Here is a 44300-nt window from a genome sequence, read left to right as displayed (position 1 = left end):
GAGCCATTTTTCCTGGACGAGACTTTCTTATCAGCCTGAACGCCTCAATTCACTCGGCTTGTTCAGCGTAGCCCTAATGTGAGACGAGGAAAAATCCTCCGGGGCCTGCGATGAAAGAGGAGCCCGACAAGCGCGAACTGGCAGCGGCGAAAATCTTCCTCCCCCTTGGCCAGGCGCCACTGACCCGCAAGCAAGCATTGCTTGCAGGACAGCTATTAGGCTTGCACCGTTTTTCGGTGTACCGGTTGCGTAGACGCTTTCTAGAAGACCCGGTGGCAGCGTCATTGCTCCTGTCTCCGCCTGGACCACGGCGAGGGCAATACATGTTATCGGAGCAGGTGGAGGCAATCGTTCAGGATGTCCTATCCGATTGGCTTCTGCGGCAGAAGCATCTAGCGCATCCCCTTCATGCCATTTGTCGAGAGGTCCGCATGCGGTGCACCGCTGCATGCGCCATACCACCTTCGCGCGCAACGATATCCCGCCGGTGGGCTGACCACGGTGACAAAGAATGCATGAAGCTTTCGGACGCAGCGCCGGGCCACTTTGCGGCACGGCATCCATTGGATATTGTGCAGATCGATCACACGCTTGCCGACATCATCCTGGTTGATGAGGCGTATCGCCACACGATTGGCAGACCGTCGCTTACTTTGGCAATCGACGTTGCCACACGATCGGTCGTGGCCCTGTATGTCGGTTTCGACCGCCCTAATGCGGCGACAGTCGCTCTACTTCTCACGCGGATGGTCCTGTCGAAGGCGCCCTGGTTGGCGAGCCGGGAGGTCGCCGTAGACTGGCCGATGCATGGCGTGCCGAAGGTATTGCATCTCGACAACGCTGCTGAGTTCAAAAGTAAAGCACTGCGAGCGGGTTGCAATCAGTACGGAATCGAACTGATGTATCGCCCGCCTGGCCGACCCTACTTCGGGGGCCACATAGAAAGACTGAACCGGACCATGATGGAGAAGGTGCACAGTCTGCCAGGCTCGACTGGATCGTCGACGAAAGGACGAAAAGCTCGCAAGCCAGAAGCGGAGGCCGCATTGACCCTCCGAGAGTTTGAGCAATGGTTGATGTATGAAATCGGACAGACCTACCATCACAGTGCCCATCGAGGGTTAAGCGGCGCGACACCATACTCCGCGTGGTCAGACGTTGTCTGAAGCATCGAAGTCGCGGCTTCTTCCCGACTCGGCTGCCGAAGAATTTCGCTTTCTTATTCAGTTCCTGCCAATGGCCAGTCGCACCATCCAGGCTGACGGCTTGATGCTGTTCTATCTGCATTATTGGCATCCGATCTTCGCCGCCTGGCGGGCGGCTAACCGTCGCGTCGTGGTGCGATACCATCCGGAGGACTTTTCGAAAGTCTTCGTCAGTGCCGATGGCAAGGAATACGTTGAGGCAAGCTTTGCCGACTTGCGGCGTGGCCGAATCTACCTGTGGGAGCAAAAGGCGGCACTGAAGCATCTCCGATCGCAGGGAGAATCCCACGTCACGGAGTCTGCGATATTCAACGCGATAGCCGCGCAACGCAGCATCATAGAGGGGGCAACAGCGAAGCGGCGATCTGCACACAGACGCGGAAGAGCAGGGGCGACTTCACCTTTCCCGGCGAGCGGGCAGTCCAGTCAGCAGACGAAATCCTCCGATGCGTCATCGCCCACGCCGGACGTCGACTACAGCAAGCCGGCTCCAACTTATCACGTAGAGCAACTGTGAACAGGCAATGGGTGCTTCCTTGACACACCTTCTGCCGGATGTCCGTTCTTTAGCAAAGAGCGACGACAATGTTCGCATTCTTGCCTTGGCCCGCGATCGATGGATCGACTATCCCCGCGCAACACAGGCGTTCGAGCTTCTGGACCGGTTGGTGAAGATCCCTCCACGGCAGCGTATGCCGTGCGTGCTGCTGTATGGCGACTCGAACATCGGGAAGACCCAGGTCATCGCGAAATTCGAACGGCGCCATCCTCCGGAATACGACGAAGAAGCGGGCGTGGAGCACCGGACGATTGTGTCTATGCAGATGCCACCGACGCCCGACCAGAGCCGCTTCTACACATCGCTCCTGTTTGAGCTTGGAGCGCCGTTCAACGCAGCAGCGAAGCTCAGCGTGCTCGAGAATCTGAGTCGCGAGGTGCTACGGGAAGTTTCACCGCGCATGCTGGTTGTCGATGAAGTTCATCACCTCTTGGCGGGAATGCGTTTTCCGCGCCAAACTGGACACCCATTCCACGGCAAACTGGACACTGATTCCACGGCAATCTGGACGGCCATTCCAGCGCAAACTGGACACTGATTCCGCCTCAAACTGGACAGTTTGAGGCGGCCAAGAAGGGCGTAGCAACGCGGGATAACCGTGGCACTCTGGCAGATTTTTCCGGGGTGTCAGTTGGCCAACAAGAGGTTATCCATGCGTAAAATCCAAGAAGTATTGCGGCTGTATTTCGGCCACAGCCGATCGAAGCGAGAAATCGCTCGCATCATTGGCGTCTCGCCGACCACCGTGTCCGATTACTTGGCACGTGCCAAGTTGGCGGGCCTGAGTTATCCGCTGCCGTCGGAGTTGGGCGAACCGTCCCTGGAACGGCTGCTGTTCCCGCCCAGCGAGCCGTCTTCGGTGCAGCGACCAGCGCCGGACTGGCTGCGCGTCCACAACGAACTGCGCGGCAAGGGCGTGACACTGGAATTGCTGTGGCAGGAGTACAAGGCCGGGCAGGAGGACGGCTTCCAGTACAGCGCCTTCTGCGACCACTACCGGCGCTGGCGCCAGCGGCTGTCGCTGTCGATGCGCCAGACCCACACGCCGGGAGAGAAGCTGTTCATCGACTACGCCGGCCAGACGGTGGCCGTGACGGACGGTGCTACTGGCGAGATCAAGCAGGCCCAGATCTTCGTTGCCGTTCTGGGCGCGTCGAACTACACCTACATCGAGGCGACCTGGTCCCAACAACTGCCCGACTGGATCGCCAGCCATGTGCGTGCCCTGAACTTCTTCGGCGGTTGCACCGAGTTGTGGGTGCCGGACAATCTGCGCAGCGGCGTGACCAAGGCGTCGCGCTACGAGCCGGACCTTAACCCGACCTATCAGGACCTTGCCAACCACTACGGCGTGGCTGTGCTGCCGGCCCGCGTACGCCGCCCCAAGGACAAATCGAAAGTGGAGAATGCGGTGTTGGTGATGTCGCGCTGGGTGCTGGCGCGCCTGCGCCATCAGCGCTTCTTCAGCCTTGGCGAACTGAACCGCGAGATGCGTGCCCTGCTGACCGCCCTGAACCAACGCCCGTTCAAGAAGCTGCCCGGCAGCCGCGCCAGCGCCTTCGCCGAAATGGATCAACCAGCCTTGCGCCCCTTGCCAGCACAGCCCTATGAGTACGCCGAGTGGAAGCTTGCCCGAGTCGGCGTTGACTACCACGTCGAGGTCGACGGTCACTACTACTCGGTTCCTTACCAACACGCACGCGAGCAGGTCGATGTGCGCGTCACCGGAGCGACGGTCGAGATCTTCCGACACGGCCAGCGGCTGGCCAGTCATGCCCACTGCGCCTTCAAGGGCCGGCACACGACGGTTGACATGCATATGCCGCGGACCCACCGCGAGGTCGCAGGCTGGAGCGCGGAGAAACTGACCAGCCGGGCTACTGCCATCGGCCCCCGCTGCACCACGCTGGTCGAACGCTTGTTGCACCAGCGGCGCCATCCGCAGCAGGCGTTCCGCAGTTGCCTGGGTGTGCTTCGGCTGGGACAGGAGTTCGGCAACGCGCGCCTCGAAGCGGCCTGCGCGCATGCACTCAAACTCAACGCCGTGAGTTGGAAGAGCCTGCAATCGATCCTCAAGAATAGCCTGGACTTGCAGACCCCGCCGGGCGCGCAACGCACGCTCGACCTGCCGGAGCACGAGAACCTGCGCGGCGCCCGCTACTACCAATCGAACTCCATCCTGCACTGAAGCGCGAACGAAAGGAAAATGATGCTGCACCATCCCACCTACGACAAGCTGAACAAGCTGCGCCTGTTCGGCATGGCGCGCGCCTTGCACGATCAGGGCAGCCTGGACCTTGATCACCTCGGCTTCGAAGAGCGCCTCGGCCTGCTGGTTGACCGCGAGGCAACCGAGCGTGATGGGCGGCAGTTGGCTTTGCGCCTAGTGCGCGCCAAGCTGAAGCCGAATACGGTTGCCGAAGACACCGACTACCGCCACGCACGAGGACTGGACAAGCCATTGTTCCAGCGCCTGCTGGCCGGGCAGTGGCTGTCTGAGAAGCAGAACGTGCTGCTGACCGGCCCGACGGGCGTGGGCAAGACTTGGCTCGCTTGCGCGCTGGCCCACCAAGCGTGCCGTCAGGGCTACAGTGCCTACTACGTGCGCTTGCCGCGCCTGCTCGACGAACTGAGCATCGGCCGAGCCGACGGCCGTTACACCAAATTGCTCAAGCAGTTGGCCAGAATTGACGCCTTGGTGATCGACGACTGGGGTCTGGCTGTCCTCGACGATGTGCACCGCCGCGATCTACTGGAGGTGCTCGACGACCGCCACGGCGCCCGTTCGACCATCGTCACCAGCCAATTGTTACGGGGTCGAGCTCGTAAGAGCTGTAATGCGATGAACAGCTTTATGCGGAGTCCGTCGGCGCGAACCCCGCTGCTGTCAGCGTCCAGCGGCTTTCCGTCTATGCATAATCGTGATGTCTTCGTTAGCCGTGTCGGCAAAACAGGAGGACATCATGTTTGCAAAGTACTTCGAATCTCAACAGAGAATAGATGAGCTTTCCGGGAATCCTGGAAGCTACCTGCTTGAGGGGTTCGCATCGGAGTTGTGGGAGGCCGGTTTTGCAGAAATCACTGCTCGCGGACATATTCGTGCAGCTGAACATCTGCTTCACTGGACTTACAAGAACAGAATCGCATGTACAGCTCTTTCTCCCGAGGCTATAGCACGCTTCGGTAACCACCTGAAGAGATGCACCTGTTCAAGATACGGTCATGCAGACCACAAGGGGTTGATGCATGGCGTAACCCTCTTTATGGATTACCTTCGGAAAGCCGGAGTCATGGAGCAATTCGATTCGGACACCGAGCCATTGGATCCGGATCTGTTGATTGAATTCTGCCGATGGATGCGTGAAAGGCGAGGAACGAAGAACTCGACACTGGCTACCTACAGCATCTCCATCCGGAATCTACTCAGAAACGCGGGCACTGATCCAGGGAACTTTACGGCGTCTTTGTTGCGGAAGTTTGTTCTCGACGAAAGCTCCAGGCAAGGGCTTGCAGCAACGAAGAGCTGTACGACGGCATTGCGTATGTTTCTTCGTTTCCTGATAGCCGAAGGCAAATGCAGGGCCGGTCTCGACGACTCTGTGCCCAAGGTGGCCAACTGGGGCTTGTCATCACTTCCTCGCTACATTCATGCAAACGACGTTGAGAAGGTTATCGCTTCTTGCGATCGCACTACACCGGTCGGTGTACGAGACTATGCAATAGTGCTGATGTTGGCCCGTATGGGGTTGCGGGCCGGAGATCTCGTTCGCGTGCGACTATGTGATATTGATTGGGAAGGCGCGTCGATTTCTATAACCGGAAAAAGCGGGCGTCCGACGACGTTCCCCTTAACCAGAGAAGTCGGTCGCGCGATCGTAGACTACTTGCAACGTGCACGACCACATAGCGGTGCCGGCGCGTTATTCGTCAGCTGCCGGGCTCCGTTCCACGAGTTTGCGAACCACTGTGCCGTTTCCGCCGTAGTTGAACGGGCAATGCGCCGGTCGGGTGTAGCGTGTCCGAGTAGAGGTGCTGCTCACGTGCTTCGCCATTCGGCGGCGACATCAATGTTGTGTGACGGCACCTCGCTGCAAGACATCGCTCTTGTTCTGGGACACCGGTCTACCGTCACAACGCAAATTTATGCCAAGGTCGATCTGCCTGAGTTGCAAAGGATCGCTCAGCCGTGGCCGGAGGTGCAATCATGCTAAGCGACCTCGTAGAGGCGTATATCGAGATGCGCCGCGCGTGCGGATTTGCCTTCAAGTCCGAAGGCACCTGTCTGCGGAGCTTCGCCGCATTCTCGGACGCAATGGCCAAGAACCATGTCTGCAACGAGACCGCTCTGGCGTGGGCTGCGCAGGCGAAATCGGTTCAGCAGCGTGCGCGCAGGCTGGGAAATGTCAGACGCTTCGCGCGCTATGCTCAGGCTGAGGATGCACGTCATGAAATTCCCGCGGCCGTGTTCGGGAGCGAAAAGGGTCCCAGACCGGTGCCGTATATCCTGTCTGAAGGCGACGTTCAAAAGCTTGTCCATGCCGCATTCATGCAAGGCTCTCATCCCTTGCGTCGGAGAACGTACGGTACCCTGTTTGCGCTATTGGCGTGCACAGGCCTTCGTTTATCGGAAGCCATCCGGCTTCTCTATGAGGACATCACGCCGGATGGACTGCTGATCAGACACACCAAATTCAGGAAAAGTCGCCTTATTCCAATCCACGAAACGTGCCGTTTAGCGCTGAACCGATACATCGAGCAACGGCGTTCATATGCTCCGTTCGATAGTCACGTCTTTGTTTCCTTGTGGAGGAAGCCATTAGGCGTAAAGGCAGTGGAAACAGCGTTTGACTCCGCCGCGAAGGCGGCTGGGTTGCCCTGTGCTCCAGCGCGACCACGGCCAACACCCCAGTCATTGAGACACTATATGCCCTTCCTGACTATATCGGGTAATGAGGGATTTGCCTCCGTGATCGTCCGATGCGCACTTGTTGTGGAGCCATCCCCCGTCACTACCCGACATAGTTTCATGGCCCTACAGTCCATTCAGGAAGCCGAGAAGTTCGTCTGCCGGCCGGTAGCGTCCTGGCTTGCCGTGAGCCAGAGATGTCTTCGCAAGAGCCTGGTCCTTCATCGCAAGTGTCGCTTCGAGATAGATCTGCGTGGTTTCCACCGATTCATGCCCGAGCCACAGTGCAATCACGGAACGATCAACGCCCGCCTGCAGAAGGTCCATGGCCATCGTATGCCTCAAACGGTGAACGGTGACCTGTTTCTGCTTCAACGATGGACAAATTTTTGACGCGGTCTCTCGATGCTTGTTTAGCAGATACTGCACGCCATGAACAGTGAGGCGTTCGCCCCTCGCGCTTGGAAACAGCACGTCGTCCTCACCGCGCTGGGGTTCCCGCAGCCAAGCTTTCAGTACGGCGAGCGTGGATCTGACGATGGGCGTACAACGCTCTTTCCTACCCTTGCCAATCACCCGCACGTGAGCACCGGTTCCGAGAACAAGGTCATCGCGTTTGAGTCCGGTCATCTCGGACAGGCGAAGGCCAGTTTGCACGGCGACCAGCAAAAAGGCGTGATCGCGTCGGCCGGCCCAGGTACGCTGGTCCGGTGCGGCAAGCAGGGCATCGACTTCCTGGCGAGTCAGGAATTGCACCAGGGTGCGGGTAAAGCGCTTGCTGGGGATAGCAAGCACCCGCTGGATCTGAGCGGAATGAGCCGGCGTCTCGAGCGCCGCGTAACGAAAGAAGGAATGAATTGCCGTGAGGCGAAGATTTCGACTGCGAACGCTCACGCCCTGACGCTGCTCCAGGTCATCGAGAAATGCAACGATCAAAGGGGCATCGATTTCCTCGAAATTCATGCGTGAAGGCTGCCGGTGCAGGCGTTGCTGCGCGAACTTCAGGAATTGACGAAAGGTGTCGCGATAGGAACTGATCGTGTGGGGACTCGCCTGGCGCTGCTGCATCAGGCGTTGCGTAAAAAAACGCTCCAGCAGCGGAGCGAGACTGGCGGTAGTAGTCATGGTTGAATCTCCCAGCGCTGTTCCAGCCGGCGCATCGCCTCGCGCATCAGCTCCGGCGAGGCGTTCAGATACCACTGCGTATCCGCGATGTGGACGTGACCGAGGTAAGCTGACAGGATGGGCAGGCGGCGCTCGGGGTCCTGTCCGGAACGGTACCAGCGTAAAAGCGTATTCGTCGCAAATACGTGCCTCATGTCATGCAGACGCGGGCCGTGACTGTCGGCTGCGCCACGCAGACCGATCTGCCGGGACAATGCATAGAAGTGTCGATGAATCTCTCCACTATCCAGACGATTGCCCTGGTTAGACACGAACAAGTAGGAGGACACGGGTCGCCCCGCCCAATGACGTTTGCGTCGTGCAATATAGTCCGCGAGCACTTTGCAGGTCGACGCATGCATTGGAACGAACCGGGACTTGCCAAGTTTGGCGCCGCGAATCGTCAATATTGCCGCCGTCAGATCGATGTCCTGAAGCTCAAGATTGCGCGCTTCGCCCAGACGCATGCCCGAAACGCTCAGCAAGCCAAACAGGCAGTAATAGGTCCATGGTTGCAGTTCGTCGCGCGCGTAGCGGCAGGGTATCTGAAGCGCAGCATGGAGTAGTCTGCGAATCTCATCGCTCGAGTATAGGTATGGTCGGGCCCGCTTCGGCGAAAACGGCAGCAGACCCGGTGCAGGAATCTGTGTGCGTGGGTCGGTCGCACTACGATGACGTGCAAACTCGCGCACGATACTGAGTCGTCGCGCCCAGTGCGCGGGTTGGACGTTGGAAGGTTGCTGGGCCCACATAAGAGCCAATGCCTGGGTGATGAAGGAAGCGCGGTGCCTCTCCATAAACGCGACGAAATCAGGCAATGCCTTGCCGGCATCTTTAAGCTTGAAGCCCAAGCTCCGCCTGAGGTCCAGATACTCCTGAACGGCCTGCCGCAGCGTGTTCATCGCACACCTCCCGGCCACGGTACGGCCAGGGTACGCAATGCCTTGATGTCGACCTTTGTGTAGATCTTCGTGGTCTGCGGATGATGATGTCCCAACAACTCACCAATCTCACTGAGTGACGCGCCGTGACTGAGCATCTGGCAGGCCAGTCCATGGCGAAACTGGTGCGCCCCCGTGGTTGGGGCGTCGATGCCGGCGCGCTGGAGCGAGTGCCGAACGATGGAGCCCACGCCACTCGCACCACGAAAGCCGATAACAGGCGCCTTTGCACGCAAAAACACACGGCGACTGGTGCTCTGCGGTCGCCCGTCTCGAAGGTATGCTGCAATCGCCTTTCCAACATCGGCGGGCAAAGGCAGCCCGTTACGCTGGCCACTCTTGCCGCGCACGCTTAAAACTCCTGTGTTCCAGTCAATATCGTCGAGCTCGAGAAATGCCACTTCCCCAGAACGCAGTCCCAGGCGCGCGAGCAGCAGGATGATGGCGTAATCACGACGACCAACGGCAGTCCGTCGATTGATACTGACCAGCAGTTGCTGTATCTGCTCTGGTGGAATCCCGCGAGGGATTGACTGCATCGACCAGTTGGCCACGACGGGAACAGCGGCGGCCAGATCGAGCGTCATGTCGCCCCGATAGCACGCGTAACGTAGGAAGGATCGCAGCGCTGTAGTCATGAGCTTCGCGCGCTTCAGATGCAGACGCAGTGCCTGACATTGCACAAAGTTCACGACATCGCCGGCACGCAAACGCGAAAGCCTGATGCGCCCGTCACCAAAGCAATCTTCGAGAAACTCCCTTATGAACGGCACGTAATTGACGATCGTTGCTTTGGACAGGGCGCGCGCCTCATGCAGATACTCAACGTAAGCCTGTGTACAGGACTCAATAGGGGTCAGCCGACGCGCAGGCATTCTCTGCGCCGAAATCAGCCTCTCACGATCGAGAAAATCAATGAGATGCCTGAGCGCAGCACGGTCTCCCGGACCCGGTCGCACGTGCCGCGCACGATAACGTAAGTATTGCGCACTGTGATCAGGACAGACGTTATGCAAGTCAATTCCGTTTCGGCCAAGCCAGCGGCTAAAACCTGCAACGAGCCTAACGTGGTACTTCAGTGACTGCGTACTGTATCCCTGCACAGCGATCGAGTTCGCAAAGGCGACGATATGGGACGCGAGCGGGCCTTCTGGTGCGTGTGCGAGAACGACACGGTCATGAATGGTGTATCTCATGATGGACTCCTTCCCGGATGCTCTGGGGCTGAAGGAAGGAGTCAAGACTATCTCTATCTCCGTGCATCCGTTTGCCCATGAAATAGGGCTATCTTTCGATTACAAGACATAGTCGGGAAGGACATATAGTGCCTTCTATATCGTCCACGATATAGAAGGCACACATTTGCAGTGAGGGCACTCGAGAACTGCCCGGACAGCCGGGACCGCATCACGAAACATATGGTGGCATTGTCCACATACCTCGGTCACGGTAACGTCACTCATACGTATTGGTATCTTGAAGCAACGCCTGAACTGTTGAGGGGTATCGCCGACCGCTGTGAATCATTCTTTACGGGAGAAATGTCATGACTCCAATTGCACCGCATATCACGGCATTCCTCCTGCAGCGTCTGCCGGTTGAACGCGGAGCCAGTGAAAATACCTGCGAATCCTATGCATATGCCTTTAAATTGCTTCTGGAGTTTGCCAGTCGACATCTCAAAACTCAACCGTCCCAGTTGTATCTCGAGCAGATCGATGCACCGATGATTCTCTCCTTTCTCGATCACCTCGAGACTACACGCCATAACGGCGCAAATTCACGGAACACGCGGCTGGCTGCAATCAAATCGTTTATGCGCTTCGTAGAGTATCGGGTACCTTCTTCCCTGGAGCAGGTTCGCCGGGTATTGGCACTACCGATGAAGCGGACGGAAAGCCGTCTGGTGAGTCACCTGACCCAGCAGGAAATGCAAGCGATATTGGATGCCCCGGTGCCGTCTGACTGGTTTGGAATTCGAGACCGCGCCATGCTCCACCTTTGTTTCGCCGGTGCATTGCGCGCATCAGAACTCGTCGGATTGTGCATTGGTGATTTGACCATGCAGCCGTATGCCAGTGTGGTCGTTCACGGCAAGGGGCGAAGGCAGCGATGCTTGCCTTTGTGGAAGGAAACAGCTTTGGCATTAAAAGCGTGGTTAGCTGTAAGAGGCACCGTTGCCACCCCGGAAGTGTTCATCAATGCCCGCGGAGAGGCCATGACACGTTCTGGCTTCCAATATATATTGCGAAAGCACACCAGGGTCGCGTCGACACATTGTCCATCCATCTTGCGAAAACGTGTATCTCCGCATGTGCTGAGGCATACCTGTGCGCTCACGGTCTTGCAAGCGACCAAAGACTTGCGCAAGGTCTCTCTATGGCTTGGTCATGCGAGCATGCAAACCACTGAAATGTACACTCGCATCGACCCTTCCGTGAAACTGGAGGCGCTCGAATCTGTCGTGGCGCCGAAGCTGCGTTCCGGTCGCTTCAAAGCCACGGACAAGTTGATTGCGTCGTTGAACCCTGCCCATATTATGCATAGACGGAAAGCCGCTGGACGCTGACAGCAGCGGGGTTCGCGCCGACGGACTCCGCATAAAGCTGTTCATCGCATTACAATTGCCGATCGATCACTGGCACGCCGCCATCGGCGATGCCACATTGGCCGACGCGATCCTCGACCGGCTCGTCCATAACGCGCATCAGCTCACGTTGAAAGGTGATTCCATGCGAAAAATGCGCGCCCGTTTGACAGCGCAGACTGACCAGGAGTAAAAACCGAACTTCGACCCCGCGTCGCTGCGCCCGTAGTGTCCAGTTTGGCCTGGAACGCGTGTCCAGTTTGCGTTGGAACAGGTGCCCAGTTTGCGGCGGAGCGGGTGTCCAGGTTCGGCGGAATACGCAGGGAAGTTATCGCGAGCAGCGCGCCTCACTAAACCTGCTCAAATTTCTCGCCAACGATCTCAAGATGACGATTGTCCTTGTGGGAACGCACGATGCTGAGTTTGCACTTCAGACCGATTCGCAAATGAGCAGTCGCTTTGCGCGCTTCGAGATGCCTCGATGGCAGGAGTCGGAAGGCTTCCGAGGCCTCCTGGCGGCATTCGAGCGCATTCTTCCTTTGCGACGGCCATCAAATCTGTCGAGGCGAGAAGTTGTCTCGGCGGTTCTGGCGGCGAGCGGAGGTTTGACCGGTGAGGTCTCGCGGCTTTTGAATTCTGCCACCGAGCTTGCGATCCGCGATGGAAGGGAAATGATTGATGTCTCCCACATTGAACACGCCCGGCGCTGCGTGCTCTAACCGGCCGAGGCCGTGGCCAGTTGCACCGCGTCCCTTTGATGGGGAGGCATTTGGAGGCTGGCTTGGACGACTCGCTGCAAAGTACTCCATGACGGTCGAGCAGCTTTGGACGCACGCCGATCTCGGTCCGATGCCAACCCTGACGCAATGGAAATGGCTACTGTTTCCGCCAGTGCCGATCGAGACCTTGGAACGTTTCTCACAGCTAACCCACGTGAGCGTGGATCGCCTGAGAGCTATGCAGACCCCAATCGGTTGGATCTACGAAAGACGTCGCTTACGGATATTGCTATCCCTGTTTGATCCTGGATCGCACCGATGTATGTTCGCCATTCTGGAAACTCGAGTGGCTGGATCCGACCTTTTCAATGTGCGTGCAACATCCCGGCAAGCTCGAAACGACTTGCTACTGGAATCTCTATTACCTTGGCAATTTTAATCAGCTGCTTCGAAGAGCGTACGCAACGCCCCACCGGGACCTTGTTTCGCATTGAAAAGCTACAGTCGCATGGATGCTGAGCGTAATAAGCAACGGTCGCATGAATGTTGAGCGTGGGTCGCACGAATGACGATCTTCAACATTGGCTCCCCTGGAAAGGCGCTTCTAAAAAAACGCAATTAATCGACAAGAGCCAAAACACCACAGCCTGTGAAACTAGTCCATTGCGTCATTGAAAAAGCACCCCGTCCGTGGTTAGATCCGGTACATGGGAAATATGAATCTGACCGAGCTCGAGCGTGAACAACTGCTGGCGGCGACACGCAGCCGAACCATTCGAGCGGTCGACGCGCGTCGGGCCAAGCTGATCCTGACGCTTGAAGACGGCGAGTCCCGCGACGCAATCATTGAGCGGCGGGGTTGCGATTCGCGTTTCATCTCGCGTTGGTCGGGCCGGTTTCTGGCCGAGCGCCTGGCAGGCTTGTACGCGCGCCACCAGGACGAGCGCTGCTGCAGCCGCCGGAAAAGCTCGAGGCGCGTGTGCTGGGCTACACGCTCAAGCGCAAGCCCGCGGACGGGGCGACGCATTGGAGCAGCTACAAGCTTGCCGCGGAACCGGGGGGCGTATCCGTCTCGACCGTGCAGCGCATCTGGCGCAAACATGGCGTGCGCCCGCACAGGTTGGAGCGGCACATGATCCCCAATGATCCCAACTTCGAGACCAAGGCCGCAGACGTGATCGGGCTGTACCTGACTCGCCGGCGCATGCGGGAACGAGGGACTTCGTTGTGGAACGACCGGGCTCCGTGCTGTAACGGTCAAGAGGCAAGAGCCTTCCGTCCTGATTTCCGGCAGTTTGCCGCTGACGATGTCCGCAATGAGCTTTCCTGACGAAGCCGTTTGGAGGCGCGACCGGAAGCTGTATGGCCAACGAGCACTCGTCGCGCCAGTCAGGGTGGAGGCGCAACTAGGCTTTTCGGGCCTAGCATCGCCTCCTAAGGGTTAGCTGTTGCTCGGGAACGCGAATTGCGCCTTCTCGTTGCTCTCGCGCTTCGGCCAGCGCTGGGTGATCGCCTTGCGACGGGTGTAGAAGCGCACGCCGTCCGGGCCGTAAGCATGCAAGTCGCCGAACAGGGAGCGCTTCCAGCCACCGAAGCTGTGGTAGGCGACGGGTACCGGTAGCGGAACATTGACGCCAACCATGCCGACTTCGATTTCGTCACAGAAGATGCGGGCAGCTTCGCCATCCCGCGTGAAGATGCACGTCCCATTGCCATACTCGTGAGCGTTGATCAGCTGCATTGCGTCCTGGAGGCTCTTGACGCGCACGATGCACAGTACCGGACCGAAAATCTCATCCTTATAGATGCTCATTTCGGTGCTGACGTTGTCGAACAGCGTACCGCCGACAAAGTAGCCGTTTTCATGTCCAGGTACTTTGAGGCCTCGACCATCGACCAGCAGCTTGGCGCCCGCGGCTTCACCCGCCGCGATGTATCCGGTTACTCGGTCGAGCGCGGCAGCCGTAACCAGAGGACCCATATCCAGGCCACACGAGGTACCCGGGCCAATCTTGAGTGCCTGGATTTGCGGAACAATCTTCTGGATTAGCGCATCGGCAATCTCGTCCCCGATACAAACGGCAACCGAGATGGCCATGCATCGCTCGCCGCAGGAGCCGTATGCCGCTCCCATCAGTGCGTTGACGGCACTGTCCAGGTCAGCGTCCGGCATGAAGACGGCATGGTTCTTTGCGCCGCCAAGCGCCTGGACCCGCTTGCCACGCTTCGTGCCTTCGGCATAGATGTACTCCGCAATGGGCGTGGATCCGACAAAGCTCAGAGCCTTGACGTCGGGATGCTCAATCAGCGCATCGACGGCTTCCTTGTCGCCGTTGACGACATTGAGGACGCCTTTGGGCAGGCCCGCTTTGTGGAAGAGCTCAGCAATCATAAGCGTCGAGCTGGGGTCACGCTCGGACGGCTTGAGGACAAAGGTGTTTCCGCAAGCGATGGCGAGCGGGTACATCCACAGCGGTACCATCGCCGGAAAGTTGAACGGGGTGATGCCGGCAACCACGCCCAGCGGTTGGAAGTCACTCCAGGCGTCGATGTTGGGGCCTACGTTGCGGTTGTATTCGCCCTTGAGCAGTTCGGGAGCTCCGCACGCGTATTCCACGTTCTCGATGCCGCGCTTGAGTTCACCGGCAGCGTCTTCGATAGTCTTCCCGTGTTCCTGGCTGATCAGCTCCACGATGGCCTTCTCGTTCTCTTCGAGCAATTGCTTGAAGCGGAACAGCACCTGTGCCCGCTTCGCCGGGGGGGTATTGCGCCACGCCGGGAACGCTGCCTTGGCGGTCAGGATAGCGTGTTTCAAGGTAGCGGAATCCGCCAGGACAATCTGGCGGGATATCTCACCGGTGGAAGGGTTGTAGACCGACGAGGGGCGGCCTTCGCCCACGACACGCTCGCCATTAATGAAATGCGGGATGGTGTTCATACTGAATCCGGAACGATGGTAGTTGCTGAAAAGGCTGGTGCCAAAATTGCCTCAGGCAAGGGTTTCGATGACAGAACCGACGGCATCAAACATGGTGTCGAGCTCGCTGGTCGCGGTATTGAACGCCGGACCAAACTGGAGCGTGTCGCCGCCAAAGCGGACGTAGAACCCTTTCCTCCACAGCGCGAGACCGGCCTCAAATGGGCGGATAGTCGCGTCACCGTCACGCGGGGCAAGCTGGATCGCGCCGGCCAGGCCGCAGTTGCGAATGTCGACGACGTGCTTCGCACCGCGGATGCCGTGAATTGCCTGCTCGAAATGGGGAGCCAGGTCGGCAGCCTTCTGAATCAGGTTCTCACGCTTGAGCAAGTCCAGCGTAGCCATGCCGGCAGCGCAAGCAACGGGGTGGGCTGAATACGTGTAACCGTGTGCGAACTCGACGGCATGCTGCGGCGCCGTCTGGTTCATGAACGTCTCGTAGATTTCGCTGGAAGCGATAACCGCGCCCATGGGGATTGCGCCGTTGGTGAGCTGCTTGGCGACATTCATGAGGTCGGGGGTCACGCCGAAGAACTCCGCGCCGGTGGCCTCACCCATGCGGCCGAAGCCGGTGATGACCTCATCGAAAATCAGCAGGATGCCGTGCTGGTCGCAAATTTCGCGCAGACGCTGGAGGTAGCCCTTGGGAGGGACAATGACGCCGGCCGAACCCGACATCGGCTCCACAATGACGGCCGCGATGTTCGATGCGTCGTGCAGTTCGATGAGTTTGAGCAGCTCGTTAGCGAGCTCGACGCCGCCGGTCTCGGCCTGGCCCTTGGTGAACGCGCAATCCGCCTGCAGCGTGTGCGGCAAGTGGTCCACGTCCATCAATTGGCCAAAGGTCTTCCTATTGCCACCGATGCCGCCCAGGCTTGTGCCTGCGACGTTCACGCCGTGATAGCCGCGGGCGCGACCAATGAGCTTGGTCTTTGCAGGTTGGCCCTTGAGCCGCCAGTATGCGCGAGCCATCTTCACGGCCGTATCGGCGCATTCCGAGCCAGAGTTGGTGTAGAAGACGTGCTTCAGATTGCCAGGCATCATGTCCACGATGCGCTCGGCGAGCGTGAACGACAGCGGGTGGCCGAACTGGAATGCTGGCGAGTAGTCCAGCGTGCCCAGCTGGCTAGCAACGGCCTCCTGAATTTCTTTCCGGCTATGACCAGCACCACATGTCCACAGACCCGACAGCCCGTCGAAGACCTTGCGACCATCGGCGTCGATGAGAAACCGTCCCTCAGCAGCAACGATTAGACGCGGGTCCTGAAGAAAGCTGCGGTTCGCGCTGAACGGCATCCAGTGAGCGCTGAGGTTCAGCGCATTCTTGTTCTTGAGGGCGTGGGCGGTCGAGGGGTTCACGAAGGCTTCCTTTGATGAGGGTCTACGTGCATGAGTGTGGCCTCTCCATTGAGTGAGTAAAATACAATTCTTCTTACGATTACTTATTGTATTGCTCACCTATGAGGAAGCTTCCGCTATCCCAGGTCACGGATTTCGACCTTAGGCTGCTCCGGGTCTTTCGGACGGTTGCAGAAGTAGGTAGCTTCGCCGCTGCGGAAAGTACGTTAGGAATCACACGGTCGGCGATTAGCCTCCACATGAGTGACCTTGAGAAGCGACTGGGTGTCCGGCTGTGCCAGCGGGGGCGGGCGGGATTCGCCTTGACCGACGAGGGGCGCGAAGTTCTGAGAGCAGGGGAGGCGGTACTCGCTGCAATTGAGGGCTTCCGGACTGAAGTGAATCAGCTCCACCAGAACTTGAGGGGCGAACTCAATATCGGGCTCATGAACAACCTCGTGACCCAGCCCAAGATGCGCATTACCGATGCGTTGAGGTCAATACGACGCCAGAGCGGCGGGGTGCGCATCAATATCAGCATGAGCACGCCTGGGGAAATTGAGCGTGGCTTGCTGGATGGCCGCTTGCATGTCGGTGCCTTGCCGCTCATCACGACCCTGACCGCGTTGGAATACAGCCCCCTTTATGAAGAGCGATCGTCTCTCTACTGTGGTCGGGGACACCGATTGTTTGCATCAGCAGGGAGCGTGACCATGGCCGACCTGAGAGATACGCCCGCGGTGGCTCCAAGCTATCGGATGAGCGCTGAAGCTATGCAATTGCACCAAGACCTCGCCTGCACTGCGACGGGGACGGACCGAGAGGGCATAGCATTCTTGATTCTCACAGGCGAATACATCGGCTTCTTGCCAGACCATTTCGCTGCCACGTGGGTTGAGAAGGGGATGCTTGCGACCCTGGCACCGGGGGAAATGCAGTTCGTCGTGACGCTAGGAGTTGCCACGCGAAAGGCGAGAAGGAGGAACCTCATTGTGGATCGGTTCCTCGAAGTGCTCCTTCAAAACGCCTGACACAAATTTCTAGCTCCGCCCAGCAGCCAGCTTCGTACCGCGGGCAGGCCATTTCGACGCAGCGTTTCGTTGTAAAGGACTTGTCGTCGAATCTTCGCTGCGATAATGGGTTCTGTCCTACTATTCGCGCTTCCCCGAGCCATTCGTGGATTGGATGTCCATCGAACAATGGTGTTGGCCCATCGCACGGTGGCGCCGAGTTGCATTGCTTCCGCAATGCTGGCCGTGTAGGGCGCCGGGAGGCGCATGCCGATGCGGAATATCCCTCCCAGGGCTGCCCAGGTTGCGTTGCCGAGAATCCGTTACAGCGTTGCCTGCTAGCCGGTTTAACTGGCCTCGCAAGCTCCATGTCCGGATCAATTTACATCTGCAGGCATAAGTACTTCATCTCGAGGTATTCCTCGATCCCGTGACGCGAGCCCTCACGGCCAAGGCCCGATTGCTTGATGCCGCCGAACGGAGCCACCTCATTTGAGATCAGGCCCGTGTTCAGGCCCACCATGCCATATTCCAGCGCTTCGGCCGTGCGCCATGCGCGGGCGATATCGCGGGTGTAGAGATAGGCCGCAAGACCGTACTCAGTGGCATTGGCGGCGGCCACGGCGTCTTCATCACGCTTGAAGCGGAACAGCGGCGCCACGGGGCCGAAAATCTCTTCGCGCGCCACGCGCATCTCGGCCGTAGCGTCGGCGATCACTGTCGGCGCAAAATAGGTGCCGCCTAGTTGATGCTTGCGGCCGCCGGTGAGCACACGGCCGCCATTCGATATGGCGTCATCCACTAGCGATGCCACTTTTTCGATGGCAGCGTCCTCGATCAGCGGGCCAATCACTACGCCATCCTCCAGGCCATTGCCCACGTGCAGTTGGCTCGCCCGTTCGGCAAACTTTGTCGCGAAAGCGTCGTAGATGCCATTCTGGATATAGAAGCGGTTAGCGCAGACACAGGTCTGGCCGCCATTGCGGTACTTGGCCGCGATGGCGCCTTCCACTGCGGCGTCTACATCTGCATCGTCAAACACAACGAATGGAGCGTTGCCGCCCAATTCCAGAGACAGACGCTTCACCGTAGCCGCCGACTGGGCCATCAGGATTCGACCCACTTCCGTCGAGCCTGTAAACGAAAGCTTGCGCACAATCGGACTACCGGTCAGCACCGCGCCGATCGTCTTCGCATCGCCAGTCACCACCTGGAGCACCCCGGCTGGCACGCCCGCCCGATGTGCCAATTCGGCAAGTGCGAATGCGGACAGCGGGGTGAGCTCGGCTGGCTTGATGACGATGGAGCAACCAGCAGCTAGCGCCGGGGCCACCTTGCGCGTGATCATTGCCGCCGGAAAGTTCCACGGCGTGATCGCGGCGCAGACACCCACCGGTTGGCGCAAGGTTACCAGCCGCTGATCGGAGGCGGGACTCGCCAGCACCTCGCCATCCACGCGCTTGGCTTCCTCTGCAAACCATTCAATGAAGCTGGCCGCGTAAGTGATCTCCCCCTTAGCTTCGCCAAGCGGCTTGCCCTGCTCACGCGTCATCAGATAGGCAAGGTCATCGGTGTTGGCGATCACGAGGTCGAACCAACGGCGCAAGACGATCGCGCGTTCCTTGCCGGTTTTCTGTGCCCAGCCCTTTTGGGCCATTTCAGCGGCGGCAATCGCACGCTCCGTTTCGGCGGCTCGCAAGTCTGGCACCTTTGCGATGATCTCGCCTGTGGCCGGGTCGGTCACGTCAAACGAAGCGCCAGAATCGGCTCCCACCCAATGGCCATCGACATAGGCCAGTTGCTTAAACAGCGAAGGATCTTTTAGGTGCATGATGAACTATTTTAAAATGGGAAAACGCTTGTCAGGCTCAATAGAATGAACTAAAGCGCCGGGCGCGTAGCGTCATATGGCAGACCGAACGAAGAGATTTAATTTTACCCGACCGCCAGCGCCGTGTTTACGTGTCGGCGAATGACGACGGTGTGGCTTGCGGTCATCGATGTTTAATGCGGAAAATTTGGATGAATAGATAACCGCGATTATCAGTGTAAAGCTGCCTATGTTATTCGTCTTATGGCTAAAATATCGGTCTGACGATAGTTTTCCCGCCGATAACCAACGAAGGGTACGCAAGAGTCAGTGAACAAGTATGCCGGCGGAAGCGGGCGTGACGCCCATTTTCTCGAAAGTCATTCCTCGCCACTGAAGGCGAACAGCCACAACCGCGGCATTATCCGGCCACGTTAAATCAACACGTAGACTTTGCGTAGCGTCTCTTGGATTGCCCAGATTCCGCAAGTGTTGGGTGGAAAGAAGAGTGTGTCACCGCTTTTGAAAGCAAACACTGTCCCGTCATGCGAAGTAAATTCGCCACTTCCACAAAGAATATGCATCACTTCACCAGCGGCGACCTGGCGTTCGAAGCGACCACGGCTGCATTCCCAAATGCCGGTTTTGCAGTCTAGGCGCTCAGGAACGTTGACCTCTAAAGCCGAAATGTGGCAGGCCGGTTCGCTCAATGGGACCGGAACTTGGCCCTTGACGAGTAAATCGCTCGTGGTCGACGATGAATGAATGATTTGGATGCTCATGATACTCAGATAGGCGTAGATGTGAGAGGCTATGGTTCAAGACAGCTTGTCTAACAGGCTGTACCACGCAACCCCTGCAGCGATATAGAAACGCTGAAGCCTGTGGAAGGGGATGGGTGCAAGCGGCGAAACAGGGTAGGGGAACTTCTCCCCACTTCTCATCAGGTCGGTCGCCAGGTGCTTGCCAAAGCTGGTACAGAGCGCGATTCCGCGCCCATTGCAACCCACCGCTATCGTGATTCCAGGCGCTGGCTTGTGAATATGCGGCATAAAGTCCCGGGTCACCGCGATGCGTCCGGCCCAACGGTATTCGAATTCCAAAGGTCCAAGCTGCGGGAATAACAATGATAGCGAGCGCTCCAGATGTGCGAAGTCCTTAGGTTGCTTAGGATCCGAAAAAAAGCCCCGCCCTCCCATCAGGAGGCGACCGGTATGATCCTTGCGAAAGTAAAGCAGCAGTCGCTGCGATGTTGAAGCTGTTTCTCCGCGCTGGAGAATAGCCTTCGCGTTGTGCCCGCGAAGGGGCCGTGTGGCGACAATAAAGCTGTTCGCGCTAAGCAGCGTTTGCTTTAGTCCTTGCCAAAGTGCATCTGTGTACCCGTTTGTCGCGATGACAACTTCCTCTGCGGTCACGACTGCGCCGGTAGATAGGGTAGCCTTCCACTTGACACCTTCCCGCGCCAACCCTGTCACACAGCTGCCGCCGTGAATCCTGGCACCGGCGTGAATCGCGGCATCGGCAAGTCCACGGGCATATGCCAATGGCTGGACTGCCCCGGCCCTGCCGTCCAACCACCCACCCGCAAACTGTCGTGTCCCTACATATCGTTCCACCTCATTACGATCAAGCATTTCAACTGGTACGCCGTGGCGCTGCCAGAGCCGCGCGCGCGAATGCAATGCCGGCACCGACTTAGGAGAGTACGCCAGCTGCAACCAGCCTGCGCGCACTGGATGGCAATCGATCTTGTATCGCTCAACAAGCTCGAACACCAGATCCGCGGATCCGGACACCGCGTTAATCAAGGCTTCGGCGCGCTCGCCCCCAAGCATCCTCTCGAGTTCGTCCGGATCATGCTTTAGTGATGGATTGACTTGGCCGCCGTTGCGCCCGGAGGCGCCCCAACCTGGTTCATGAGTGTCGACTACGCAGACATTGCTGCCACGCTCGGCGAGATGCAATGCCGTCGATAGCCCAGTGTAGCCGGCGCCAATCACCAGCACGTCCACAGTCTTCGAGTCCAGCAAAGGAGGAACATTGGGTGCCACCGGTGCCGTTGACGCCCAGAGGGAAGGCGGAAGGGACGATGGCGCTGGCACATCAGTTGTATAGGTTGTGGCTATCATGGCGCGACGCCTCCGGCCAGGATGACTGGCGATTCAAAAGCATGATGCGGGTTCAATAGATCGGCCTAGCCAGGAGCGTTGGGCGCTTTATCCCGCTTGCTCCTGGCGACCACTTGTTTGATCGACGCTACCGTTCCGTGGCCATTAGGCTGGCCCACGCTCTGTCGACCGGAGTCTTCCGTTAATGCGAGGTCGGCCAGTCAGGCGCCAGAGTGACGCTACGGCCCCCGCGATGCCGTTGCGGAAGAACAATACTGTGACGATAAACAGTATTCCTGTTACGACGGTAACGCTTTCACCGAGTTTGAGGAATGCATCGATGTTGGTCAGCGAAGCCAGGACGTGGCCAATATCGCCTAGCTTGGTTTCTAGCGCTACGATGATCAATGCACCGAGCATGGGTCCCCAGCGTGTACCTAACCCCCCGACCAAGGTCATCAAGATCACGGTGCCGGACATAGACCAGTGGACATCGGACAGTGTTTCAAAGCCGAGTACGAGCACCTTGAGAGAGCCGGCCAATCCGGCGACCGCAGCGGAGATCACGAACGCCACGAGCTTGAAGCGCTCCACGTTATACCCGAGCGACACTGCACGTGATTCGTTTTCCTTGATGGCATGCAGCACGGCGCCGAACGGAGAGGAGACGACGCGCCAGAGAAGCAGGAACGCTGCGGTGGCGATCGTCAACACCACGTAATAGAGCACGAAGTCATTGTCTAGCGGTAACACGCCAAGCAGCTTCCCACGAGGCACACCTTGCAGCCCATCTTCGCCACCCGTGAACGGTGCCTGGAGCATGACGAAGTAAAGCATCTGCGCAAGTGCCAGGGTGATCATTGAAAAATAGATGCCTTGGCGCCGGATTGCCAGGATTCCCATGGCGCCCCCTAACAACGCACCTGTCAGTGCTCCGACAATGAGGCCGAATTCTGGGGTGATACTCCAATGCTTTAGCGCATGCGCCGCAATGTATCCGGCCCCGCCAAACATTGCAGCATGCCCGAAGGAAAGAAGTCCTCCGTAACCGATCAAAAGGTTGAACGCGCATGCGAACAGGGCGAAGCATATAACTTTGAGTACAAACAGAGGATAGGCGCCTGCGTACGGCGCTAACAGCAGGAATGCCAGGACAAGCAGTGGCAACGGGTTCTTTCGCACGTCAGATCTCCTACTTCTCTTTGCCAAGCAAGCCAGCAGGCCGCACCAAAAGCACGATGACCATAATGGCGAAGACAACGGTGGATGAGGCTTCTGGATAAACGACCTTGGCAAGCCCCTCAATCACGCCTAGGCCAAGACCCGTTGCGACTGCGCCGAGGATCGAGCCCATGCCGCCGATCACGACGACGGCGAAGACGACGATGATCAGGTTCTGACCCATCAGCGGAGAGACCTGGATCACAGGCGCAGCGAGCACGCCGGCAAACGCGGCAAGCGCAACGCCAAATCCGTACGTCAGGGTGATCATCAATGGAACATTGATCCCAAAGGATTCGACAATCTTGGCGTTCTCCGTGCCGGCGCGCAGGTACGCACCCAAACGGGTTTTCTCGATTAGGTACCAGGTCGCGAAGCAGATGCCAAGGGATGCGGCGACGACCCACGCCCGGTAGTTCGGCAGCATCATGAAGCCCACGTCTGTGGCGCCGCTGAGCGATTCCGGTGTGGGGTACGGCAACCCGGAGACGCCGTATGCCGAGCGTAGAAGCCCTTCAATGACGAGCGTGATGCCGAGTGTGAGCAGAAGTCCATAGAGGTGATCGAGCTTGTAGATCCAGCGCAGCATGATCTTCTCGATCAAGATGCCGATCACGGCGACGGCCACCGGAGACAGCAGCAGCATTGTCCAGTAGCCAAGTCCCAGGTATTCCAAGCCCATCCAGGCTAGCACTGCGCCCAGCATGAACAACGCTCCGTGAGCAAAGTTGATGACGTTCAGCAAGCCGAAGATTACGGCTAGCCCCAGGCTCAACATCGCGTAGAACGCGCCATTGACGAGCCCCAGCAGCAGTTGCGACAGCAGCGCGGGTAAGGGGATTTCAAACAGGTTCATGGTTGCTCCTCATACGCCCAGCAGTTCATGCAGCACCGGCATCTTTGCCTGCAGTTCGCTGGCATCGAAGCGTTCGACGATGCTGCCGTGCTCCATCACATAGAAGCGGTCGGCCAGCGGCGCGGCGAAGCGGAAGTTCTGCTCCACCATCACCACCGTGTATCCCTTCTCCTTGAGCATCCGGATCATGCGCGCCAGCGCCTGCACGATCACCGGTGCCAGCCCTTCCGAGATCTCGTCGAGCAGCAGCAGGTTCGCGCCGGTGCGCAGGATGCGCGCCACCGCCAGCATCTGCTGCTCGCCGCCCGACAGGCGCGTGCCCTGGCTCTGGCGGCGCTCCTTCAGGTTGGGGAACATGTCGTAGATCTCGGCCTCGCTCATGCCGGAGTCCGTACCCTTGAGCTGCGGCGGCAGCAGCAGGTTCTCCTCGCATGACAGGCTGGAGAAGATCGCGCGTTCTTCGGGACAATAGCCGATGCCGTAGTGCGCGATCTTGTGCGTGGGCAGGCCGATGGTCTCGTTGCCGTTGACCTTGATCGAGCCCTTGCGTGCGCCGGTCAGGCCCATGATCGCGCGCAGCGTGGTGGTGCGCCCGGCGCCGTTGCGGCCCAGCAGCGTGACCACCTCGCCGCGGTTCACGGTGAGGTCGATGCCGTGCAGGATGTGCGATTCGCCGTACCAGGCCTGCAGGCCCTTGATTTCGAGGGCGGGAGTGTTGTTCGTGCTCATGGTTCGTTCCCCCGGCTCAGTGCGAGCCCTGCAGTTCAGCGTCTGCGGTGCCCATGTAGGCTTCCATCACGCGCGGGTCCTTCGACACCTCGGCGTAAGGCCCCTCGGCCAGGATCGCGCCACGCTGCAGCACTGTGATCTTGTCGGCGATCGACGAGACCACGCTCATGTTGTGCTCGACCATCAGGATGGTGCGGCCGGCGGAGACCTTCTTGATCAGCTGCGTGACACGGTCCACGTCCTCGTGGCCCATGCCCTGGGTGGGCTCGTCGAGCAGCATCAGCTCGGGTTCCATCGCCAGCGTGGTGGCGATCTCCAGCGCGCGCTTGCGCCCATACGGCAGGTTCACCGTCAGCGTCTGCGCGAACTCGGTCAGGCCGACCTGCTCGAGCAGCTCCATGGCGCGCCCGTTGAGCACGTCCAGCGAGCGCTCGCTGCGCCAGAACTGGTACGCCGTGCCCAGTTGCCGCTGCAGCCCGATGCGTACGTTCTCCATCACCGTCAGGTGGGGGAACACCGCTGAGATCTGGAACGAGCGGATGACGCCACGGCGCGCGATCTGCGCAGGCTTCTCGCGGGTGATGTCGATGCCGTTGAATAAGATGGTGCCGGTGGTCGGCTCCAAAAACTTGGTGAGCAGGTTGAAGCAAGTGGTCTTGCCTGCGCCGTTGGGTCCGATCAATGCATGGATCGAGCCGCGCCGGACTTGCAGGTTGACGTCTCTGACTGCGTCAAAACCTTTGAAGGATTTGCTCAATGAGCGGGTCTGCAGAATCAGGTCTTCGTGGGGCATGCCGTTTTAAGTGAAAGGCGTCGTTCGCGTCAACGGGGGCAACGCGTGGCGTATCTGGAAGCCCGTGGCGGCCATTGCATCGGCCACCACGGCCGCCAACTTCCCCGCGCAACGGGGACGTCAAGTCGTGCTACAGGGAGGCGCGGATGCTGTGGCTACTTCGCCTGCGTCTTGAAAACGCGACATTGGCTTTCGGTGACCGGCAGAAAGACGTCGTCACCCGGCAAGGTCTTCTCCAGGGCGTAGAGATCCCAGGGACCCTTCGATTCCTGCGGCGACTTGACCCGGAAGTAGTAGTAGTCGTGGACCATGCGACCGTCCGGTCGCAACTTGGGATTGCGTACAACGTCGTCCTGGATCGGCAGTTCGTGCATCTTGCGAACCACCGTACGCGCATCGTCGGACTTGGTTGCCGCCACCGCTTTCAAATAGTGATAAACGGATGAATACACGCCGGCGTGCGTGAGGGAGGGCGGTCCCTTCTTGTAGATGTCCATGAATCGCTTGCTGAATCGCCGGGTGCCTTCATCGATATCCCAATAGAAGCTCTCGGGAAAGCGCAGGCCCTTTGCCTGTGCCAGACCAATCCCCTTGATTTCATACACGGTTGGAAAGAACGCAGCCTGCAGCTTCTTCGCACCGAGCTGGAACTCGCTGGCTGTCTTGATCGCGTTTGCGGAGTCGGCGCCCGAGTTCGCAAACGCCACGACATCGGCTTTCGACTGCTGCGCAGCGATGATCTGCGAGGACATATCGCTGCTGTTTAGTGGATGCTTCGATTCGCCTACGGTATAGGCACCGATTGCCTCGAGTTGCTTTCGCGCCTCGGCAACGGCTGCATTGCCGTACGCATAGTCGACCGTAATGAAGTACCAACCCTGTTTGGGCTTGGCCAGGCCTTTGATTGCCGCGGCAGTCTGCGAATAGGTGTCCCACATCCATTGAACCGCATATTCTGGCTGGCAGTCCTCGTTTGAGATGCGCAGGGGACCGCCGGCGAACAAGGCCGCTTTCTTCTTCTGTACGGCAAGATTCTGCATCGCCAGCGCCACGGCGGAGTTCACCATGTCTGCATAGGCGTCCACCTTATTGACATCGGCCCATTCCCTGGCCTTGGCTAGTGCGATGTCCGTCTTGTTCTGGTGGTCGGCGGACAGCAACTCGACCTTCATACCCTTGCATTCCCGGGCGAGGCAGTCGTCGATGGCCATTTGTGCGGCCACTACCGAACCTTGACCAGAAAACTGCGAAAATGAGCCGCTCATGTCTGTGAGCAGGCCGATCCTGACCGCGCCGTCGGAGATCTCAGCCTGCACCCCGGTTGCGGAAAGCATCGCCGTCAGCGCGACTGCAGACAGGCGAATTGTGTTGCTCAAACACTTGTTCATGATTTCCTCCGTGGATTCGCGGGCTCAGTGCGCGGTTGCGACCATGCCGTCGTCGATGTCGGCTTTGATGAGTGCCGGATCGCGCTCGGCCTCATCGCCATAGCCGCCGCCGCCGCCCATGTAGACCTTGACCCGGTCGCCACGATTGAGCGTGACCATGGATTTCGAGGCGAGCCTTTCTGTAACGCCATTGCGGGTCAGTTCACAATAGCCGCGTTTGCCCTCGTTGCCACCAAATAGGCCTTGCGGGGCATAGCGATGGCGGTCGGCATAGATGGCGAAAACGACACCATCCTTGAGCACGGAATACTCGCGGCTGAAGCCGGCACCGCCGCGGTACTTGCCGGCACCGAAAGAGTCTGGTTCCAGTGCGTAACGCTCCAGCCGGAAGAAGTCGTACTCCATATCCAGAGCTTCGGCCGGCGTGTTGGCGCAGTTCGACAGCGGGGAGTCCACGGCATCACATCCGTCGCCGTGCTGGGATCCGCCATAGCCGCCGCCGAAGATCTCCAGGTAGACGCTGTAGCCCTCGTGGCGCTGCAGGGAGAAGCAGGCTGCGGTCAAGGTGTCGAAGCCGGTCGCGATAACCTTTTCCGGAGCGACCGGCGCCAACGCCCGCATGATGGCGTTGTAGATTCGATAGTTTGCTTCCAGTCGGGCGCGCACAGGCGAGGGCGGGGCTGGGTTCAGGATCGAACCGTAGGGCGCCGTGATCCGAACCGCGCGCAGAATGCCATCGTTGAAAGGAATGTCCGGAGACGTCAGCACGGACTTGACACAGGTGACCGCGGCCGACACCGTGCACGAGAATGGCGAGTTCAGGTTGCGGCGAACCTGCGGGCTGCTGCCTGCAAAGTCGATATCGATAGATTCGCCTGTCACGGCAACCCTGACTTTGATCACCAAAGGCTCATCGGTCACGCCGTCATCGTCGATCACGTCTTCACCGTAATAGACACCGTCCGGCAATTGGCCAATGGCGGCGCGGAAGCGCCGCTCTGAATAGTTGACCATTTCTGCCATGACCTTGGTCACCGCGCCATCGCCATATTTGTCGCACAGTTGCACAAGCCGCGCCGCAGCGATGGCGTTGGCGGCAAACATGGCGTTCATGTCACCGATGGTCAGGTCCGGTACCCGGATATTCGCGCGGACCAGTTGTTCGAGCGGGCCGCCATCCCAGTCCCGGGTGCGAGACCAAAGGGTGGGGGGCAGGCGCAGCCCTTCCTGATAGATGTCGGTGGCGCCCGGATCGAGGCCTGGTGCGCCGCCGCCGAAGTCAATCTGGTGGGCGACACTGGCAGAGAACCCGACCAGCTTTGCGCCGTAGAAAATCGGGCAGAAGATATAGACGTCAGGCAGGTGCTGGCCACCCGAGTAGGGGTCATTGGTGATCATGAAGTCGTCCGGGCCGATGGTTTCGACCGGATGACGTTCCAGGCATTGCTTCAGCGTGATGCCGATAGGGCCGAGTTGGATGGGGATAAGCTCGGCTTGCGCCACGATATCGCCATGCACATTCGCGATCGCCGCCGAGCCATCGCTGGCCTCGCGCAGGATGGTCGAATAGGCGGAGCGGATCAGCTTTACGCCCATCTCACGCGCTGCGGCAAGGAGGCTTTGGCTGATGATGGCGTTGTCGAAAGGATTGACCGGCATGCTCATGCTTCCTTGGAAAGAATCAGGTTGGATTGGGAATCGACGCTGGCTGCCCAGCCTGCCGGTACGAGAACGGTGGTGGTGTAGTCCTCCAGGACTGCTGGTCCCGGCACGGTGGTCCCATCAGTACTAAGCCCCGCGACAGCACGGCGGCGGCACGGCGCCCAGGCTTTGCCGTCATACAGGGCAGGCTCGCCCGGAGCGGCCAGCAGGCTGCTTGTGGTGTCGGATGCAGCGGAAACATGTGACGTGGCCAGCGTTGCACCCACTCGCAGGGCGACGACTTCGATCGGTCTGCCGGACTTGTCGCTGTGGAAATAGATGCGATGGTGCGCATCGATGAAGCCCGCCTCCAGGCTCTGGCGATCCAGGGCCACAAGGGCCGGCGCATCGAGTTCGAGCGGCACTTCAAAGGCCTGTCCGACGTAGCGCATCTCAAGCGTGAAGCTGAAAGCCAGCGGCTCATCGAAAGCCATGTGACGAAATTGCGTTTCGAGGTCCTGTTGCATGGCGGCGAAGCGCTCGCGCAACTGGCCGCATGTCTGGTCGTCGACCTGAACTCGATGAGTCAGCGACTCATACTTGATGAAATCGGAGGCGAGCAGGCCGTGCGCTGAAGTCACGCCGGGGTTGGGCGGCGCAACGACCGTGGCGATACCAAGTTCTTCAGCGATTTGCGCCGCCTGCATCGGTCCGGCACCGCCAAAGGGCACCAGAACATAGTCGCGGGGATCGCGTCCACGCTGGGTCGACACAAGTTGAATGGCGCGAACAATGTTCGCATTGGCAAGGCGCACGGCGTTGTAGGCGACCGCCTCTACCGGAAGGCCGAAGTGCGCAGCGAGCGAATCAAAGGCCCGGTGCGCCGCGGTAACATCGATTTTCATCTGACCGCCGAGGAAGGCTTCGGGACGTACCGTACCGAGGACGACGTGGGCGTCAGTGATGGTAGGCAGGTTGCCACCACGCCCATAGCAGGCAGGTCCCGGCTGCGCACCAGCGCTCTCCGGGCCGACCCGCAGCATGCCACCGTCGTCAATCCAGATCAGACTTCCCCCGCCGGCACCCACCGTGACAATGTCCAGCACGGGGGTGCGCACGGGTAGCCCGTCGATCTCGGTTTCCGGAGCCAACGTCGGCTTACCATCTTGGACCAGGCACACATCAGAGCTGGTGCCCCCCATGTCGAAGGTAATGACGTTCCGGAAGCCAGATCGAATGACCTGGCGTACCGCGCCGACCACGCCAGCGGCGGGCCCCGAGAACAGCGCGCTGATCGCATTCTCACGCATGGCGTCAGCAGGCAGCCGCCCGCCGTTGGATTGCATCACCGAAAAGCGACCACGAAACCCTTCCCGAGTCAGTGCTTCCGTCAGACGCCCAAGGTAGCCTGCGATAACCGGCTGCACAAACGCGGACAGCGTCGCGGTGCTGGCACGTTCATATTCGCGGAACTCGCAGGCAACCTGATGGGAGCACGTCACAACGACCCCCGGCAGGGCAGACCGAATCATGTCAGCGAGGCGCCGTTCGTGGTCCGGATTACGGTATGCGTTGAGCAGGCAAATGGCTACAGCATCGAAAGTACCGGCTTCGAGCTTTGGCAGGACATCGGCGCGGAATTGCTCCTCATCCAATGCGAGTTCCACACTCCCATCGGCCAGTATGCGCTCGCGCGCTTCGAAGCAATCGCGACGCTTAACCGGTGGCGCCGGCTTCTTGTAGAAGAGGTCGTAGATCTGCTTGCGGTCGTGGCGCTGCAGAAAGAGGATGTCGCGAAAACCTTCGGTCGCAATAAAGGCGACCTTTCCACCCTTCCTCTCAAGAACCGCGTTGGTGGCAACTGTGGACCCGTGGGCAAAGTCGTCAATCCGTGCAAAGTCGATGCCGGCAGCTCGCAGCGCATCCAAGACGCCGATATCGGGAGATGCTGGTGTACTGGGCACCTTAATCACGTGTATCCGGCCATCACCGTGCGCGACCAGATCCGTAAAGGTTCCTCCGACTTCTACTCCTACTTTCATTTTGCTTTCCTTTATCCCGACATTGGGCGGTTGGCGGTAGCTAGCGGCGCTTGTGCAATGTGGTGCACGCGGACGGCGCCGTTCTGGTGCGGCTGCACAAAAACCGTATGGCTACAATCGATATGCGATACACTATATTTGTGTAGCGGTTACGAAGAGTTTATGCACGCTAGTGACATCGGTAAACGCTCATATGCAATCGCATATAGATTAATTTGTAACTTATATAGGGAATTCCACGATGGACAACGACAGGAGGAATTCGCCGATGTTTAACCAGTCGGTGGAAAAGGGGCTGACCATCCTGGCGGCATTCGGATCCCGCAACCGTCACATGAGCCTGGGCCAGATTGCGGATACGGTTGGCATCACACGCAGCTCCGCGCAACGCATCGTTTTTACGCTCGAAGCCCTTGGCTACGTGACCAAGGATCCTTACACCCGACGCTACGAGCTTGCTACTAAGGTGATGGAGATCGGATGCAACTATGTGGCGGCGAATACCCTCATCGATAGCGCCAATCCGTTCCTTTCCGCGATGAACAGCAATTGCGACGAAACGGTGTCGCTCACGGAGCCGTGCGGCAACAACATGGTGTACGTGGCCTCGTTCACGAGTCGTAAGCCGATCGTTGCGCATATGGCGATCGGCAGTCGCATGCCGATGTATTGCACATCGGCTGGCCGCGCTTATTTGGCGGGGCTGCCGGATGAAGAGGTTCGTGCCCTGCTGCAGCAGTCGGAGCTAAAGCCGCTGACGCCGAATACGCTGACCGATCCGGAGCAAATCTTTGCCAACGTGCTGGAAGGTCGAGTGCGCGGATTCTCGATGAATTTTGAGGAGTATTACCTCGGGCACATGAACGTTGGCGCGCCGGTTTGCAACAAGAATGGACGCGCTATCGCGGCGGTACATGTCGTGGCGCCGAGCAGCCGTTGGACCCGTGATGAGGTGCTTGGCAAGCTAGGCCCGATGGTTCGCGAGTGCGCAGGTGCAATCACCAACGCCGTGCGTTCCCACTAGGGCCGCCGAGACGAGACTGGGCCATCGCGGGCAACGACGATGTTCCCATCAATGGGGTAATCGAATGGAAGGGACTTCCCCGTCCCGAGGTTGCGGCGGAAGCCGCCAGGTGGCACCGCAGTGCCATGATGGTTGCAACAACAACCAGCGAAGGGGAAGTCCATGACTATCGTTACCGTTGGAATTGATCTCGCCAAGAACGTGTTTGCCATTCATGGCGTCGACCAAGCCGGCAAGGCAGTGCTCGTCAAGCCGAAGGTCTCACGCGATCAGTTGGTGCCACTGATTGCGCAGTTGCCGCCCTGTCTGATCGGCATGGAAGCCTGCTCTGGCGCACATCATTGGGCGCGGCTGTTTCGCCAGCACGGACACACGGTCAAGCTGATGTCCCCGAGATTGGTGGCACCTTACCGGATGTCCGGCAAACGCGGCAAGAATGACGCGGCGGACGCGGCGGCTATCTGTGAGGCGGTGACGCGGCCCAGCATGCGCTTTGTGCCGGTCAAGGATGAGCAACAGCAAGCGACCCTGAGCTTGCATCGAACCCGACAGGGATTCGTCGAAGAGCGTACCGCGACTTACAACCGCTTGCGCGGCTTGCTGGCGGAATTCGGCGTGGTGCTGCCGCAAAAGCCGGAGCGACTGCGCAAGGAGATCGGAATCCATCTGGAGGCCTTACCTGGCTGGGCGAATCGATGCATTCGAGACCTGCTGGACCATGCCGGCAGGCTGGAGGAGAAGCTGGACGAATACGATCGTGCTATCAGCGAGATAGTGCGTGAAGACGAACACAGCAAGCGCCTGATGCAGTTGCGAGGCATCGGACCGACTACGGCCAGTGCCCTGGCCGCCAGCATCGGCGCAGGACACGACTTCAGAAATGGTCGCCAGGTGGCAGCTTGGTTAGGGTTGACGCCAGGACAGCACAGCAGCGGAGGCAAACAACGCCTGGGCAGCATCACCAGAGCGGGAGACTCCTATCTTCGCTGCTGGTACTGGGGGCTCGCTCGGTGATAGCAAACGTGGGCGACAAGCAGGATCGATATAGCCGCTGGGTCCGAGACCTAATAGTGCGCCGCGGCTACTGGCGCGCGTCCATTGCCATTGCAGCCAAGAACGCGAGAATGGCGTGGGCCGTGCTGAAATACGGTGATGCCTTCAAACCTGCAACGACACTTACGTGAGCACAGATAGCGCGATCACCTTTTGTAAAGTTGAAGCGGAACTCATGAGCAGCTAGATCACTTTGCACTGCCAGCGATGATGTGAAGCGGGTTGGACCCGCCGCGAGGCGTACCTGGCAAAAGTTGGGGGACGCCAAGCCCGATAATCGAACGGAACCCTCGCGCGCGTCTTACATCAGGGTCCGGGCCTGCGGCCCAACATGACCGTTTGTAGTACTGCAGTCCTTCACCTCCTCCACATAACCGCGGCACGGCAGTCGGCACACAACAGAACCTCAATTGACGTCTTGCGCCAACGGGGAAGCCCTTGTAGTCCTTTTGCTGTAGATTGATACGGTCAGACCTAAAAAGACGTTCTGTAACACTGACTTAGTGAGCCGCCGTTTCGCGCCGCACGGCCCTCTCTTTGCTGATTGGTACGCTTGCCCACCGTTTCCGCCCTTGCGAAGCTGGCACACGGAGGGCCATGCTTAGGGTGCGCCGAACTGATCGGCCAACAGGTGCAACAGGGTTTCCCCTTAGCTGACATGCTTGCACTGACGCAAACTTAACTTCTATTATAGACCGACCGGTCGGGCGAATATATGTCGTGGCCGCCGGCGCGGGCCTGGCCTTCGGTTGTCAAACGGCACGGCGGCCGCTCGAACCCTCAACTCCATGGTTTGCAAGGCTGACGTGTCATGACATCTGTCACTGCTCCGATGCGCCCCATTCATCACGCCGAACCGGTCCGGGTTCGCCGCAGCGCGGCAACCGACATCGATGCCCATACCAAGCAGTTGATTGACTGGAACCTGCACTATGACCAACTGGACCGTGGCCGCTTCGACGGAAACTTCACCGACATACGTTGGCCGGGTCTGCAGGTGTTTGTCGAAACGACTACCCGGCAAGTACGCCAACGGGGCCACCTTGGTCAGAACACTTTGGGGGTCGCCACGCTGCTTTCGGGCGACGACGCGATCCGTATCAACGGCAAGCGGGGCGGCACCGGCTCGCTGATCGCGGTCCACTCGGCCGAGCTCGACGTCTGCACACCGGCAAACTGCACGCTCGCCGGCCTGGTCATCGACGCAGACCTTGTGCGTAGCGCAGCCTCGTCGATGCCGGAACTGAGCCGCGTGCTCGACGCCGGCTCGTTGCCCGACATCAAAGCACCCCAGACGTCGCTGCCCTCATTTCGCACCATGCTGATGTCGGTCGTCGAGTTGGCGATCGACAGACCGGCCACCTTTCACGACCCCATCGTGCAGCGGGACATTCGCGACGGTCTCATATTGCATCTCGTCCAGGCCATGGCCGATGCGGAGCGATCCGACGAAGTTCACGGCGCCTACGCACAAAAGCGCCTCGTCGATCGAGCCTGCGAGCTGATGCTCGCCAACCCCGAAGAGCCACCGACGCTGCTGGAGGTGTGCAACAGGATTGGTGCCAGCGCCCGCAAGCTGGGCTATTGCTTCCAGGACGTGCTCGGGATGAGCCCGGCCCGCTACGTCAAGGCTGTCCGGCTGAACGCGGTGCGGCGAGAGTTGCGCAGCGTCCGCGATCCCTTCATAAGCATCTATGATGTCGCCGCACGCTGGGGCTTCTGGCATTTCGGCCACTTCTCCGCCGACTACAAGCGTCAATTTGCAGAGTTGCCTTCCGACACCCTGCGACGTGCCCGAGGTGCGTCGCCGGCATGAACGGCGGGAAGCCGCGGCGCCCCAGGGTCGGGTGCCGCGCCATCGGCTACTTCTTGATGCTGATGACCTGCGGCTGCGTCACCGCTTTCAGTCCATCGACCCCGAATTCGACGCCCCAGCCCGAACCTTTCACCCCGCCGAACGGCACCATCGGATGGATGGCGCCATGCTGGTTGATCCAGACGGTGCCCGCCTGGATGCGGCTCGCGACCGCTTTGGCCTGCTCGAGATCGGTGGACCAGACAGACGCTCCGAGCCCCGCGTCGAGCCGGTTGGCGCTTGCAATGGCCGCCTCGACGTCGGTGTAGCGGATGATCGGCAGCACAGGACCGAACTGCTCCTGGTCCACCAGGCTCGCGCCGTCGGCGATGTCGGTGACCAGGGTTACCGGATAGAAGTAGCCCGGTCCGCCTCGCGGCTTGCCGCCGCAGACGATGGTGGCGCCCGCCTCTCGTGCCTGCTCGACCAGCGACGCGACCTTGTCGTATTGCATGCGGTTCTGAATCGGTCCCATCGCGATGCCTTCGTCCATGCCGTTGCCCATTGGCATGGTTTCCGCCAATGACTTCAGTTCACCGACCACAGCGTCGTGCAGGCTGTCGTGAACGTACAGCCGCTTGGCGCAGGCGCAGGTCTGTCCCATGTTGAGGAAGGTGCCCCAGAACAGGCCCATGGCAATGGCCTTGGGGTCTGCGTCGGGCAGCACGATGGCCGCATCGTTGCCGCCCAGTTCCATGGTGGTGGGCGTGAGGTTGCGCGCTGCAGCAGCGGCGATGTGCGCACCGGTCGCGCCGGAGCCGGTGAACATGATCTTGTCGACGTCCGGGTTGTCCACCAGAAGCGCGCCGACTGCGCCGGTTCCGCTGACGGTGTTGATGACGCCCGGTGGCAGCACCTCGGCGATCAAGCGCACCATCTCAAGCGTGCCGATGCTGGTGTATTCCGAAGGCTTGATCACCACCGTGTTGCCGGCGCGGATCGCGGGGATCATCTGCCAGACTGCAATCAAAAGCGGCCAGTTCCAAGGCGCGATCGCTGCCACTACCCCGAACGGCTTGCGGTGGACTTCATCGAGGCGCGTGGCGTCTTCGAAGGCCACTTCCACGGGCAGGTCCAGGCTCGCGGGAACCTGCGACCACACCTCGCAGCCCCACACCTCGAAACGGGCGCCGGGCACCTGGTCGGGGCCCACGCCGCCGAGTGGTTTTCCCTGCTCGCGCGTGACCCATTCAGCCAGGTACTCGGCGTTGATCTTGATGACTTCGGCGACTCGCATCGTGAGCGCCTTGCGTTCTGCGTCAGGGCGAGCCGCCCATCCGGGCTGCGCCGCCTTGGCCGCTGCCACGGCCTGGGCCACCTGCTCCGGGGTGGACTTGGGCACGAGGCCCAACACCTCGCCCGTGGCCGGATTCATCGACTCGAAGCTGTGCGCGGATGTGACGCCAGTTCCGTTCACGATGTTCTGAAATGTCTTCATAGCTGTGCTCCTGTAGCTCGTAGAGTCCCGCGTCCGGCTCAAAGAACGGGCCGGTGATGTGAGTGGATGGATCGATGCGCCAAGGACTGTCGTCCTCAGCCAAGAAGCGGTGATTTGCGTTTCGTGTAGCCGGTCGCCTGTTCCCAGGCATGCGCGAGTTGCAACACGGCGAAATCCTTCTGCGCGGGTCCAAGGATCTGCAGGCCCATCGGCAGCCCGGAAGGGCTGAACCCTGCGGGGACGCTGATCACCGGCACGCTGGCCAGCGTGCCGCCGATCACCACCTCCATCCAGCGGTGATAGGTGTCCATGGTCTTGCCGGCAATCGACTTGGGCCAGTCGATCCTGGCGTCGAATGGGAATACTTGCGCCGACGGCAACACGAGGTAGTCGTACTTCTGGAACAGGGTGTTGAGCGCCTGGTACCACGCGGAGCGGTCGACGCTCGCGCGCCAGACGTCGGCACTGGTCAGCTTCATGCCGTTCTCGATTTCCCACACCGCTTCAGGCTTGAGCTGCGCCCGCGTCTTTTCGTTGGCGTAGAGCGGGCCTGCGATGCCGGCCATGAGAAAGCCCCGCAAGGTGAGCCAGGTGCGCCAGAGGCGGTCGGGAGCGAACTCGGGCTGCACCTCATCCACGGAGCAGCCCAGCGTGGTGAAGTGCCGCAGAGCATCCTTGCAAAGCGCCATCACGCCGGGCTCGGTGGGCAGGTACCCGTTGAAGTCGCCCATCCAGCCGATGCGCGTGCCCTTGAAATCGCGCTGCAGCGGCCGAGTGAATTGAGCCGGGTCCTGGTCCAGGGACAACGGCGTGCGAGCGTCGTATCCCGCCTGCACCGACAGCAGCATCGCCAGGTCGGCCACCGTGCGCGCCATCGGGCCTTCATAGCCCAATTGCTGGTAGAAGACCTCGGACGTCGGGCCATAGGGCACGCGGCCCCAGGACGGACGAAAGCCGAAGACGTTGTTCCAACCGGCCGGGTTGCGCAACGAGCCCATCATGTCGCTTCCGTCAGCCACCGGCAGCATGTTCAGCGCCAGGGACACCGCAGCGCCACCGCTGCTGCCGCCGGCGCTCTTGCCTGGGTCGAAGGCGTTTCCGGTGGTGCCGAAGACGGTGTTGTACGTATGCGAGCCCAGCCCGAACTCGGGCGTGTTGGTCTTGCCGATGAAGATGGAGCCACTGCGGCGCTGACGCTCGACGACGATCGCGTCAGTTTTGGGCACGTAGTTCCTGAGGATCGGCGAGCCCTGTGTGGTCACGATTCCCGCGGTGTTGGCCAAGTCCTTTGGCGCCTGGGGAAAGCCGTGCATCCAACCCATGCGTTCGCCTCGCGCCAACTGTGCGTCGCGCTCGGCCGCCTGCCCCAGCAGGCCCTCACGCGCCTGCAGCGAGACGATCGCGTTTACCTTCGGATTCAGCCTGTCGATCTGTGAAAGGTAGGCCGTCATTACCTCGACACAGGAGACGCTGCGCGACTGGATGGCCTGGGACAGTTGAATCGCGGTCCAGCCGGTGATCTCCCCGGTCGGCTTCGGCGCCGGAATGGGGGCGGCCGCCGAGTGAGCGAAGGCGCTCGCGGGCGCTGCCATTGTCACGGCGCCCAGCTTGAGAAAGGTGCGGCGATGCATGTCGGTGCCGGCGGATTCCGGTTTCGTCGAGCCGTGCATGTTAGTTCCTGTAGCGATGTGGATGAGGACGTCGGGAAGGGTTACTTGCCAGGCGCTGTTGCTTCGTTCAGGCCCAGCGTTGGCGTTTCATCGAAGAAATTCCAGGGCTTGAGCAGCGCATGCACCCACTCGGTGGGCATGATCGGCCACTCCTCCGCACGTGCGACGTGGGTGGTGCCTGTGGTCAGCCAGACCACGTTATCGGTGTTCACAATGGACTGGTCGTCGCGGATGAACTCTCCCAGGCCGGTGTCCTTGTTCGACCGGTTCGGGTACTTACCCTCCGGGAACCTTTCGTCCGCGTTGTGGCGCGTGACCCATAGCTGCTTGTCCATGAAGCTCAAGCGGTGCCTGATCCACTCATCCTTGCCGAAGTTGGCGCCCTTCGCAATCGGATGCGTGCCGCCAGCGTACGGGATCAACTGATATGACACCGGGTTGCCAACCTTGTTGGTCTTGCCGGGATTGCTCAGCAGACGAATATTTGACGGGTCGAACTGTTGGGCAGCCTGCTGTTCGGTCGCCGCCGTGTGTTGCACCGTCTGCATGGTGCTGGTGCGCGGACCGCCCCGCGTGTTGGGAGCCACGACATTGGCGATCTCGGTGAGCTCGTTGGCTTCGCCATCGACGTCCAGGTCGAGCCGGAAGTTGTAGATGTGCTGGTGTGTCGTGCCGACGATATTGTGGTCAATCAGCGTGCCGTAGCGAGTGTCTTCGGCCGCAGTCGCATCCTGCATGGTGCGTGACTTCACGCCCTTGACGGCCTCGATGCCGGTGGCTCCCGCGTTGATGCCGATGGTGCCGTTCTCGGCGAAGACCCAGTCGAAGATGTAGTCGTAGTTGCCCACGGTGCTGATCCAGCGCACCACCAACTCACGACGCTCCGTGCTCAGGTTCGGCTTGCCCATTTCCTGGTGCTTGAACTCGGGGCCGGCATAGCGCTCGAACACGGCAATCGCGTGGGGTATCCTCGCAGGTGCGCCAGTGTAGTCAGCCAGCGTCGCGTCCAGCAGCACGGCGTTCTCGGGGGCGTCCTTGCCCGGTTGGATCGGCGAGGTCAGGGTGCCCATGCCGTACTCACCCGAGTCCAGGTAGGCCTTGAAGTACCAGCCAGTGTCCGGGTCGCCGTAGGGCACGATCATCCCACCCAGCGAGCCTTCGTACATGATCTTGCGCTTAGTGCCCTTGTCGTTGTAGGTGACCGTCGACAGCACCAGGCCGACGCGCGAATCCAGCCGCAGATGGAAATCCCAGTTGCGCCAGTGCAGCGTGTTGCCGGTGATGGTGTAGTTCTTCCCTTCGGGCTCGGTGATCTCGAGGGGCTTTGGGGGCGGGGTAACGGTGCGGTCGCTGCCGTTATAGGGCGTCGGCTTCAACGGCACGGGCACCACGCCCTGGTCCTCGATCTTGATTACCTGCTTTTTTTGCAGGTCGACCACAGCCACAAGGTTCTCGATCGGATGTGCCCAGTGGTTGCCGTCGCCGACATCGAGATAGCTCACCACCTTGAGGAGCCGGCCATCCTCCCTCAATCCGTCTTTGCCGTCGAAGTAGCCCACCGTCAGCGGCGTGCCGACTACCTTCTTGACGTCGTGGATGCCTCGCTTGGCCAGCACCTGGGCAAATTCGGGACTGGACTCGATGGCCGCCTGCACGGTCGCGAAATCGTCGACCAGGACCATGCCGTGCACGCCCTCGATTGGCTTCCAGCGGGTGACGCTGCGCGCAGCCAGATCCACCGTGCCCTCGATGACATGCTGCCCGTCCAGGATCACGAACTCGGCCTGGCGTGGCGTTTTCACCGGCTGTCCGGTCAGGGTGAAGGTCCACACCTGGTCCTTGGGTGGCGTCTTCACGCTGATCTCGGTGAACCGAAAGCCTGGCTGGTAGCGACCGGCTGCCTTGAGAATTTCGACGGTGGCCTTGATCTCGTCGGCCGTCAGGGGATTCAGTGGGCTGGGTGTGCGCTCGACCACGAAGGTCTTGTCCAGGCTGGACTGAAACACCCGGTTGATAAACTGCTCCGAGACGTAGTCCTTGCCGCCTCGCGTCACAACTGGAGCGTCCAGCTTCAGGGGTTGCCCGTTGACCAGGGCTGTCTGCGAGCCTGGCTTGACTCGCACCAGCGTGCTGTTGCGAGTGATGGTGTAGACACCTGAGAACGCGTCCCAGCGAACCGTAGCGCCAAAATCCTCCAGGGTTTTCCTGAGCGGAACCATATGTGCGGCTGCGCCGTGCGCATGCGCGGGGGCGGACCAAAGTCCTGCGGCGCCGACGAATCCCAGGCCCAGTACCAGGGCAAGACTGATGGCGCAGAGCTTCGGAGGACGGAAGGAAAGAGGGCGGAAAATGGCTGGCATCGGAAGGCTGCGGGCTGAGTCATGAACGTTGGAGTGAGTATCGGTGCGGGTGCCTTCTTGCCGTTATCCGGATTCTGCAAAGAATGCGAAATCGGGCGCTTGGGCGGACGGACGCGGAAGGCACACGTGAGGATCATGACCAGCCGTCTACGCAACTTCCTGAAGCTGGCGAGTTCATTCTGCGCGAAACCCGGCGCAAGCCATATTGCGCAGTTTCGCAGCCGGGATTACCCCGCCGCCCGGCTAATTGCCGTCGGCCGCCTGCGCGCCGGCCCCAAAGCGCAGGCGCAGGCTCCGGTTGGCATCCAGCAGCGAACCGTCCGCCACTTCCACCACGCGGTGCAGGTAGGCTTCGCTTACGTCGAGCAGCGCCCCATACAGGGTGTGGCACAAGCCGCGCGCGGTGCGGCCGGGCCAGTCTAGCGGCAGCATCGCTTCGGGCAGGTTGGGGTCGCGCAGCAGCACGTGCCCGATTGTTGATCGGTCGGCAAGCGATCCAGGCTCAGCAAGAGCCAGCGGCTGTATGGACGCCCCCGGTTTGCCAAGCGCTGCGCGAGGTCGATGGCTAAAAGGTAGATTGCAGCCATGTATCCGGATTTCGTTCGGGCTCATGCCCGCGATCCCTGATGGAATCCGCTGACCGACGCCCCATCAACCAAGTGAACTCGGAGTTCGTTGTACCAGTCGGGCTCTGCCGGTCACGGTCTGACCTGTCCTGCCATCAATCTGCGTGTTGCCTGAGCAATCTTTGGGGGGGTGTGGAAGTTCTCCGGGGTCAAGTTGGTTGGATGCGTATTGGTCTGCCGTCGCTAAGCGGCTGTGCCGGCCGTTGCTGGCGAGAAGCCTGATTCGTACTCCCGGTCGCATGCAAGCAGCGCCCAGACGATTCGTGCGTTCTTGTTCGCCAGAGCGACGGCAGCGACGTTGAGGTTCCGTCGCTCCAGGAGCTTCTGCAGCCATGGATTGCTGTGCTGATCCGGCTTGCTCCGAAACGCCGTCACTGCGGATCGTGCCCCGTGGATGAGCAAGGTTCTCAGATAGGTGTCGCCACGCTGATGCCGAGGGTCGTCTTGCCTCCGCTGGACGACTGGGCGGGTACGAGGCCCATCCAGGCCGCGAGTTGCCGGCCGTTCTTAGAGTTCTTGGCGTCCCCGACCGTAGCCACGAGCGCGCTCGCTGTAATCGGGCCGATGCCGGGGATCTTCTCAAGCTTGCGACTTGCTTCGCTGTTGCGGTGCGATGCCTTGATCTGGGCCTCGAGCTCGCCGACCTGGGTATCGAGTTCCTTGAGGTGATCGAGCAGGCGCTCGATCAACAGCCGGAAGCTGCCTGGCAGCTCATTGCTGGCGTCTTCGATGAGTTCGCGCACACGGCCGCGAAAACGTGCCGATGCTGTGACGGGTGGGGGCGTCCATCCCATTAACCAACGACGGCCCCATTCTAGTCTGGCGGACCAGACCCCGGATGAGGCATACTTCGCAACGCTGCCAGCGCTCAAATCGGCAGCCTGACTGCCCCAGCGCTTCCACTTAAAAGCTCCGGATCCCTGTCCGAACAAACGGCGCCACCTCTCCCTACCTGCTGTGGCGTGCCGTCGATCAGCATGGGAGTCCGCGCCAAATTGGGGGAAAACGACCGTACCACTTCCAAGAGGCGAGTGAGCACATAGAATGCGCGCATGTCATCCGATCTTCAGCCGGCGATCGCCGTGCTTCAGCTCCGAATTGCGCTGCGCGGCTTGAGTCCGCCGGTTTGGTGACGCGTGGTCATTCCGGAGCACATTACACAGAGTCGGCTACACGATGTCATCCAGGCGGCCATGGGCTGGACGAAGCCATCTTGCCCGTCCAAGGCCGGCGGCACGAACAGCTTGTCAAGCGGCATCAGCGCGGTCGCCGGCACGGCGGTGTGCCCACCAACGTAGAGGGTCAGCGTAGTGGCGTGCGCCGCGAGGAACGCCTCGATCGCTCGGGCCTTGCCGGCGCTGAAGGCCGAGGATGGCCCGGGTCCAGCCATCGCCGAGGCCGTTAACGCGGTCGGCCAACTGGCCCAGCGTGATCACGCCTGCGGCCGCCAACCACCTGTCATTTTCAATCGCCTTGCCGTGGACGAACGCTCCCGCCGTGGTATGTTCTGCCCGTCGCGCGGCCGTCGAGGCCGCAACCCGCCCACCGGACCGCATGAACCAACCCATCGACACCGCCGACGACGATTTCGTCGACAACTACACCCCAGCCCTGCTGGCCCAGGCCAGCCAGCTGATTTCGGGCGAATTCCACGTGATCGTGCAGGCCAATGGTTTCACCGTCGCAGACTGGCGCGTCCTGTCCACGCTGTCCGGCGGCAAGCCAATCAGCATCGGGGAACTGGCGCAGGTCTCGGTGACCAAGCAGCCCACCGTGACGCGCCTGCTCGACCGCATGGAGGCGCAGGGCTACGTCAAGCGCATCCCGCACGAGACCGACCGGCGCATCACGCTGGTGCGCATCACGCCACGCGGGCAGAAGCTGACCTCCACCCTGATCGCACAGGCCCGGGCCCACGAGGACCACGTGCTGGCGCCACTCGGCAAGAAGAAGGCCGACGAGCTGCGTGCCACGCTGAAGCTGCTGATCCACCTGCACCGCCCTGCCAACTGAGGGCAGGGTTGCGCCTCAGGCCGGCCGGCGCATCTGGAACAGCGTCGATTTGCTGATCTCGTAGTAGTCGGCCGGGCCGCCACCGCGCAGGATGGGGCGTGCGGCGGCGGTGTCATAGACCCCGTCCGGCAGGAAGGCGCGGTCGATATGCACGCCGACTACCTCGCCGAGCACCATCCAGGTATCGAGCATGGCGCCGTCGGCCTGGTTCAGCTGCATGACCCTGGTCGCGCGGCACTCGAACGATACCGGGCTCTCCTGCACGCGAGGCGCCGACACCAGGCGCGACCGCACCGGCGTCAGGCCCGCCAGGCCGAATTCGTCGACCTCGGGCGCGACGCCGGCGCTGGTCATGTTCATGCGCTCGGCCAGCGGGCGCGTCACCAGGTTCCAGACAAAGTCGCCAATGTCCTCGACATTGCGCACGGTGTCCTTGTAGCCGACGCTGGAGAACGCCACCACTGGCGGCGTGTAGTTGAAGACGTTGAAGAATGCGTAGGGCGCCAGGTTGGCGCGTCCGGCCTTGTCCACCGTCGAAATCCAGCCGATCGGGCGTGGGCCGACAATGGCGGCCAGCGGATCGTGCCGCAGCCCGTGACCGCGCGTGGGCTCGTAGAAGTGAATGTCGTCCATGTGCATGTGCGAAGCGTCGTCCCCGCGGGAGCAGGGACGACGAAAGCGTGGGATGGCGCTCAGTACTTGCCGCTCAGCAGCTCGCCGCAGCCGGCGACCTCGGCGCGCAGGTTCAGCTTGCGCAGCATCTGCCAGGTGGTGGCCACCGCTGCCGACACCGTCGGGATGCCCGACTCGTCCTGCACCTTCTGGATCGACGGCAGCGACTGCATCTGCACGCAGGCCGACAGCACGATGGCGTCGACACCGGTGGTGTCGATGCGCTTGTAGATCTCGAGCAGGTTGGCCGGATCCTGCGCGGCGACCTGCAGGTTGTCGGGGATCTCCAGCGCGGTGTAGTCCTTGACCTCGATGCCTTCGCTCTCGATGTAGTCGACCACCATCTTCGTCAGCGGCTTCATGTACGGGCACACCACCGAGACACGCTTCGCGCCCATGGCGTGCAGGCCGTCCACCAGCGCGCCGGCGCTGGTCACCACCGGCGCGGGGTTGCCGTTGTCGACGGTGCGCTGCGTCAGGCGTGCCTCGGAGACGCGGTGATAGCCCTTGCCCATGCTCATGATGGCCACCAGGCAGGCGTAGCCCAGCACGTCGACGCGCGCGTCGGAGAGCTCGATGGCGCAGCGGTCGCTGTCGCGGTCCATGGCTTCCAGCTCTTCCTTCACCACCTTCTTCATGCGCATGCGGCTGGAGTGGAAGGTGAAGCGCTCGGCGAAGTCCTTCTCGCGCTCGCGCAACATGGCGGGGATTTCCGTCTCCATGGTGGTATTGGAGGACGGTACGATCTGCCCGATGCGCAGCGGCTTCTGGGGCGTCAACAGGAAAGACATTTACTTGCTCTCGGAAAGGTCGAATGCATTGAGTTCCGCTTCCTCGGCGTCGAGATCGAAGGCCTGGCTGGCGCCGTCCAGGAACTGGGCGGGCTGCAGCGGCCGGCGGTCGACGCGCAGGTCGAAGATGTCGAAGCGGTTGTAGTGGCCGGTGATGTCGTGCATCTGGCGCGGCTGGATGCAGCGCGACAGGTCGATGTCGGCGTAGACGATGCCTTCCGCGTCGATCAGCGGCTCGCCGATGACGCGGCCATCCGGGCCGAGGAAGCCGGAGAAGGCGCTGTTGCGGCGTGACAGCAGTTCGCGTGCCTTGAGATTCAGCGGGCTCATCGCTTCGATGATCTCCTCCGAAACCGTCGAGCACGACACCGCCGTGAACACCTTGCCCTCGAAGCAGTGGGCGGCGGCGCGCACCTTGATGGCCTCGGCCATGTCATAGTCGGCCGGTGCCACCGGCAGCGCGATATAGCTGGCCACGTGCATCAGCTCGCCCTGCGACAGCAGCGAAAAGCGCGCCAGCGTGTTGGTGTTCTCGCCGCAGGCCAGCGAGCCGAGCGGGCCGACGCTGGTCTGGTGCACGCGCAGCGCCGAGGCATCGCCATTGGCCCAGGTCAGCTTCTCGGCCCAGGTCGGCACCAGCTTGCGGTGGCGGCCCAGGATGCGGCCTTCGTCGCTGATCGTCACCAGCGTATTGAACAGGGTGCCGATGCCGGTGCGGCTGCGTTCATTCACGCCAACGATCACGTTGATGTGGTTGGCCTGCGCCGCCTGCGCGATCTTGCGGATCTCCGGGCCGGGGATCTC

General features: G+C 60.5%; 35 protein-coding genes and 5 pseudogenes. 16 read left to right on the top strand and 24 right to left on the bottom strand.

Annotated features, from left to right (window positions below):
* Positions 1–515: 515 nt before the first annotated feature.
* The 6 genes from AC07UK_RS36360 to AC07UK_RS36335 all read left to right on the top strand — a co-directional run bounded on the left by AC07UK_RS36360 (position 516) and on the right by AC07UK_RS36335 (position 5975).
* Positions 516–1166, top strand: a complete 651-nt coding sequence (locus tag AC07UK_RS36360; protein WP_494687918.1) for a TnsB C-terminal domain-containing protein — start codon at positions 516–518, stop codon at positions 1164–1166.
* On the top strand, positions 1159–1722 hold the full coding sequence (locus tag AC07UK_RS36355) for a Mu transposase C-terminal domain-containing protein (protein WP_494687917.1): 564 nt from the start codon (positions 1159–1161) through the stop codon (positions 1720–1722). Before AC07UK_RS36360 ends, AC07UK_RS36355 begins: the two co-directional genes overlap by 8 nt.
* Positions 1723–1741: 19 nt before the next feature.
* Positions 1742–2302 carry a TniB family NTP-binding protein gene (locus AC07UK_RS36350; protein WP_494687916.1) on the top strand — a complete coding sequence of 187 codons (561 nt, stop codon included), beginning with the start codon at positions 1742–1744 and terminating at the stop codon, positions 2300–2302.
* Positions 2303–2416: 114 nt separating this feature from the next.
* Positions 2417–3952: an IS21 family transposase gene (gene istA / locus AC07UK_RS36345; protein ID WP_494687921.1), complete on the top strand. Its 1536-nt coding sequence runs from the start codon at positions 2417–2419 to the stop codon at positions 3950–3952.
* Between the two features lie 21 nt (positions 3953–3973).
* Positions 3974–4768, top strand: a complete 795-nt coding sequence (locus tag AC07UK_RS36340) for an ATP-binding protein (RefSeq protein WP_494687920.1) — start codon at positions 3974–3976, stop codon at positions 4766–4768.
* Positions 4728–5975, top strand: a complete 1248-nt coding sequence (locus tag AC07UK_RS36335; RefSeq protein ID WP_494687915.1) for a site-specific integrase — start codon at positions 4728–4730, stop codon at positions 5973–5975. The genes AC07UK_RS36340 and AC07UK_RS36335 overlap by 41 nt, the downstream gene beginning before the upstream one ends.
* On the opposite strand, the gene AC07UK_RS36330 is transcribed toward AC07UK_RS36335, so the two are convergent.
* Complete coding sequence (locus AC07UK_RS36330) at positions 5972–6301, bottom strand: hypothetical protein (protein ID WP_494687922.1); 330 nt, start codon at positions 6299–6301, stop codon at positions 5972–5974. The two genes, AC07UK_RS36335 and AC07UK_RS36330, sit on opposite strands and share 4 nt — an antisense overlap.
* Positions 6302–6310: 9 nt before the next feature.
* On the opposite strand from AC07UK_RS36330, the pseudogene AC07UK_RS36325 reads away from it, so the two are divergent.
* Positions 6311–6631: pseudogene (locus AC07UK_RS36325) on the top strand (tyrosine-type recombinase/integrase); the annotation flags it as partial.
* Between the two features lie 165 nt (positions 6632–6796).
* Here AC07UK_RS36325 and AC07UK_RS36320 read toward each other — a convergent pair.
* Genes AC07UK_RS36320 through AC07UK_RS36310 form a run of 3 tightly spaced genes read right to left on the bottom strand, consistent with a single transcriptional unit; the run spans position 6797 to position 9971 of the window.
* Positions 6797–7795 carry a site-specific integrase gene (locus AC07UK_RS36320; RefSeq protein WP_494687914.1) on the bottom strand — a complete coding sequence of 333 codons (999 nt, stop codon included), beginning with the start codon at positions 7793–7795 and terminating at the stop codon, positions 6797–6799.
* A complete protein-coding gene (locus tag AC07UK_RS36315) occupies positions 7792–8736 on the bottom strand; it encodes a tyrosine-type recombinase/integrase (RefSeq protein ID WP_011153963.1) in 945 nt (314 codons plus the stop codon). The genes AC07UK_RS36320 and AC07UK_RS36315 overlap by 4 nt, the downstream gene beginning before the upstream one ends.
* Complete coding sequence (locus AC07UK_RS36310; RefSeq protein WP_483734855.1) at positions 8733–9971, bottom strand: site-specific integrase; 1239 nt, start codon at positions 9969–9971, stop codon at positions 8733–8735. The genes AC07UK_RS36315 and AC07UK_RS36310 overlap by 4 nt, the downstream gene beginning before the upstream one ends.
* A gap of 350 nt (positions 9972–10321) precedes the next feature.
* On the opposite strand from AC07UK_RS36310, the gene AC07UK_RS36305 reads away from it, so the two are divergent.
* From AC07UK_RS36305 to AC07UK_RS36290, 4 genes and pseudogenes are all read left to right on the top strand, one after another.
* Positions 10322–11344, top strand: coding sequence for a tyrosine-type recombinase/integrase (locus tag AC07UK_RS36305; RefSeq protein WP_494687913.1), 1023 nt, complete (start codon positions 10322–10324; stop codon positions 11342–11344).
* A 52-nt stretch (positions 11345–11396) separates the two neighbouring features.
* Positions 11397–11555 (top strand): annotated as a pseudogene (locus AC07UK_RS36300) (ATP-binding protein); the annotation flags it as partial.
* Positions 11556–11613: 58 nt separating this feature from the next.
* Positions 11614–12081, top strand: coding sequence for a TniB family NTP-binding protein (locus AC07UK_RS36295; RefSeq protein WP_494687912.1), 468 nt, complete (start codon positions 11614–11616; stop codon positions 12079–12081).
* 698 nt (positions 12082–12779) lie between these two features.
* Positions 12780–13273: pseudogene (locus AC07UK_RS36290) on the top strand (helix-turn-helix domain-containing protein); the annotation flags it as partial.
* Between the two features lie 249 nt (positions 13274–13522).
* Here the strand turns inward: AC07UK_RS36290 and AC07UK_RS36285 are convergent.
* Complete coding sequence (locus AC07UK_RS36285) at positions 13523–15019, bottom strand: CoA-acylating methylmalonate-semialdehyde dehydrogenase (protein ID WP_494687911.1); 1497 nt, start codon at positions 15017–15019, stop codon at positions 13523–13525.
* 51 nt (positions 15020–15070) lie between these two features.
* Positions 15071–16417, bottom strand: coding sequence for an omega-aminotransferase AptA (gene aptA, locus AC07UK_RS36280; protein ID WP_494687910.1), 1347 nt, complete (start codon positions 16415–16417; stop codon positions 15071–15073).
* 101 nt (positions 16418–16518) lie between these two features.
* On the opposite strand from aptA, the gene AC07UK_RS36275 reads away from it, so the two are divergent.
* Positions 16519–17427, top strand: a complete 909-nt coding sequence (locus AC07UK_RS36275) for a LysR family transcriptional regulator (protein ID WP_494687909.1) — start codon at positions 16519–16521, stop codon at positions 17425–17427.
* A 361-nt stretch (positions 17428–17788) separates the two neighbouring features.
* Here the strand turns inward: AC07UK_RS36275 and AC07UK_RS36270 are convergent, their stop codons facing one another.
* The 10 genes from AC07UK_RS36270 to AC07UK_RS36225 form a co-directional block, all read right to left on the bottom strand.
* Positions 17789–19237 (bottom strand): NAD-dependent succinate-semialdehyde dehydrogenase, encoded by a 1449-nt coding sequence (locus AC07UK_RS36270; RefSeq protein ID WP_494687908.1) that lies wholly within the window; start codon positions 19235–19237, stop codon positions 17789–17791.
* Positions 19238–19650: 413 nt separating this feature from the next.
* A complete protein-coding gene (locus tag AC07UK_RS36265; RefSeq protein ID WP_494687907.1) occupies positions 19651–19998 on the bottom strand; it encodes a cupin domain-containing protein in 348 nt (115 codons plus the stop codon).
* Positions 19999–20034: 36 nt separating this feature from the next.
* Entirely contained in the window at positions 20035–21345 is a 1311-nt protein-coding gene (locus tag AC07UK_RS36260) for an NAD(P)/FAD-dependent oxidoreductase (protein ID WP_494687906.1), read from the bottom strand.
* A gap of 144 nt (positions 21346–21489) precedes the next feature.
* A complete protein-coding gene (locus tag AC07UK_RS36255) occupies positions 21490–22506 on the bottom strand; it encodes a branched-chain amino acid ABC transporter permease (protein WP_494687905.1) in 1017 nt (338 codons plus the stop codon).
* Positions 22507–22516: 10 nt separating this feature from the next.
* Positions 22517–23401 (bottom strand): branched-chain amino acid ABC transporter permease, encoded by an 885-nt coding sequence (locus AC07UK_RS36250; RefSeq protein WP_494687904.1) that lies wholly within the window; start codon positions 23399–23401, stop codon positions 22517–22519.
* Positions 23402–23410: 9 nt separating this feature from the next.
* A complete protein-coding gene (locus tag AC07UK_RS36245) occupies positions 23411–24130 on the bottom strand; it encodes an ABC transporter ATP-binding protein (protein WP_494687903.1) in 720 nt (239 codons plus the stop codon).
* A gap of 16 nt (positions 24131–24146) precedes the next feature.
* Complete coding sequence (locus AC07UK_RS36240; protein WP_494687902.1) at positions 24147–24923, bottom strand: ABC transporter ATP-binding protein; 777 nt, start codon at positions 24921–24923, stop codon at positions 24147–24149.
* 155 nt (positions 24924–25078) lie between these two features.
* Positions 25079–26311 (bottom strand): ABC transporter substrate-binding protein, encoded by a 1233-nt coding sequence (locus tag AC07UK_RS36235; protein WP_494687901.1) that lies wholly within the window; start codon positions 26309–26311, stop codon positions 25079–25081.
* A gap of 24 nt (positions 26312–26335) precedes the next feature.
* Positions 26336–27970: a hydantoinase B/oxoprolinase family protein gene (locus AC07UK_RS36230; protein WP_494687900.1), complete on the bottom strand. Its 1635-nt coding sequence runs from the start codon at positions 27968–27970 to the stop codon at positions 26336–26338.
* A gap of 2 nt (positions 27971–27972) precedes the next feature.
* Positions 27973–29994 (bottom strand): hydantoinase/oxoprolinase family protein, encoded by a 2022-nt coding sequence (locus AC07UK_RS36225; protein ID WP_494687899.1) that lies wholly within the window; start codon positions 29992–29994, stop codon positions 27973–27975.
* A 241-nt stretch (positions 29995–30235) separates the two neighbouring features.
* Here AC07UK_RS36225 and AC07UK_RS36220 point away from each other — a divergent pair, with 241 nt between their 5' ends.
* The 3 genes and pseudogenes from AC07UK_RS36220 (at position 30236) to AC07UK_RS36210 (ending at position 33887) form a co-directional block, all read left to right on the top strand.
* On the top strand, positions 30236–31018 hold the full coding sequence (locus tag AC07UK_RS36220; RefSeq protein ID WP_494687898.1) for an IclR family transcriptional regulator: 783 nt from the start codon (positions 30236–30238) through the stop codon (positions 31016–31018).
* Between the two features lie 162 nt (positions 31019–31180).
* A pseudogene (locus AC07UK_RS36215) lies at positions 31181–32202 on the top strand (IS110 family RNA-guided transposase).
* A 680-nt stretch (positions 32203–32882) separates the two neighbouring features.
* Positions 32883–33887, top strand: a complete 1005-nt coding sequence (locus tag AC07UK_RS36210) for a helix-turn-helix domain-containing protein (RefSeq protein WP_492316606.1) — start codon at positions 32883–32885, stop codon at positions 33885–33887.
* A gap of 46 nt (positions 33888–33933) precedes the next feature.
* Here the strand turns inward: AC07UK_RS36210 and AC07UK_RS36205 are convergent, their stop codons facing one another.
* From AC07UK_RS36205 to AC07UK_RS36185, 5 genes and pseudogenes are all read right to left on the bottom strand, one after another.
* Positions 33934–35364 carry an aldehyde dehydrogenase family protein gene (locus AC07UK_RS36205; RefSeq protein WP_492316605.1) on the bottom strand — a complete coding sequence of 477 codons (1431 nt, stop codon included), beginning with the start codon at positions 35362–35364 and terminating at the stop codon, positions 33934–33936.
* 95 nt (positions 35365–35459) lie between these two features.
* Positions 35460–36956, bottom strand: a complete 1497-nt coding sequence (locus AC07UK_RS36200; RefSeq protein ID WP_492316624.1) for an amidase — start codon at positions 36954–36956, stop codon at positions 35460–35462.
* Between the two features lie 119 nt (positions 36957–37075).
* Positions 37076–39394, bottom strand: coding sequence for a primary-amine oxidase (tynA, locus tag AC07UK_RS36195; protein ID WP_494687897.1), 2319 nt, complete (start codon positions 39392–39394; stop codon positions 37076–37078).
* 243 nt (positions 39395–39637) lie between these two features.
* Entirely contained in the window at positions 39638–39859 is a 222-nt protein-coding gene (locus AC07UK_RS36190) for a PaaX family transcriptional regulator C-terminal domain-containing protein (RefSeq protein ID WP_494687896.1), read from the bottom strand.
* Positions 39860–40203: 344 nt separating this feature from the next.
* Positions 40204–40766: pseudogene (locus tag AC07UK_RS36185) on the bottom strand (IS110 family RNA-guided transposase); the annotation flags it as partial.
* Between the two features lie 808 nt (positions 40767–41574).
* Here AC07UK_RS36185 and AC07UK_RS36180 point away from each other — a divergent pair.
* Entirely contained in the window at positions 41575–42033 is a 459-nt protein-coding gene (locus tag AC07UK_RS36180) for a MarR family winged helix-turn-helix transcriptional regulator (protein WP_114133224.1), read from the top strand.
* Positions 42034–42048: 15 nt separating this feature from the next.
* Here the strand turns inward: AC07UK_RS36180 and AC07UK_RS36175 are convergent, their stop codons facing one another.
* From AC07UK_RS36175 to AC07UK_RS36165, 3 genes are all read right to left on the bottom strand, one after another.
* Positions 42049–42672, bottom strand: coding sequence for a flavin reductase family protein (locus AC07UK_RS36175; RefSeq protein ID WP_114133225.1), 624 nt, complete (start codon positions 42670–42672; stop codon positions 42049–42051).
* Positions 42673–42725: 53 nt separating this feature from the next.
* Positions 42726–43496, bottom strand: coding sequence for a maleate cis-trans isomerase family protein (locus AC07UK_RS36170; RefSeq protein ID WP_269149084.1), 771 nt, complete (start codon positions 43494–43496; stop codon positions 42726–42728).
* Positions 43497–44300, bottom strand: an 804-nt coding sequence (locus tag AC07UK_RS36165) for a carbon-nitrogen hydrolase family protein (protein WP_494693912.1), incomplete at its 5' end; no start/stop codon positions are given.

This window comes from Cupriavidus sp. GW821-FHT07C08 (assembly GCF_059419025.1).
The sequence above is the reverse complement of the archived record's forward strand: the minus strand, read 5'-3'. Positions and strand labels throughout refer to the sequence as shown.

Excerpts from the sequence above, each read along its gene's own strand:
- AC07UK_RS36360 (WP_494687918.1), top strand. The coding sequence starts at position 516 with ATGAAGCTTTCGGACGCAGCGCCGGGCCACTTTGCGGCACGGCATCCA.
- istA (WP_494687921.1), top strand. The coding sequence starts at position 2,417 with ATGCGTAAAATCCAAGAAGTATTGCGGCTGTATTTCGGCCACAGCCGA.
- AC07UK_RS36340 (WP_494687920.1), top strand. The coding sequence starts at position 3,974 with ATGCTGCACCATCCCACCTACGACAAGCTGAACAAGCTGCGCCTGTTC.
- AC07UK_RS36335 (WP_494687915.1), top strand. The coding sequence starts at position 4,728 with ATGTTTGCAAAGTACTTCGAATCTCAACAGAGAATAGATGAGCTTTCC.
- AC07UK_RS36330 (WP_494687922.1), bottom strand. The coding sequence starts at position 6,301 with ATGGACAAGCTTTTGAACGTCGCCTTCAGACAGGATATACGGCACCGG.
- AC07UK_RS36320 (WP_494687914.1), bottom strand. The coding sequence starts at position 7,795 with ATGACTACTACCGCCAGTCTCGCTCCGCTGCTGGAGCGTTTTTTTACG.
- AC07UK_RS36315 (WP_011153963.1), bottom strand. The coding sequence starts at position 8,736 with ATGAACACGCTGCGGCAGGCCGTTCAGGAGTATCTGGACCTCAGGCGG.
- AC07UK_RS36310 (WP_483734855.1), bottom strand. The coding sequence starts at position 9,971 with ATGAGATACACCATTCATGACCGTGTCGTTCTCGCACACGCACCAGAA.
- AC07UK_RS36305 (WP_494687913.1), top strand. The coding sequence starts at position 10,322 with ATGACTCCAATTGCACCGCATATCACGGCATTCCTCCTGCAGCGTCTG.
- AC07UK_RS36285 (WP_494687911.1), bottom strand. The coding sequence starts at position 15,019 with ATGAACACCATCCCGCATTTCATTAATGGCGAGCGTGTCGTGGGCGAA.
- AC07UK_RS36275 (WP_494687909.1), top strand. The coding sequence starts at position 16,519 with ATGAGGAAGCTTCCGCTATCCCAGGTCACGGATTTCGACCTTAGGCTG.
- AC07UK_RS36270 (WP_494687908.1), bottom strand. The coding sequence starts at position 19,237 with ATGCACCTAAAAGATCCTTCGCTGTTTAAGCAACTGGCCTATGTCGAT.
- AC07UK_RS36265 (WP_494687907.1), bottom strand. The coding sequence starts at position 19,998 with ATGAGCATCCAAATCATTCATTCATCGTCGACCACGAGCGATTTACTC.
- AC07UK_RS36260 (WP_494687906.1), bottom strand. The coding sequence starts at position 21,345 with ATGATAGCCACAACCTATACAACTGATGTGCCAGCGCCATCGTCCCTT.
- AC07UK_RS36250 (WP_494687904.1), bottom strand. The coding sequence starts at position 23,401 with ATGAACCTGTTTGAAATCCCCTTACCCGCGCTGCTGTCGCAACTGCTG.
- AC07UK_RS36245 (WP_494687903.1), bottom strand. The coding sequence starts at position 24,130 with ATGAGCACGAACAACACTCCCGCCCTCGAAATCAAGGGCCTGCAGGCC.
- AC07UK_RS36240 (WP_494687902.1), bottom strand. The coding sequence starts at position 24,923 with ATGCCCCACGAAGACCTGATTCTGCAGACCCGCTCATTGAGCAAATCC.
- AC07UK_RS36235 (WP_494687901.1), bottom strand. The coding sequence starts at position 26,311 with ATGAACAAGTGTTTGAGCAACACAATTCGCCTGTCTGCAGTCGCGCTG.
- AC07UK_RS36230 (WP_494687900.1), bottom strand. The coding sequence starts at position 27,970 with ATGCCGGTCAATCCTTTCGACAACGCCATCATCAGCCAAAGCCTCCTT.
- AC07UK_RS36225 (WP_494687899.1), bottom strand. The coding sequence starts at position 29,994 with ATGAAAGTAGGAGTAGAAGTCGGAGGAACCTTTACGGATCTGGTCGCG.
- AC07UK_RS36220 (WP_494687898.1), top strand. The coding sequence starts at position 30,236 with ATGGACAACGACAGGAGGAATTCGCCGATGTTTAACCAGTCGGTGGAA.
- AC07UK_RS36210 (WP_492316606.1), top strand. The coding sequence starts at position 32,883 with ATGACATCTGTCACTGCTCCGATGCGCCCCATTCATCACGCCGAACCG.
- AC07UK_RS36205 (WP_492316605.1), bottom strand. The coding sequence starts at position 35,364 with ATGAAGACATTTCAGAACATCGTGAACGGAACTGGCGTCACATCCGCG.
- AC07UK_RS36200 (WP_492316624.1), bottom strand. The coding sequence starts at position 36,956 with ATGGCAGCGCCCGCGAGCGCCTTCGCTCACTCGGCGGCCGCCCCCATT.
- tynA (WP_494687897.1), bottom strand. The coding sequence starts at position 39,394 with ATGCCAGCCATTTTCCGCCCTCTTTCCTTCCGTCCTCCGAAGCTCTGC.
- AC07UK_RS36180 (WP_114133224.1), top strand. The coding sequence starts at position 41,575 with ATGAACCAACCCATCGACACCGCCGACGACGATTTCGTCGACAACTAC.
- AC07UK_RS36175 (WP_114133225.1), bottom strand. The coding sequence starts at position 42,672 with ATGCACATGGACGACATTCACTTCTACGAGCCCACGCGCGGTCACGGG.
- AC07UK_RS36170 (WP_269149084.1), bottom strand. The coding sequence starts at position 43,496 with ATGTCTTTCCTGTTGACGCCCCAGAAGCCGCTGCGCATCGGGCAGATC.